This is a genomic window from Streptomyces sp. NPDC016459, assembly GCF_040632845.1.
Lineage (GTDB): Bacteria > Actinomycetota > Actinomycetes > Streptomycetales > Streptomycetaceae > Streptomyces.
In genome coordinates, this window is sequence record NZ_JBEYCR010000005.1 from 345441 (window position 1) to 402228 (window position 56788).

Below are 56788 nucleotides of genomic sequence, written 5' to 3' on the forward strand. Positions count from 1 at the left end.
GGACCAAGGCGAAAGCGTCCCCTTAGAGTTCACATGTTGGAGAAAACGGTGGGAGTGAGTGAGTCGATGGAGACTCCGGGGTCGCAGACGTCTCTGCACAGGGCCAATCTCGAACGGGTCGTCCGGGCGGTGCGGATGGCCGGATCGCTGACCCAGGCGGAGATCGCCCGGGCGACGGGCCTGTCCGCCGCGACGGTCTCCAACATCGTCCGGGAGCTGAAGGACGGCGGCACCGTCGACGTCACACCGACCTCCGCGGGCGGCCGCCGCGCCCGCAGCGTCTCGCTCTCCGGCGACGCCGGCATCGTGATCGGCGTCGACTTCGGCCACACCCACCTCCGGGTCGCGGTCGGCAACCTCGCCCATCAGGTGCTCGCGGAGGAGGCCGAGCCGCTCGACGTGGACGCCTCCGCCGCCGAGGGCTTCGACCGGGCGGAACAGCTGGTCAAGCGGCTGATCCTGGCCACCGGGATCGGCCCGGACAAGGTGATCGGCGTCGGACTCGGCGTGCCGGGCCCGATCGACGTCTCCTCCGGAACCCTCGGGTCGACCTCGATCCTGCCGGGCTGGAGCGGGATCAACCCCGCGGAGGAACTGTCCGGCCGCCTGGGCGTCCCCGTGCACGTCGACAACGACGCCAACCTCGGCGCCCTCGGTGAGCTGGTCTGGGGCAGCGGGCGGGGCGTCAAGGACCTGGCGTACATCAAGGTGGCCAGCGGTGTCGGCGCCGGCCTGGTCATCGACGGGCGGGTCTACCGGGGGCCGGGCGGCACCGCGGGTGAGATCGGGCACATCACGCTCGACGAGTCGGGTCCGGTCTGCCGCTGCGGCAACCGCGGCTGCCTGGAGACCTTCACCGCCGCCCGGTACGTCCTGCCGCTGCTCCAGCCCGGCCACGGCCCCGACCTCACCATGGAACGGGTCGTCCAGCTGGCCCGGGAGGGCGACCCGGGCTGCCGGCGGGTGATCGCCGACGTGGGGCGGCACATCGGCAGCGGCATCGCCAACCTCTGCAACCTTCTCAATCCCAGCAGGGTGGTGCTCGGCGGCGACCTCGCCGAGGCCGGCGAGCTGGTCCTTGCGCCCATCAGGGACTCCGTCTCCCGGTACGCGATCCCCAGCGCCGCCCGGCAGCTCTCGCTGACCCAGGGGGCCCTCGGCGGCCGCGCGGAGGTGCTCGGCGCGCTCGCGCTCGTCCTGAGCGAAATGGGCGATTCAACCCTGTTGGAGAGTGCCCTCCCGACGGCCGCGCCGGCCTCCCGGCTTGCCTTCACTTAGATAACGAACACCACCGTTGTCATCTCGTTAAGAATTTACTTCTTGACGGCAACGTTGCGGCCGAGTTGACTTCGTGCCACCTCGGCCGCAACGTCGCGGCCTCGTCAGGGAGGCAAAACCCACATGAACGCAGTGACGCGTCGTGCCGCCATAGCCACGGCCGCGCTCTCGATGGCCCTCACGCTCGCCGCCTGCGGCCAGGCCGGCGGCGACGACAGCGCGGACAAGGGCAGCTCGACCAAGATCGGCCTGCTCCTTCCGGAGAACAAGACCGCTCGCTACGAGGCCCTCGACAAGCCCCAGTTCGAGAAGGCCGTCAAGGCCGCCTGCGGTGACTGCGAGGTCGTCTACAACAACGCGGTCTCCGACGTCGTCAAGCAGAAGCAGCAGTTCGACCAGCTGATCGCCGACGGCGTCAAGGTCATCGCGCTCGGCTCGGTCGACGCCACCAAGGCCGAGGGCTGGGTCACCGAGGCCAAGGCCAAGGGCGTCAAGGTCATCGCGTACGACCGTGCCGTCAAGGGCGCCGACGCCTACGTCAGCCACGACAACAACAAGGTCGGCGAGCTCCAGGGCCAGGCGCTCCTCGCCGCCCTCGGCGGCAAGGCCGCCACCGCCAACGTCGTGATGATCAACGGCGACGAGAAGGACCCGAACGCCGGGCTGTTCAAGAAGGGCGCCCACGCCGCCCTCGACGGCAAGGTCGGCAAGATCGCCTACGAGGCCTCCGGCGAGTGGGACCCGAAGGTCGCGGGCGAGAAGATGTCCGCCGCGATCTCCTCGCTCGGCAAGGACAAGATCACCGCGGTCTACTCCGCCAACGACGGCATGGCCGGCGGCATCATCACCTCCCTCGAGAACGCCGGCATCAAGAACATCCCGGTCGGTGGCCAGGACGCCGAGGTCGCGGGCATCCAGCGGATCATCGCCGGCACGCAGACCTTCACCATCTACAAGTCGCCGCTCCAGCTGGCCCCCGAGGCCGCCAAGTTCGCGGTCAACCTGCTCCAGGGCAAGGAGCTCGGCGCCCAGGGCGCGACCGACGGCGTGCCGTCCACGCTCTTCCCGCCGGTCGTGGTCGACAAGACCAACATCCAGACCACGGTCGTCAAGGACGGCATCTACAAGGCCGCCGACCTCTGCACCGCGGACCTCGCCGCCAAGTGCACCGAGCTGGGCGTCAAGTAAGCCCTCGCCCCACCCGCCGGGCCCCCCGAGGGCCCGGCACCACGGATCCCGCCGCCGGCCGCGTACGGCCCACCGGCCGCCCCTCGGACGGGGTGGCCGGCACGGGGCCGCCGCCACGGCCCGCGTACAGAGGGTGAACACTCCCTCCGGTCGGCGTGCGGTACTGGGATCCGTCCTCCCGCCCGTCCGGCCCCCGGCCGACCCAGACCCCGCTGTCGGCCCGGGGGCCGGACGAGCTCACCCCCCTCTCGAACTTTGGCGCTGCACCGGCGGCGCGACATGCCGCCGCCCGCGGGCGGCGAAGGAGTTGGTTCACGTGTCCCAGACGCCCGTGCTGGCGTTGCGCGGGATCTTCAAGCGGTTCGGAGCGGTTCAGGTCCTCTCCGGTGTCGATCTCGAAGTCCACGCAGGAGAAGTCGTCGCGCTCGTCGGCGACAACGGAGCGGGAAAGTCCACGCTGGTCAAGACGATCGCCGGCGTGCACCCGATCGACGAGGGCGTCATCGAGTGGGAGGGCGAGCAGGTCGAGATCCAGCGGCCGCAGGACTCCCAGAACCTCGGTGTCGCGACCGTCTACCAGGACCTCGCGCTCTGCGACAACCTCGATGTCGTCGCCAACCTGTTCCTCGGCCGCGAGATCAAGAAGGGCAGCGTCCTCGACGAGGTCGTCATGGAGAAGCGGGCCAAGGACCTGCTCTCCACGCTCTCCATCCGCATCCCCAGCGTCCGCATCCCCGTCGCCGCCCTCTCCGGCGGCCAGCGGCAGGTCGTCGCCATCGCGCGCGCCCTCGTCGGCAACCCCAAGATCGTGATCCTGGACGAGCCGACCGCCGCCCTCGGCGTCGAGCAGACCGCCCAGGTCCTCGACCTGGTCGAGCGCCTGCGCGAGCAGGGCCTCGGCGTCATCCTCATCAGCCACAACATGGCCGATGTGAAGGCCGTCGCCGACACCGTCGCGGTGCTGCGCCTGGGCCGCAACAACGGCACCTTCCCGGTGGCCACCACCACACACGAAGAGATCATCGCCGCGATCACCGGTGCCACGGACAACGCCGTGACCCGCCGCCAGGCCCGCAACGCGGAGGTAGCGAAGTGAGCAACACCCCTCCCGCCGCGAGCGAGGAAGCAGCGGTCCCCGAACCCCGCACCCCGGACGCGCAGGCCCCCGGCGAGCAGACCCCGGTGACCGAGACCCCGGCCGCCGCCGCGGTCCCCGCCGTCGACCCCCGCCTCCTCGTGCGCGAGCAGGGCTTCAAGGGCTACGTCGACGAGTTCAAGCGCAAGATCCGCTCCGGTGAGATCGGCTCGCTGCCCGTCGTGGTCGGCCTCGTCGTCATCGGCATCGTCTTCCAGGCCCTCACCGGCAACTTCATCACCTCGTACAACCTCGACCAGATCACGCTGTACGCGGTCGGCCCCGGCATCATGGCCGTCGGCATCGTGTTCGTGCTGCTGCTCGGCGAGATCGACCTCGCCGTCGGCTCCGTCGCGGGCCTGGCCGGCGCGGTATGGGGCGTCCTCGGCACCGACATGCCGGACGGCCTCGCCATCCTCCTCGGCATCCTCTCCGGCACCCTGCTCGGCGCCTTCCACGGCCTGGTCTTCGCCAAGATCGGCGTGCCCGCCTTCGTCGTCACCCTCGCCGGCTTCCTCGGCTGGGCCGGTCTCCAGACCTGGGTCATGGGCGAGCGGTCCACCATCCCGACCCCGATCGGCAGCTTCGTCGGCGACCTCACCAAGTACTACTTCTCCGACGTCGCCGCCGCCTACGGCCTCGCCGTGGCCGTCGTCGCCGCCTTCTACCTCGCCCAGCTGCGCGACGCCCGCCGTCGCAAGGCCGCCGAGCTGCCGTACCGCCCGCAGAGCGAGATGATCCTGCGCACCGCCGTCCTCGCGGTCCTGGTCCTCGTCGCCGCCTACGGCTTCAACCAGGAGCAGGGCCTCCCGCTGTCGCTGGTGATCTTCCTGGTGATCCTGCTCGTCACCGACTTCGTGCTGCGCCGCACCACCTACGGCCGTCAGGTCTTCGCCGTCGGCGGCGGCATCGAGGCCGCCCGCCGCGCCGGCATCAACGTGGCGTGGATCCGGATCTCGGTGTTCATGATCTCCGGCACGATGGGTGCGATCGGCGGACTGTTCCTCGCCTCCGCGACCGGTGGCGCCGACCGCTCCCTCGGCGGCGGCAACCAGCTGATGATGTGCATCGCCGCCGCGGTCATCGGCGGTACGTCCCTGTTCGGCGGACGCGGCAAGGTCTGGTCGGCGCTCCTCGGCATCCTGGTCATCCAGTCGATCGTCCAGGGCCTCAACCAGATGAACCTGTCCTCGAACGCGATCCAGTACATGATCACCGGCGCGGTCCTGCTCATCGCCGTGATCATCGACTCGGTCTCCCGCAAGACGCAGAAGACGGCGGGACGCGCCTAGGGACCCCGTCCCGCGCGCGTGACGGACCCCGTCCCGCGCGCGTAACGCTCGCCACACCGCCCGGCGCCGCGAAACCGGCGCCGGGCACTGCTGCGTCCGGAGCAGTGCACCGCCCGGCACGGGGCCGTACAGATCAGCGGCGTGTAGGCCGTGAGGGTGACGCCTCATCCACCGGCCCGATGCCCACGATCCAAGACGGAACATTAGACTCGACAAATCGGCAAGCTCGACCAGCTCAAACGCAAGGAGGCACGGGTGGCATTGCTGACCCGTATCAGGGGACCGCGAGATCTGGACCGGCTCTCCCCGGAACAGCTGGACCAGCTGGCCGACGAGATCAGGACGTTCCTCGTGGACGCCGTCTCCAAGACCGGCGGGCACCTCGGGCCCAACCTCGGCGTGGTCGAGCTGACCATCGCCCTGCACCGCGTGTTCGACTCCCCGAAGGACAAGGTCCTCTGGGACACCGGCCACCAGAGCTATGTCCACAAGCTGCTCACCGGCCGCCAGGACTTCTCGAAGCTCAAGATGAAGGGCGGCCTCTCCGGCTACCCCTCGCAGGCCGAGTCCGAGCACGACGTCATCGAGAACTCGCACGCCTCCACGGTCCTCGGCTGGGCCGACGGCCTCGCCAAGGCCAACGAGGTCCTGAAGAAGGACGACCACGTCGTCGCCGTCATCGGCGACGGGGCCCTCACCGGCGGCATGGCCTGGGAGGCGCTCAACAACATCGCCGCCGCCAAGGACCGCCCGCTCGTCATCGTCGTCAACGACAACGAGCGCTCCTACGCGCCGACCATCGGCGGCCTCGCCAACCACCTGGCGACCCTGCGCACCACCGACGGCTACGAGCGCTTCCTCGCCCGCGGCAAGGACATCCTGGAGCGCACCCCCGTCGTCGGGAGGCCGCTCTACGAGACCCTGCACGGCGCGAAGAAGGGCCTCAAGGACTTCATCGCCCCCCAGGGCATGTTCGAGGACCTCGGCCTCAAGTACGTCGGCCCGATCGACGGCCACGACATGGAGGCCCTGGAGTCCGCCCTGACGCGCGCCAAGCGCTTCGGCGGCCCCGTGATCGTCCACTGCCTCACCGAGAAGGGCCGCGGCTACCAGCCGGCCCTCCAGGACGAGGCCGACCGCTTCCACGCCGTCGGCAAGATCCACCCCGACACGGGGCTGCCCATCTCCTCCTCCGGCGCCGACTGGACCGGAGTCTTCGCCGAGGAGATGGTCGCGCTCGGCAAGGAGCGCGAGGACATCGTCGCGATCACCGCGGCCATGCTCCAGCCCGTCGGTCTCGACAAGTTCGCCAAGGCCTTCCCCGAGCGGGTCTTCGACGTCGGCATCGCCGAGCAGCACGCCGCGGTCTCCGCGGCCGGCCTCGCCACCGGCGGACTGCACCCCGTCTTCGCGGTGTACGCGACCTTCCTCAACCGCGCCTTCGACCAGGTCCTGATGGACGTGGCCCTGCACAGGTGCGGTGTCACCTTCGTCCTGGACCGGGCCGGCGTCACCGGCACCGACGGCGCCTCCCACAACGGCATGTGGGACATGTCGATCCTCCAGGTCGTCCCCGGCCTGCGGCTCGCCGCCCCGCGCGACGCCGACCAGGTCCGCGCCCAGCTGCGCGAGGCCGTCGAGGTGACCGACGCCCCGACCGTGGTCCGCTTCTCCAAGGGCGCGGTCGGCCCGGCCGTCCCCGCCCTGCGCAGGGTCGGCGGCATGGACGTGCTCCGGGAGCCCGGCACCGACAGGCCGGACGTCCTCCTGGTCTCCGTCGGCGCGCTCGCCCCGATGTGCCTGGAGATCGCGAACCTCCTCGACAACCAGGGCATCACCACCACCGTCGTCGACCCCCGTTGGGTCAAGCCGGTCGACGAGGCCCTCGCCCCGATGGCCGAGCGTCACCGGGTCGTCGTCACGGTCGAGGACAACAGCCGTGTCGGCGGTGTCGGCTCGGCCGTCGCGCAGGCGCTGCGCGACGCCGGGGTGGACGTACCGCTGCGTGACTTCGGGATCCCGCCGCGCTTCCTCGACCACGCCTCGCGCGCCGAGGTGATGGCCGAGATCGGGCTGACCGCCCCGGACATCGCCCGTCAGGTCACCGGTCTGGTCTCACGGCTCGACGGCCGGTTCGAGAGCAGCGCGCAGGCCGTGGAGCCCGCCCGCGACTGACGGATCCCGTCACCCGACGTCACCCTTGGGCCGGTCGGCTCACTCTTCGGAGTGCCGACCGGCCCATTGCCGTGCATTCTGACCCCAGGGCGGACAGCCGGCAGGGAGGTACGAAGGTGAGTACGGACCAGCAGCCACGGGCGAACTCCGGAATGTTCCGGACCAAGTCGGTCGAACAGTCGATCCGGGACACGGAGGAACCGGAGCACGCGCTACGGAAATCACTCTCCGCGTGGGATCTGACGGTGTTCGGCGTCGGTGTCATCATCGGCACCGGCATCTTCGTCCTGACCGGAAAGGTCGCCAAGGAGAACGCGGGCCCGGCCACCGCCCTCGCGTTCGTCGCGGCGGGCATCGTCTGTGCCCTCGCCGCCCTCTGCTACGCCGAGTTCGCCTCGACGGTGCCGGTGGCCGGATCGGCGTACACCTTCGCGTACGCCTCGATCGGCGAGTTGCCGGCCTGGATCATCGGCTGGGACCTTGTCCTGGAGTTCGCGCTCGGTACGGCGGTGGTCGCCGTCGGCTGGTCGGGGTACGTCCGTTCGCTCATGGACAACATCGGCTGGAACCTACCGGCCTGGCTGGAGGGCCCGGACGCCGCGGGCGGCACCTTCGACATCCTGGCCTTCATCCTCGTCCTGGTCCTGACCGTGGTCCTCGTCCTCGGCATGAAGCTCTCCGCGCGGATCACCGCCGTCGTCGTGGCGATCAAGGTGACCGTGGTCATGATCGTGATCATCGCGGGCCTGTTCTTCATCGTCGGTGACAACTACAAGCCCTTCATCCCGCCGGCGATCACCCCCGAGGGCGGCGGCTCCAACTGGGACTCGCCGCTCGTCCAGCTGCTCTTCGGGTACGAGCCGACCAACTTCGGCGTCATGGGCATCTTCACCGCCGCCTCGGTCGTCTTCTTCGCCTTCATCGGCTTCGACGTGGTGGCCACCGCCGCCGAGGAGACCAAGCTGCCGCAGCGGGACATGCCCCGGGGCATCCTGGGCTCGCTCCTCATCTGCACGGTCCTGTACGTGGCCGTGGCCCTGGTCGTCACCGGCATGCAGCACTACACGGAGCTGTCCGTGAGCGCCCCGCTCGCCGACGCCTTCAAGGCCGCCGGGCATCCCTTCTACGCGGGCGTCATCAGCTTCGGCGCCGCCGTCGGCCTCACCACGGTCTGTCTGATCCTGCTCCTCGGCCAGACCCGCGTGTTCTTCGCGATGAGCCGTGACGGCCTGCTGCCGCGCTTCTTCTCCGTCACGCACCCCAAGTACAAGACCCCGTACCGGCCGACGATCCTGCTCGGTGTGATCATCGCGATCGTCGCCGGCTTCACCAGCATCAACGAGCTGGCGACCCTGGTGAACATCGGCACCCTCTTCGCCTTCGTCCTCGTCGCGTTCGGCGTCATCGTGCTCCGCCGCACCCGCCCGGACCTGCCCCGCGCCTTCCGCACCCCCTGGGTGCCCGCGCTGCCGATCCTCTCCATCGCCGCCTCGCTCTGGCTGATGCTCAACCTGCCCGGCGAGACCTGGTTCCGCTTCGCCGTCTGGATGGCGATCGGCATCGTCGTGTACTACCTGTACGGACGCGGTCACAGCCGGCTCGGTCGGGAGGGCCCGAACGCCCGGTACTGAGGCGAGTGGTGCGGTGGCCGCGGAAGGGGCCGTTCGGCAGGACGACTACAGTCGGTTCGTACCCGAACTCCTCACGACGACCGGAGTGCTGGATCCCCCCATGGCGAATCGATCCCAGGTCCCCGCTGCCCGCTCTCACACCTCGACCACCGCCCCTGTACTCCAGGGACCTTGGCTGACCAGAGGGGAGGAGGGCCGGTTCAGCGCCTACCTGCCCCGGGACGGAGAGGTGGTGCGCTGGACCGAGGGGCCCGACGGAGCCTGGAGCGGGCCGGTGTCGCTCGGCGGCGGCGGGCTGACCCCCCTCCTCGCCGTCGGCCAGGGCGCCGACCGCTACGTCCACCTCGTCGGACTGCGCCCCACCGGCGGCGACGAAGGACACGTCGAGGTGGTCCACACGGTCCAGTTCCAGACGGGCCGCCCCGCCCTGGAATGGCGCGCGATCGGGCACTCCAACGTCAAGGGGCCGTGGACCGGCAACCCCGCCGTCGCCGTGGACGCCCAGGGCCGCGCGTACGTCTTCATGCGCAACGGCGGCGGCGGCCTGAGCGTGCGGGCGCAGAAGGACGCCGGCGGCTGGCACCCCTGGTGGGACCTGCACGGCTCCCGGACCGACCCCTCGCCGGTCGCCGTCACCAACGGCTCGGGCCTCGTCGAGCTGTACAGCGCGCACGCCGAAGGCCTCGCCCGGTACGTCCAGCGCGAGCCCGGCGCCAAGCCGATCCGCGAGGAGGTCGTGCCGGCCTCGGTCACCATGGGCACCCTGGCGGCGACGACCGGCCCGTCCGGGCACGTCACCCTCTACTACCTCGACGAGGACGGCCGGGTCTGCGCCTGGTCGCCGGAGCGCTCGCTGGAGCCCACGCCCCTCGGTGAGGCGGTCGGCACCGGCCGGATCGCCGTCACCCGCTGTCTCATCGACGGCTTCGACTGCACGGTCCTGGCCCAGCAGTCCGCCGACGGCCGACTCGCCCTCGCCGCCTACCCGAGCGAGCAGGAGGCCGAGGGCATCCGCTGGTCGGAGACCGGGGAGGCGCAGGGCGACCTCGCCCCCGTCCTCACCCGGGGGCTCGACGGGCGTCTCGTCGTGATGGCCCACGTCGGTGGGACCTCGCTGCTCACCACCCGTCAGAAGGCGGCGGCGGACGGTCTCCTGCTCGAAGGCTGGCGCTCCCTGGCGTGACCACGGCCCCTGACGGCACGGGAACGGCCCCGGCACCTGGAGAAGGTGCCGGGGCCGTTCCCGTGTACGGGGAGGCGTTACGCGGGGACGCTCGCCACGCCCTGCGCGAGGAACCGCTTGCCGTTGACGCGCTCGGAGACGCCCTCACGGTCCAGGTACGGCGTGATGCCGCCCAGGTGGAAGGGCCAGCCCGCGCCCGTGATGAGGCAGAGGTCGATGTCCTGGGCCTCGGCGACGACACCCTCCTCCAGCATCAGGCCGATCTCCTGCGCGACCGCGTCCAGGACACGGTCGCGGACCTGCTCCTCGGTCAGGACGGAGTCGCCCTGGACGAGGAGGGCGGCGACCTCCGGGTCGAGCTCCGGCTTGAAGCCGTTCTCGGCGTTGTAGACGTAGAAGCCGCGCTTGCCGGCCTCGACCACCCGCTTGAGGTTCGGCGAGACGGTGAAGCGGTCCGGGAAGGAGCGGTTCAGGGTCTCGGAGACGTGCAGACCGATCGCCGGGCCGACGAGCTCCAGGAGCACCAGCGGCGACATCGGCAGACCGAGCGGCTCGATGGCCTTCTCGGCCGTCTCGACGGGAGTGCCCTCGTCGATGACGTTCTGGATCTCGCCCATGAAGCGGGTGAGGATGCGGTTCACGACGAACGCCGGGGCGTCCTTGGTGAGGACCGCGGTCTTCTTCAGCTTCTTCGCCACGCCGAAGGCGGTGGCGAGGGAGGCGTCGTCCGTCTTCTCGCCGCGGACGATCTCCAGGAGCGGGAGGATCGCGACCGGGTTGAAGAAGTGGAAGCCGACCACGCGCTCCGGGTGCTGGAGCTTGGAGGCCATCTCCGAGACGGACAGCGAGGAGGTGTTGGTGGCGAGGATCGCGTGCGCCGGGGCGACCGCCTCGACCTCCGCGAACACCTTCTGCTTGACGGACATCTCCTCGAACACGGCCTCGATGATGAAGTCCGCGTCCGCGAAGCCCTCGGCCTTGTCCAGGACGCCGGAGACCAGGCCCTTGAGACGGTTGGCCTTGTCCTGGTTGATCCGGCCCTTGCCGAGCAGCTTCTCGATCTCGGCGTGGACGTAGCCCACGCCCTTGTCGACGCGCTCCTGGTCGATGTCGGTCAGGACGACCGGCACCTCCAGGCGGCGCAGGAAGAGCAGGGCCAGCTGGGAGGCCATCAGACCGGCGCCGACGACACCGACCTTGGTGACCGGGCGGGCGAGGGACTTGTCCGGGGCGCCGGCGGGGCGCTTGCCGCGCTTCTGCACCAGGTTGAAGGCGTAGATGCCGGCGCGCAGCTCGCCGCCCATGATCAGGTCCGCGAGGGCCTGGTCCTCGGCGTCGAACCCCTTCTGCAGGTCGCCGTCCTTGGCGGCCTCGATGATGTCGAGGGCCCGGTAGGCGGCCGGGGCGGCGCCGTGCACCTTGGAGTCGGCGATGGCGCGGCCCTTGGCGACGGCCTGGTCCCAGCCCTCGCCGCGGTCGATCTCGGGGCGTTCGACGGTGACGGAGCCGTTCAGGACGGAGGCCGTCCAGATCAGCGACTGCTCCAGGAAGTCGGCGCCCTCGAACAGGGCGTCGGCGATGCCGAGCTCGAAGACCTGCTTGCCCTTGAGCTGGCGGTTCTGGTTCAGCGAGTTCTCGATGATGACCGAGACGGCCTTCTCCGCGCCGATCAGGTTCGGCAGGATCGCGCAGCCGCCCCAGCCGGGCACCAGACCGAGGAAGACCTCGGGCAGCGAGAAGGCGGGCAGGGCCTTCGACACGGTCCGGTAGGAGCAGTGCAGACCGACCTCGACGCCACCGCCCATGGCCGCGCCGTTGTAGTACGCGAAGGTCGGCACGGCGAGCGCGGACAGACGCTTGAAGACGTCGTGGCCGCCCTTGCCGATGGCGAGCGCCTCGTCGTGCTTCTTCAGCAGCTCGACGCCCTTGAGGTCGGCGCCGACGGCGAAGATGAACGGCTTGCCGGTGAGACCGACGCCGACGATCTCACCGTTGGCGGCCTCCGCCTCGACCTGGTCGATCGCCGTGTTCAGGTTGGCGAGGGACTGCGGGCCGAAGGTGGTCGGCTTGGTGTGGTCGAAGCCGTTGTCGAGGGTGATCAGCGCGAACCGGCCGGCACCGGCGGGCAGGTCGAAGTGGCGGACGTGGGCGCTCGTGACGACCTCGTCCGGGAAGAGCTCCGCGGCGCCCTTCAGAAGCTCGGCGGTGGTGCTCACTTGCCCTCCCAGTGGGGGTTTTCCCAGATGACCGTGGCGCCCATGCCGAAGCCGACGCACATCGTGTTGAGGCCGTAGCGGACCTGCGGGTTCTCCTCGAACTGGCGGGCCAGCTGCGTCATGAGACGGACGCCGGAGGAGGCGAGCGGGTGACCGTAGGCGATGGCGCCGCCGTACTGGTTGACGCGGGCGTCGTCGTCGGCGATGCCGTAGTGCTCCAGGAAGGCGAGGACCTGGACCGCGAAGGCCTCGTTGACCTCGAAGAGGTCGATGTCCTCGATGGAGAGACCGGCCTTGGCCAGCGCCTTCTCCGTCGCGGGGATCGGGCCGTAGCCCATGACCTCGGGCTCGACGCCGGCGAAGGCGTACGAGACGAGGCGCATCTTGACGGGGAGGTCGTTCTCCCGCGCGAAGTCCTCGGAGGCGATGATCGAGGCGGTGGCGCCGTCGTTGAGACCGGCCGCGTTGCCCGCGGTCACGTTGCCGTGGACGCGGAACGGCGTCTTCAGGCCGGCCAGCGACTCCAGGGTGGTGCCCGGACGCATCGGCTCGTCCGCGGTGACCAGTCCCCAGCCGGTCTCACCGGTGGAGGCGTCGGTGCGGCGCACCGAGATCGGCACCAGGTCCTGCTGGATCTTGCCGTCGGCGTACGCCTTGGCGGCCTTCTCCTGCGAGCGCACGGCGTACTCGTCGGCGCGCCGCTTGGTGATGCTCGGGTAGCGGTCGTGCAGGTTCTCGGCGGTCATGCCCATGAACAGGGCGGACTCGTCGACCAGCTTCTCGCTCACGAACCGAGGGTTCGGGTCGACGCCCTCGCCCATGGGGTGGCGGCCCATGTGCTCGACGCCACCGGCGATGACGGCGTCGTAGGCACCGAAGGCGATGGAGCCGGCGACGCTCGTCACGGCGGTCAGCGCACCGGCGCACATGCGGTCGATGGAGTAGCCCGGCACCGACTGCGGCAGCCCGGCGAGGATGCCCGCCGTACGGCCGAGGGTCAGGCCCTGGTCACCGATCTGCGTGGTCGCGGCGATGGCGACCTCGTCGATCCGCGCCGGGTCGAGGCCCGGGTTGCGGCGCAGCAGCTCCCGGATGGCCTTGACGACGAGGTCGTCGGCGCGGGTCTCGTGGTAGATGCCCTTCGGGCCCGCCTTGCCGAACGGGGTGCGGACGCCGTCGACGAAGACGACGTCCCTGACGGTACGAGGCACGATGGCTCTCCTCCAGGGTGCGGGATGGCACTGCTGCGAGCACACGCCTAAGCGTGCGCTTGCTTCCCCCATGCTACTTGTGGGTAACCAGGCTGCCCAGCCCCTGGGGGCCAAGCGGCGAAGGTCACACCCCGAACTCTGCCGGATACGGCCGGATACGACGAAGCCCCCGGCGCCGTTCGGGGCGTCGGGGGCTGTCCGGGCGGCGCTACGCCGTCGCCGCCAGCGCCTCCACGAGGAGCGGGGTGACCAGCTCGACCTGCCACTGCCGGGCGCCGTAGTTCGTCAGGGCCTCGGACACGCCTTCGGGGCCCGACGGTGACGGCGGCTCCCAGCAGACCCGGCGCACGGTGTCCGGGGTGATCAGGTTCTCCTGCGGGAGGTTCAGCTTCTCCGCGAGCGCCGAGACCGCCGCGCGCGCCGCCGAGAGGCGGGCCGCCGCGGCCGGGTCCTTGTCCGCCCAGGCACGCGGCGGGGGCGGGCCCGCGATCTGCTGACCGGGCTGCGGCAGCTCGCTCTCCGGCAGCGCCCTGGCCCGGTCCACGGCGGCCTGCCACTGCTCCAGCTGACGGCGGCCCGTCCGGTGGCCGAAACCGGGCAGTGCCGAGAGCGCGGCCAGGTTCACCGGCACCGCGAGCGCAGCCTCCACGATCGCCGCGTCGCTCAGCACCTTGCCGGGGGAGACGTCCCGCCGCTGGGCGACCGCGTCACGGGCCGTCCACAGCTCCCGTACGACCGCCATCTGACGCCGGCGGCGCACCTTGTGCATGCCGGAGGTCCGCCGCCACGGGTCCTTGCGGGGCGGGGCGGGCGGGGCCGCGGCGATGGCGTCGAACTCCTGGTGCGCCCAGTCCAGCTTGCCCTGCCGGTCGAGCTCTTTCTCCAGCGCGTCCCGCAGGTCGACGAGGAGTTCCACGTCGAGCGCCGCGTACCGCAGCCAGGGCTCGGGCAGCGGACGGGTGGACCAGTCCACGGCGGAGTGGCCCTTCTCCAGGGCGTAGCCGAGGACGGACTCGACCATCGCGCCGAGGCCGACGCGGGGGAAGCCGGCGAGCCGCCCGGCCAGCTCGGTGTCGAACAGCGAGGTCGGCTGCATGCCTATGTCGCGCAGGCAGGGGAGGTCTTGGGTCGCCGCGTGCAGGATCCACTCGGACCCGGCGAGCGCGTCGCCGAGGCCCGACAGGTCGGGGCAGCCCACGGGGTCGATGAGCGCGGTGCCCGCGCCGTCGCGGCGGAGCTGGACGAGGTAGGCGCGCTGGCCGTACCGGTAGCCGGAGGCGCGCTCGGCGTCCACGGCGACGGGGCCGCGGCCGGCCGCGAAGGCGGCGATCACCTCGGCGAGGGCGTCCTCGGTCTCGACGACGGGCGGAACTCCCTCACGGGGCTCCAGCAACGGGATCGGAAGCCCATTCGCAGGGACATCGTCGTCCGGGGGGCCGCCCCCGGTGGTGCGCAGTGCTGTGTCTGCTGCGGTCTCTTGGGCGTCGGTCACCTGTCAAGGGTATCGGTGAACGGCAAGCGCCCGCCGACGGAACGTTCCGTCGGCGGGCGCGGGCCCGATGTCCACCGTTCTGTCAGTGGATGATCCCCGTTCGCAGGGCCACCGCGACCATGCCGGCGCGGTCGCCGGTGCCCAGCTTGCGGGCGATGCGGGCGAGGTGGCTCTTCACGGTGAGGGCCGAGAGGCCCATGGAGACGCCGATCGCCTTGTTCGACTGGCCCTCCGCGACGAGCCGGAGCACCTCGACCTCCCGGCCGGAGAGCTCGCGGTAGCCGCCCGGGTGGCTCGGGGTACCCGGGGGGCGGCGGTGGCCGAGACGGGCGGCCGCGGCGCCGATGGGGGCGGCGCCGGGCCGGGTGGGGTGCCCGATGTTGTTCCGGGTCCCGGTGACGACATAGCCCTTCACGCCGCCCGCCAGGGCGTTGCGCACGGCGCCGATGTCATCGGCGGCCGAGAGGGCGAGGCCGTTGGGCCAGCCCGCGGCGCGGGTCTCGGACAGCAGGGTCAGGCCGCTGCCGTCGGGCAGATGGACGTCGGCAACGCAGATGTCGCGCGGGTTGCCGACGCGGGGACGTGCCTCCGCGATGGACGAAGCCTCGATCACGTCACGTACTCCGAGGGCCCACAGGTGGCGGGTCACGGTGGAACGGACGCGCGGATCGGCTACGACGACCATGGCCGTCGGCTTGTTCGGGCGGTAGGCGACCAGGCTTGCGGGCTGCTCGAGGAGAACGGACACCAGGCCTCCTGGGGGGAAGGATGCGGGACGGGGGCCGGCTCGGGGAAGAAGCCGGGGGCGAACCCGTGCTGTGAAGGGGTCTCTCACTCCTTCGGCAGCCGAGCCGCCCGCCTTTAGGGAAAGATCACGATTTGGTGAGTAACAATTAGGGCAATTCGGACGCGTGATCGATCATCCTACGAGCGGACCCCGCCCCGTCACTCACAGGAGGGAGTACCGGGACGCCGTCGCTCACACCCTCAGGGCTGCTGCGGCCCCCGCCGCTGTGGCAACGAGACGATCCCCGCGCCCGACACCGTCCCCGCCGCTCCGGGCTCCGGCTCCGCCGGCGCCGGGGGGAGCCCCGCGATCTGGCAGAGCAGATCGCACCAGGCCGCCAGGTGCGCTCCCGTGTCCGGCCCCCCGCCCGAACCCTCGTGCGGCGTCCAGGACGCCCGGATCTCGATCTGGGTCGCCGGCCTGCGCTCCGCGAGCCCGCCGAAGTAGTGCGAGCCCGCCATCGTGACGGTCCCGCTCGCCTCCCCGTACGCCAGGCCCCGGGCGTCCATCGCCCCGGTCAGCCAGGACCAGCACACCTCCGGCAGCAGCGGATCCGCGGCCATCTCCGGCTCCAGCTCCGCCCGGACGAGCGTCACCAGGCGGAACGTTCCCTTCCAGGCCTCGTGCCCGGCCGGATCGTGCAGCAGGACGAGACGCCCGTCCGCCAGATCCTCCTCGCCGTCCACCACGGCCGCCTCCACCGCGTACGCGTGCGGCGCGAGGCGCTGCGGCGGCCTCGTCGGATCGACCTCGACCTCCGGCCGCAGCCGCGCCGAGCGCAAGGCCTCCACCGCCCGCCGGAACGCCGGTGGCACTGCGTTCGCCTCCGTACTGTCCGCCGTTTCGCCCGTCCCTCGATCGCCGTCGGAATGATCGGAAAAATGTCCCTGCGCCGCAGCCATGCCGGGAAGAGTAGGCGGAACGGGGCCTCCGTGCAGGGAGGGACACCCGGCCCGGACGAGCGGCTTCCCGCCACATGCGAAGATTCTGGGCGTGAGTGCCAACGACAGCCCGCAGGGCCAGCAGACGAAGCAGCAGTCGCGGACGCACGACTCCGCGTTCCTCAAGGCATGCCGGCGTGAACCCGTGCCGCACACCCCCGTCTGGTTCATGCGGCAGGCCGGGCGCTCGCTCCCCGAGTACCTGAAGGTCCGCGAGGGCATCCCCATGCTCGAGTCGTGCATGCGGCCCGAGCTGGTCACCGAGATCACCCTCCAGCCGGTCCGCCGCCACAAGGTCGACGCCGCCATCTACTTCAGCGACATCGTCGTCCCCCTCAAGGCCATCGGCATCGACCTCGACATCAAGCCCGGCGTGGGCCCCGTCGTCGCCGACCCGATCCGCACCCGCGCCGACCTCGCCCGGCTGCGCGACCTGACCCCCGAGGACGTCCACTACGTCACCGAGGCCATCGGGATGCTCACCGAGGAGCTCGGCGAGACCCCGCTCATCGGCTTCGCCGGCGCGCCCTTCACCCTCGCGAGCTACCTCGTCGAGGGCGGCCCCTCGCGCAACCACGAGCACACCAAGGCGCTCATGTACGGCGACCCGCAGCTCTGGGCCGACCTCCTCGACCGACTCGCCGAGATCACCTCGGCCTTCCTCAAGGTCCAGATCGAGGCCGGCGCCTCCGCCGTCCAGCTCTTCGACTCCTGGGTCGGCGCCCTCGCCCCGGCCGACTACCGCCGCTCCGTGATGCCGGCCTCCGTGAAGGTCTTCGACGCGGTCGCCGGATACGGCGTCCCCCGCATCCACTTCGGCGTCGGTACGGGCGAACTGCTCGGCCTCATGGGCGAGGCCGGCGCGGACGTCGTCGGCGTCGACTGGCGCGTCCCGCTCGACGAGGCCGCCCGCCGCGTCGGCCCCGGCAAGGCGCTCCAGGGCAACCTGGACCCCGCCGTGCTCTTCGCCTCCCGCGAGGTCGTGGAGGCCAAGACCGACGAGGTCCTCGCCGCCGCGAAGGACCTGGAAGGCCATGTCTTCAACCTGGGCCACGGCGTCATGCCGTCCATGGACCCCGACGCGCTGAGCCGCCTCGTCGAGTACGTCCACACCCGGACCGCCGTCTGACGGTCACCCCCGCACGGCCGGCGCCTCCGCCCCACCGGGCGGAGGCGTCGTCGTCTCAGCCCGCCGCGCGGACCGCCGCCGCGGCCTTGCGGGCCGCGACCAGGACCGGGTCCCACACCGGTGAGAACGGCGGCGCGTACCCCAGGTCCAAGGCCGTCATCGCCTCCACCGTCATCCGCGCCGTCAGCGCGACGGCCGCGATGTCCACCCGCTTCGCCGCGCCCTCCCGGCCCACGATCTGCACGCCGAGCAGCCGCCCCGTACGCCGCTCCGCCAGCATCTTCACCGTCATCGGCGCGGCCCCCGGGTAGTACCCCGCCCGGCTCGTCGACTCCACCGTCACCGACACGTACCGCAGCCCCAGCGCACGGGCGTCCTTCTCCCGCAGGCCCGTCCGGCCGATCTCCAGGTCGCACACCTTCGACACCGCCGTGCCGACGACGCCGGGGAAGGTCGCGTAGTCGCCGCCCACGTTCGCACCGATGACCTGACCGTGCTTGTTCGCGTGCGTCCCGAGCGGCACGTACCGCTCCCGGCCCGAGACCAGGTCGAGGACCTCCACGCAGTCACCGCCCGCCCAGATGTTCTCCTGCCCCCGCACCCGCATCGCCGGATCGGTGAGGAGCCCGCCGTGCGACCCGAGCGGCAGCCCCGCCGCCCGCGCCAGGGACGTCTCCGGCTCCACCCCCATCCCGAGGACCACCACGTCCGCCGGATACTCGGCCTCGTCCGTCGCCACCGCCCGGACCCGGCAGTCCTCACCCGTCAGGATCTTCGTGACCTCCGCCGAAGCGACCGTCGTGATTCCCAGACCGTCCATCGCCCGGTGCACCAGACGGCCCATGTCCGGATCCAGGGTCGCCATCGGCTGCTCGCCCCGGTTCAGGACCGTCACCTCGTAGCCCCGGCCGAGCAGCGCCTCCGCCATCTCCACGCCGATGTACCCCGCGCCGACCACGACCGCCCGCCGCCCGGGCGCCCGCTCCAGCGAGTCGAGCAACGCCTGCCCGTCGCCCAGGGTCTGCACCCCGTGCACCCCCGGCGCGTCGATCCCCGGCAGCCGCGGCCGCTTCGGCCGGGCCCCCGTCGCGATCACCAGCTTGTCGAAACCCGTCCACGCCTCCGTACCCGCTTCGAGATCGCGGGTACGGACCCGCTGACCGGCCACGTCGACCTCCGTGACCTCCGTCCGCATCCGCAGGTCGATGGCGCGCTCCCGGTGCTCCTCGGGAGAGCGCGCGATCAACTCGTCGCGGGTGGCGACGTCACCCCCCACCCAGTAGGGGATGCCACAGGCCGAGTACGAGGAGAAACGACCGCGCTCGAAGGCGACGATCTCCAACTCCCCGGCCCCCTTGAGCCTGCGCGCCTGCGACGCGGCGGACATCCCCGCCGCGTCCCCACCGATGACAACCAAACGTTCGCTCATGAGAGGAAACTACTTCTCGGGGGTCCCCGCGGGCTCGGGAGCCGTCGGTGCCCCCGCCGCGTTACGCGGCACCTCCCGCTCCGTGGGGGAGTCCTGGGGCTTCCGGGCCGTGCGGCGGGGGCGGATCAGGCGGTGCCACAGGGCGAAGGCGATCAGGCCGACCGCGAGCCACGGGGCCAAGGCCGCCAGGACGAGGCCGATCCAGGTCGCCGCGCCGACCAGGGCGCTCCAGCCGCCGCCGAGGGCGTCCCCGAAGCCCGGGCGGCCCTCGTCGGGCGCCGCCGGCGCCGGCTTCTCCTCCTCCGTCAGCTGGAGGGAGATCGTCGCCAGGGACGTGCGGTCCTTCAGCGAGGACTGCTGGGCCAGCAGCGACTCCAGGTCCGCCTGGCGGCGGCTCAGCTCGCCCTCCAGGGTCACCACGTCCGCGAGCCTCTCCGCGCGCTGCATCAGCGCCCGTACCCGCGCCACGCTCGCGCGCTGGGTGGCGATCCGGCTCTCCACGTCCACCACCTGCTCGGTGACGTCCTTGGCGTCCGCCTTGCGGCTGAGGAGCTTCCCGGTGCCCGCGAGCTCGGTGAGCACCGCGTCGTACCGCTCCTGCGGCACCCGCAGCACGATGTGCGAGGTGACGTGGGTGTCGTCGACGCGTTCCGTCGACTCGTTCTCGACCCGGCCGCCCGCCGCGGCCGCCACCCGGCGGGCCGTGGCCACCGCCTTCGTGGCGTCCGCGACCTGCACCGAGAGCGAGGCGGTACGGATGACGTGCTGCCGGGCGGCGGCCTTCGACGGCGCCGCCGCCTGTCCGCTGCCCGAGGCGGCGTCGGCGGCCCCCCGGCCGGAGGCGTCGGCCGCACTGCCCTCGGCCCCGTCGGCGGGCTGCGCCGCGCCCAGCTCCCGCTTGGCGTCCGAGCTCATCCCGGTGTCGTCGGCTCCGCAGCCGGTCACGACCAGTGCGGCCGTCAGCAGGGCGGCGGCCGCCGCCACCCGTGTTCCCGCCGTCGTACGTGCGCTTCGCATCGTGTCCCCCCAGGATGTGGTGAAGTGCTTCCACTTCGACGCCTCTTCGACGTACGAGCCCCCGGAGCGGGTTGCCCTTCCGCGGTAGCGATGCGGTCACGGTCCGGCCTCGGAACGGGAGCGGCGGGCGATTTGAGAGAGTGGTCCCATGAACGCGGACACCACGGGACCCCATGTCGTCGTCGCCGGAGGCGGTATCGCCGGGCTCGCGGCCGCCCACCGGCTGGCCGTCGCCGGCCACCGGGTGACGCTTCTCGAAGCGGGGCCCCGGCTCGGTGGCAAGCTCCTCGCCGGGGAGATCGCGGGAGCGCCCGTGGACCTCGGCGCCGAGTCGCTGCTCGCCCGCCGCCCCGAGGCCGTCGCCCTCGCCAGGGCGGTCGGCCTCGGTGACCGGCTCCAGGCCCCCGCCACCACCACCGCGTCCGTCTGGTCGCGGGGCGCGCTCGTCCCCATGCCCAAGGGCCACGTCATGGGCGTCCCCGGCGACGCCCGCGCGGTCGACGGGCTCCTCTCCGAGGAGGGCGTGCGCCGGATCGGCCGTGACGCCGAGCTGCCCCCGGCCGAGATCGGCGAGGACATCGCCATCGGCGCGTACGTCGCCGACCGCATGGGCCACGAGGTCGTCGACCGGCTCGTGGAACCCCTCCTCGGCGGGGTGTACGCCGGTGACGCCTACCGCATCTCGATGCGGGCCGCCGTCCCCGCCCTCTTCGACGCCGCCCGTGCCCACCCCACCCTCACCGCCGCCGTCCGCGCCGTCCAGCGGGCCGGAGCCGCCGCCCCCGCCGACACGGCCGGCGCCGCCGCCGGCCTCGGCGGCTCCGTCTTCCTCGGTGTCGACGGGGGTGTCGGCACCCTGCCCGGCGCGGTCGCCGCCGCGATCCGCGCCGCGGGCGGCGAGATCCTCACCGACGCCCCCGTGACCGGACTGCGCCGCACCGGCACCACCGGCTGGGAGGTCGTGACCGGCGACCGGGTCCTCGCCGCGGACGCCGTCGTCCTCGCCACCCCCGCCGGGCCGGCCGCCGCGCTCCTCGCCCCCCACGCCCCCGCGGCGGTCGCCGAACTCGACGCCGTCGCGTACGCCTCCATGGCCCTGGTCACCCTCGCCTTCCGCCGCACCGACATGCCCGCCCTGGCCGGCTCCGGTTTCCTCGTGCCGCCCGTCGACGGCCACACCATCAAGGCCTCCACCTTCTCCTCGCAGAAGTGGCGCTGGGTCACCGACGGCGCCCCCGACCTGTTCGTGCTGCGCACCTCCGTCGGCCGGTACGGCGAGGAGGAGCAGGTCCACCGCGAGGACGCCGACCTCGTCGCCGCTTCCCTGAAGGACCTCGCCGCCGCCACCGGGCTCGCCGCCCGCCCCGTCGCCACCACGGTCACCCGTTGGCCCGGCGGCCTGCCCCAGTACCCGGTCGGCCACCTCGCCCGCGTCGCCCGGGTCCGCGAGGCCGTCGCCGCGCTCCCCGGGCTGCGGGTCGCGGGCGCCGCGTACGACGGTGTCGGCATCCCCGCCTGCGTCGCCTCGGCCCACCGCGCCGCCGACGAGATCGCGGACGAGATCATCGCCACGTCGAAAAGGACCGACCCCGGTGCGGGGCACTCCCGGTGACGGGCGAGAATAGGCGTATGAGTGCGCCCGAAAAGATCCCGAACGCCGGTAAGAAGGCGAAGGACCTCAACAAGGTCATCCGCTACACCCTGTGGTCCGTCTTCAAGCTGCGCGACGTCCTGCCCGAGGACCGCGGCGGTTACGCCGACGAGGTCCAGGAGCTGTTCGACCAGCTCGCGGCCAAGGACATCACCGTCCGCGGCACGTACGACCTGTCCGGTCTGCGCGCCGACGCCGACGTCATGATCTGGTGGCACGCCGAGACGAGCGACGAGCTCCAGGAGGCGTACAACCTCTTCCGCCGCACCCGCCTGGGCCGCGCCCTCGACCCGGTCTGGTCGAACATGGCGCTGCACCGCCCCGCCGAGTTCAACAAGTCGCACATCCCGGCCTTCCTGGCCGACGAGAACCCCCGCGACTACGTCTCGGTCTACCCCTTCGTGCGCTCCTACGACTGGTACCTGCTGCCGGACGAGGACCGCCGCCGGATGCTCGCCGACCACGGCAAGATGGCCCGTGGCTTCCCGGACGTCCGCGCCAACACCGTCGCCTCCTTCTCGCTCGGCGACTACGAGTGGCTCCTCGCCTTCGAGGCCGACGAGCTGCACCGCATCGTGGACCTCATGCGTCACCTGCGTGCCTCCGAGGCGCGGATGCACGTCCGCGAGGAGGTCCCGTTCTACACCGGTCGCCGCAAGAGCGTCGCCGATCTGGTGGCGGGCCTGGCCTGACGGCCGTACGAACATGGTGGCGGCCCGGCTCCCGGCCGGGTGCGTCACCCCTCGACCCGGAAGATCAGACGGCAGGCGGGAACCTCGCCTGCGGGTCCAGCGACACCGGGTCCGGCACCGGGTGCGGCGCGCGTCACGCGCGCCGCACCGGCGTCATCTCATGAGCTGCTGGAACTGGAGCACGAGCTTCCGCTGGAACTCGAGCTGGAGCACGAACTCCCGCTGGAACTGGAGCCGGAGCACGAGCTGCCGCCGCCTCCGCCGCCCCCGCAGCCGGAGCCCCCTCCGGAACAGGAACCCGAGGAACACGACCCGGAGCCACCGGAGCCACCGGATCCGCCTCCGCCTCCGCCGCAGGAGCTGTTCCCCGCGCACCACAGGGCCACCGCTCCGGAGGCGTCCGCCGCACCCCAGTCCGCGACGAACTGCGGCGAAGGACGCCTGCCGCGCCTGACCGGTCCGTAGAACCGGGCGGCGGCCAGGATCTGCTCCCGCAGCACCGGGTCCGGCAGGGCCCGCAGCCCGTGCAGGGCCACGAGATGCCCGGCGTCCGTGAGGTGCCCGTACGCCCGCCCGTACGCGAAGAGCGCGTTCCTGCCCGCCGATGTGACCTGCCGACCGGACACCGCCCCGCAGACGAGGGCCGTGAGCCCGCAGGCCAGCAGCGCCGGCAGGACCGTGAAGACGAACGGCACCGACAATCCCGGCGTCACCGCGAAGCCCACCGCTGTCAGGACGACCGACACCGGGACCAGCACGAAGACCGACAGACCGAGCCCGGCACACCACCAGGCCGTGGTACGCCGGGTCGCCGGAGGGACGACGAGCCCGCGCGCCGCGAGTGCGTCGCCGATCTCCTGCACCGCAGGGTGCCGCATCACGGCGAGCCGCAGGTGGTGCAGCGCGCCGTGCGGGGCGGCGGCGTGCGCCTGGAACACGGCACGCTCCACCGGGTCGTGCGCGACGGGCCGGACGACGGCCACGATCCCCGGGCCGCCGACCGCCAGCCTGCCGTCCGCCTGGAGCGCGGCGAGCGCCGTGTCGACGACCCTGGCCGGGCCGCCGTTGAGGAAGGCGACCTCGTACCGGTCGTGGACGGGCCCGCCGGGACCGCGCCGCGTCCGGACGACCCGGGTGACGACCAGGGTGATGCCGACGGCGCCGAGGAGGTAGTAGAGGGCGGTCAGGACGTTCATGGGCACTTCACCTTCCGACCAGTGCGTGACGGGCGGCCCGTACGAGCCGGGTGGCGCGGCCCGGCGGGCGGCTGCCGGAACGGTCCTCCCACCACCGGGTCAGCCTCTGCCGCGCCGCCGGATCCTCCGGCCGGCCGGCCACCAGCAGGTGTGCGGCGAAGTCCAGCGCGTCCCGGCGGTAGCCGCCGGTCATGGGGCGGGACCTGGCATAGCCGAGGAACGCCGGCCGGAAGTCCGCCCCCAGGATCTCCGGCAGCTCCGGCGCGACCTTCGCGACCACCCCGGCCCGCTTCGCCGCGAGCGCCCGGCTCTGCACGCCGAGCCGCCGACTGTCGAACCCCTCGGGCACGGGCGTGCCCGCGACCAGCGCGGAGAGGAGGGAGGCCTGGGCGAGGCCGAGCCGCTGGCGCGCGCCGTCGCCCTCGCGCGAGGCGGGTGCGCCCGGCATCGCACCTCCCGAGACCCGGGCCCCGGCACCGATGAGGAGCGCCGTACCGGCTGTGGGCACCCGTTCCGCAGGGGCGGAACGGGTGGGCACGGCCCGGCCGCGCGGGGCCCCTCCGCCGGAAGCCGCACCCCGTCGCGGGGCCGCACCCGTCAGCGTCTCCCGTATCGCGTCCAGTTCCCCCGCCAGTTCCGCCGCGGGCGGGAAGTCGTCGTCCCGTTCGAGCAGGATCCCCGGCGGCGACACCCGGGACGCGAGGTCCGCGAGGACGCCGAGCACCGCCTCCGGTACGGGATGCGCGTGGGTGTCGTGCCAGACGCCGTCCCGCTCGACACCCCCCGCCACGTGCACGTACGCGATCGCCTCGACCGGCAGTTCCGACAGGGCCCGCCCCGGGTCCTCGCCCCGGTTGACGTGGTTGGTGTGCAGGTTGGCGACGTCGACGAGGAGCCGTACCCCCGTGCGCTCCACCAGCTCCGCCAGGAACCGTCCCTCCGACATCTCCTCGCCCGGCCAGGCGAGGAGCGCCGCGATGTTCTCCAGGGCGAGCGGCACGGGCAGCGCGTCCTGGGCGATCCGCACGTTCTCGACGAGCACGTCGAGGGCGTCCCGGGTCCGGGGCACCGGTAGCAGGTGGCCCGCTTCGAGCCGCGGCGTCGCCGTGAGCGGCCCCCCGGCCCGGACGAACGCGATGTGTTCCGTGACGAGCGGCGCCCCGAGCGCCACCGCCTTCTCCCCGAGCGCCGCGAGCCGCGCCGGGTCGGGCCGGTCCGCGCCCCCGAGCCCCAGCGACACGCCGTGCGGCACGACCGTCACACCGCGCTCGCGCAGCCGCGTCAGGGATGCGGGCAGATGGTCGGCGCAGATGTTCTCCGCGACGACCTCCACCCAGTCGACGCCGGACAGTCCCTCCACCGCCTCAGCGATCTCGGGACGCCAGCCGGTGCCGATGCCGAGTTCCGTCATGTCCCCCTCCTTCGGTCCCCAGTCACCCACGTGATGGCCCTCGCGGGAACGTTCGAACCCCAGGAGGGGGACGTTCAGAGCTTCATTTGAGGTTGCGACGCACCCGGGGGAACGCCGACACCACCGTGCACGAGCCCGGAGCGATCTCCGTGAACCCCGCGTCCCGCACCACCGGCAGTCCGCTCGTCGTCAGACCGGCCCAGTCCCCGGCCGCCGCCGTCCGGACCGCGAGCGGGAACCCCGCCGCCCGCCAGGCCTCGCGCTCGTCCTCCGCCATCGCCCACCACAGCAGCTGCGCCCCGTGTCCGGCCTGCGCCATCGCCTTGCCCGCCGACATCCCGAGGCCGGGGTTGAACCACAGCACCGCCGCCCCCTCCGGTACGGGACCGGGCGCTGCCGGGTCGTCGAGTTCGGTGCCCGAGACCTGCAGCCTGGCCAGCTCCTTGGGCCAGCCGTCGAGCGGGACCGGCGGGAAGACCCGTACCTCCGCCTCCTCGCCCGTGACCGTGATCCCCGGCAGCGCGTCCGCGCGCCGCCACTCCGCGCCGCGCGCCCGGCGCACCACCTTGCGGATCCTGGCGTCCTGCCAGTCGGTCATGGCCGGGGCCCACTCCCCGTCACCGAGGGAACGGGCGTCGGTGAGGATCTCCATGACGGCGCGCGCGGCGGTCTCCAGGGCGTCGGTACGGGCCGGGGGCGCGTCACGCTCCATCCGGACGACCAGGGGGAGGACGAACTGGGGCTTCTCATCGCGGAGATCGGTGTCGTTGCTGCTCACCGGGCAAGTCTGCCATCGCGGTGACGAGCCGTTCTTGTGGGAGTCGTCCCTTCCGGGCCAGGATGCCTCCATGAAGAGCGATCTTTTTGCCGGTGAGCACCTCGCCGAGGCCGCCGGCTTCCCGGGCATGACCCTGCAGAACGCCAAATCCGTCAAGTACACGGTCCACGGCGAGATGCACGCCCGTCAGGGTTCGATGATCGCCTTCCGCGGCGACCTCCAGTTCGAGCGCAAGGGGCAGGGCATCGGAGGTCTGCTCAAGCGTGCCGTCACCGGCGAGGGCCTGGCGCTGATGGCCGTGCGCGGCCAGGGGGAGGCCTGGTTCGCGCACGAGGCGCAGAACTGCTTCATCGTCGAGATCGAGCAGGGCGACGCGTTCTCGGTCAACGGCCGCAACGTGCTCTGCTTCGACGCGACCCTCCGCTACGAGATCAAGACGGTGAAGGGCGCCGGCATGACCGGCGGCGGCCTCTTCAACTCCGTCTTCACCGGTCACGGCAAGGTCGCCCTGATCTGCGAGGGCACCCCCATCGTCATCCCCGTCACCCCGCAGGCCCCCGTCTTCGTCGACACGGACGCCGTCGTCGGCTGGAGCGAGCAGCTGAGCACCTCGCTGCACCGCTCGCAGTCGCTGGGCTCGATGATGCGCGGCGGCTCGGGCGAGGCGGTGCAGCTGAAGCTGGAGGGACAGGGTTTCGTGGTCGTCCGTCCCAGCGAGGCCACCCCGCAGAAGAACTCGGCCGGTTGAGGCTGGACGGGGTCGGGCGCCGGCACGGCCTCCGGGGGCCGTGGGTCCTGCGTGACGTCGGTCTCGACCTGCCCGCGGCGACGCTCGTGCGGGTCGTCGGCACCAACGGCACCGGCAAGTCCACCCTGCTCCGGCTCGTCGCCGGCGTCGACGCGCCGAGCGAGGGCCGGGTCACGGGCCGCCCGGCCCGTACCGCGTACGTCCCCGAACGCTTCCCGGTCGCCCTGCCGTTCACGGCCGTCGACTACCTGGTCCACCTGGGTCGCATCCAGGGCCTCGGCCGGGCGGCGGCGCGGGCCGGGGCGGGGGAGTGGCTGGAACGCCTCGGGGCCGCCGAGCACGCCCGTACGGACATGGCGCGGCTGTCCAAGGGCGGCAGCCAGAAGGTCGCCGTGGCGCAGGCGTTCCTCGCCGACCCGGACCTGCTCGTCCTCGACGAGGCCTGGACGGGCCTCGACACGGGCGCGCGTGCGGAGCTGGACGCGGCCGTCCGCGAGCGCCGGGCGGCGGGCGCGACGGTCGTCTTCGTCGACCACGACCCCCGACGACTCGCGGACGAGGCGGACGCGGTGTACGAGGTGGGGGCGGGGCGGGTACGCGAGCAGACCGCCGCGCCCGGACGTGAGACGGTCGCGCCCGGCCTCGAAGCAGCCGCGCCGGGGTACGGGACGACGGCCCCCGCCGACCCCGACTCGCCCGACCCCGACCCCGACCCCGACCGCGACCCGGACCGGCCCGGCCTCGACTTCGACCGAGACTCGCTCGACCCCGACCCCGACCCGCCCGCGCCCGCTTCCCTCGTCACGATCGCCGTCTCCGGTGGGCGGGACCCGTTGCCCGCGTGGCTGCCCGGCGATCCCGTCGTCGTCGCTCCGGGGCCCGGCGGCATCACCACCGTCCTGACCGTGGACGCCGCCCACTCCGACGCCCTGCTGGGGGCGCTCCTCGCGGCGTCCTGGCACGTCCATCACCTCACCACCGAGGGCGTACGGGTATGACGGCGCTCCTGCGCTACCAGACGGGCCTGCTGCTCCGCTCGCAGCGCTGGCTCGCGCCGCTCCTCCTGTACGCGGCCTTCGTCGGGGTCGGCGTCAACCCGGGCGAGCCGGTGCTCGGGGCCCTCGGCTTCGCGGCGGCGGCTCTCCTTCCGGTGACCGCCTGGTCCGTACGGATCTGTCTGACACAGGAGCCGCCCGCCGCGAGGAGCGTCGTCGCGGCGGCGGCCGGCCGGGACCGCGCCCATCTGGCGGCGCTCGTGACCGGGACCGCCCTGCCCGTGCTCGTCGGCGCGGTCGCCGTGCTCGCGGTGACGGCGCTCTGCGACCGGCGCGGCGTCACGGCGCTCGCCGCCGCGACCGCCGGCCTCCTCGCGGCCGTGGCCTGCGCCCTGACGGGCGCCGCCGTCGGCGCGCTGACCTCCAGGCCCTTCCTCGGCGCCGCCGGCTGGTCGCTCGCGGCCCTGGTCCTGGGCTCGCTGCTGGGCCTGGTCACCACCGGGTCGCCGGCGAAGCACGCGGTGACGGCCCTGATCACCGGCTCCCGCACGGCGACGGCGGAGCCTCCGTGGCTCGGCTGCGTCGGTGCACTGCTCCTGGCCGTCGCGGCGGCGGCCTTCGCCTGCCGGGCCACGGCACGTCTGGAGTGAGTACGCTCGAAGACATGAGCGAGTCCACGTCGTACTGCGCGCCCGAGCCCGGCCCGACCCCCGAGCGGGCGACCGAGGGACCGTTCGCCGCGTGCGTGCAGTGTCAGGAGCCGACCGAGTACCCGGAGTCGACGAAGGGCATCACGCTGTGCCCGGTGTGTGAATGGCGGGAGGCCGAGCGCACGGCCTGCTCCGGCTGAGGCCCGTCAGCGGCTCATGAGCTCGGAGACCTTCACGAAGCGGTAGCCGCGGGCCCGCAGCTCCGGGACGATCCGGCGGATCGCCCGCTCGGTGACGGGGGCGGCGCTGCGCGTGCAGTGCATGACGACCAGGGAGCCGGGCTTCACCCCGTCGAGGACCTGTTCGGCGACGGCGTCCGCGTCCTTCGCGAAGGCGTCGCCGCTGACCACGTCCCACTGGACCGCCGTCACCCCGGCGGGCGCGAGGGCGCGCAGGGCCGCGTCGTCGTAGCAGCCGCCGGGGAAGCGGAAGTACGGGACGACGTTGACGGCTCCGGCGTCACGGAAGGCGTCGAAGGCCCGCTGGACGTCGGCCGTCATGTCCGGGCGCGAGACGGTCGGGAGGCCGTAGCAGGGGGACGCGAAGGCGTAGTGGCTGTAGGAGTGGTTGGCGATCTCGAAGCGCGGATCGCCGCCGATGGACCTGGCCTGATCGGGGTACTCCTCCGCCCAGCGGCCGGTCATGAACACCGTCGCGTCCACCCCGAGCCGGCGCAGGGTCGCGATGAGCTCCGGGTTGTCGAAGCGCTCGCCCCGCGCGGCCCGGGGCCCCTGGTCGGCCGTCATGTCGGCGTCGAAGGTGAGCGCGACGACCTTCTCGGCGCCCTTCGTCCGGCGCTCGTACACGGGGGTGAGACCGCCGGGTCCCGGTGCCATGGTCGGCGGGACGGCGGGGACGCGGGCGGGCTTCGGGCCGCCGACCGCCGCGCCGGCCGACGGCGCGGCGGGTCTCTTCGACAGGGGGGTCTCGGCGGCGCCCCCGCCGCAGCCGACGAGAACGACACCCGACAGACCGAGCATCGCCATTTTTCGTACAAAAGTATTCACGATCGGAAGTTATCCGATCATCGGTGCTCCAGCTCGCGACGCGGCAGCGGCACCCGGGTCATGTCGCCAGGAGCCGCCGCCTGCACTCCTCCACGTCGAAGTCACCCGGCGGGTACGCCGGGTCCAAGGCTTCGAGGTGTTCGAGGAGCAGCCCGCTGATCGCCCAGTTGCGGTACCACTTGCGGTCCGCCGGGACCAGGTACCAGGGAGCCTCGTCCGTCGAGCAGCGCCCGAGCGCGACCTCGTAGGCCTCGCGGTACGCCGGCCACAGCGCGCGTTCCTCGATGTCGCCCACGGTGAACTTCCAGTGCTTCTCCGGGTTGTCCAGACGTTCGAGGAGCCGCTTGCGCTGCTCCTCGTACGAGAGGTGGAGGAAGACCTTGACGACCGTCACGCCGTCCTCCGCGAGGGACTTCTCGAAGCGGTTGATCTGCTGGTAGCGGCGGTCGATCCGGTCGCGGGCGGCCAGCTCCCGCACGCGCGCGATGAGGACGTCCTCATAGTGCGAGCGGTCGAAGATGCCGATCTCGCCCGGCGCGGGGAGCGCCTTCATGATCCGCCAGAGGAACGGGTGGTTCCGTTCCTCCTGCGTCGGGGCCTTGAAGGCGTGGATCCGGCAGCCCGACGGGTTGAACTGGCCGATCACGTGCTTGACCGTGCCGCCCTTCCCACTGGTGTCCATGCCCTGGAGCACCAGGAGGACGCGTCGGCGGTCACCGGCCGTGCTCGCCGCGTACAGACGTTCCTGGAGGTCCGCGAGGCGCGGCGCGAGGGCGGCCGTCGCGGCCAGCCCCGCCGCCTTGTCGCCGGGGCCGACCGGGATCGCCGAGGGGTCGTACGCGGTGAGGTCGACGCGCTTGCCTCCCGGGACGCGCAGAACCTCACGGAGGGACGGATCGGGCGCCGGTGCCGACGCCGAGCGCGGTCCGTGCTTCCCCGCCCCTGCCTTCTCCGGCCCGGTCTTCCGCGCCCCGGCCTTGCCCGCCCCGGTCTTCCCCGTCCCCTTCATGTCCGTCCCGGGCTTCCCCTGTCCGTCCTTCTTCGGCATCCCGTTCCCCTTCCGCCGCGTCGCCGCCCGTCTTCCCCCGATCCTGCGACGGAACCCGGCCGCCCGCGAATGCGGACGGCCGGGCCGGAACGGATCAGGACCTCAACAGGTCAGGTCGGAAACAGGTCAGGTCAGCACCACGGGCCAGTCACCGCGAACGTCGTCCCCGGCGTGTAGCAGTTCACGTACATCGTCTGCCGGTCGGGCGAGAAGGTCACGCCCGCGAACTCGCCCCACTCCGGGGCCTCGGGGGTGCCGATGTTCCGCGCGCCCCGGGCGAGCGCGTACACCTCGCCCTTCCTGCTCACCCCGTAGACGTGCTGCGCCCCGTCGCCGTCCTCGCAGACCATCAGTCCCCCGCTCGGCGCCAGACAGATGTTGTCCGGTGACTCGCCGGGGAGCTGGATGTCGGTGCTCGGGCCGAAGACGACGACGAGGGTGAGCCGGCGCCGGTGCGGCTCGTACTTCCACACCTGCCCGAAGTGCGTCGCGCCCGAGCCGTCCCTGACCCGCGCGAAGGAGGACACGAAGTACACGGCGTTCCCGCCCCAGTAGCAGCCCTCCAGCTTCTGGGCGTGCGTGATGCCCTTCGGGCCGAAGTCCTGGAGCCTGATGGGGGTCTCCACGGCCTGCGGATCCGGTACGGGGACCCACTCGACGCCCTCGAAGCGGGCGCCGGTCTCCTGGATCACGGAGAGGTCCGGTACGCCCGGCACCCGCATGGCTTCCAGGGCGCCGCCCGCGCGCAGCGAGCCGGTGCCGCCGAGCGGCTTGTGGGGGAGGAAGCGGTAGAAGAGGCCGAAGGGCTGCTGGAAGGCGTCCTCCGTCTCGTACACGATCCCGCTGGCCGGATCGATCGCGACCGCCTCGTGCTGGAAGCGGCCCATCGCGGTGAGCGGGACGGCCCCGGTGCGGTGCGGGTCGGCGCCGTCGACCTCGAAGACGAAGCCGTGGTCCTTGGCGTAGCCGTTGGTGCCCGCCTTGTCCTCGGTCTCCTCGCAGGTCAGCCAGGTACGCCAGGGTGTGGGCCCGCCCGCGCAGTTGACGGCGGTTCCGGCGATGGCGACCCGCTCGCCGAGGACGTCGTTCCGGCCGTCGAGTTCGAGGGCCGTGCAGCCGCCCTTGGCGGCCGGGTCGTACGTCAGGCCGGGGACGGTGGGGACGCCGGCGGCCGCGGTGATCCGGTTCTCGTGGTTGCGGACGAGGTGCACGCGCCCGCGGCGGCCGGCGAAGGCGCCCATCCCGTCGGGGTTGCCGGGGACGTGGCCCTCGCCGGAGCGGAGCGGTTCGCCCTGCCGGGAGAGGACCTTGTAGCGGAAGCCGGCCGGGAGGTCGAGGAGGCCGGCCGGGTCGGGCACGAGGGGGCCGTAGCCGTCCCGGCGGCCGGCGGCGGCCGCGCTGCCGGCGAAGAGTTCGGAGAAGGCGCCGGTGAAGGCGATCCCGACGGCGGACGCGCCGGTGCGGGAGAGGATCTGACGTCGTGTCGCGGACATGAGGCAACCACTTTTCCTGTTGGCGGACAGGGTGTGTGCGATGACGTGTGACCCGCATGTGTGTATCACGCACTCTGGTGACACGTGAACATGCGGGTCACAACTGCCTCATGTGGCTTCTGCTGCGATCCGGGCTCGGAATCAGGCCAGTTCGGCGGTGAGGGTGATCGTCGTGCCCGTCAGGGCCTGGCTGACCGGGCAGTTCTTCTTCGCGTCCTCCGCGAGCTGCTGGAACTGGTCCGCGTCCAGGCCCGGGACCTCGCCCCGCGTGGTCAGGTGGACGCCGGTGATGCCCTCGCCCGGCTGGAAGGTGACGTCGGCCTTGGTCTCCAGGCGGGTCGGCGCGTTCCCGGCCTTGGCCAGGATGTTGGAGAAGGCCATCGAGAAGCAGGAGGAGTGCGCGGCGGCGATGAGCTCCTCGGGGCTGGTCCTGCCGTTCGGCTCCTCCGTCCGGGCCGGCCAGGAGACGTCGTACGAGCCGAGACCGGAGGAGTCGAGGGTGACGACACCGGAGCCCTTGAGGAGGTCGCCCTGCCAGACGGTGTGTGCGTGACGCACGGTGGCCATGTGAATCCCTTTCGATCGGGTACGGCCCCCAAGCTACTGCGCCACGAGCCCCTTCGCGTCGCGGGCGAGCGCGGTGAGCCGGGAGATCGCCCGGAAGTACTTCTTGCGGTACCCGCCGTTCAGCATCTCGTCGCTGAAGAGCCGGTCGAAGGGGAGGCCGGAGGCGAGTACGGGTATCTCGCGGTCGTAGAGCCGGTCGGCGAGGACGACGAGTCGCAGCGCCGTCGACTGGTCGGGGACGGGCCGCACGTCGGTGAGGCAGACCGCGGAGAGGTCGTCGGTGAGCGCGCCGTACCGGCTGGGGTGCACCTTGGCCAGGTGGTCGAGCAGGTGCGGGAAGTCGTCGAGGGAGGCGCCGGGTGTCGCGTACGCGGTCTCCGTGACGACCTGGTCGGAGTGGGGGGCAGGGGCCTCGGGGAGACCCCGGTGCCGGTAGTCCTCGCCGTCGATCCGCAGGGGACGGAAGTGGGCGGAGAGGCCCTGGATCTCGCGGAGGAAGTCGACGGCGGCGAAGCGGCCCTCGCCGAGCTTGCCGGGCAGGGTGTTGGAGGTGGCGGCGAGCGCGACGCCCGACTCGACGAGCTTTCCGAGCAGGCTGGAGACGAGGACGGTGTCGCCCGGGTCGTCGAGCTCGAACTCGTCGATGCAGAGGAGACGGTGCCCGCCGAGGGTCTTCACCGTCTGCTGGAAACCGAGCGCGCCGACCAGGTTGGTCAGCTCGACGAAGGTGCCGAAGGCCTTGAGCGCGGGCTCCGCGGGGGTCGCGTGCCACAGCGAGGCGAGCAGGTGGGTCTTGCCGACGCCGTACCCGCCGTCCAGGTAGACCCCGCGCGGCCCGGTGGGGGCGGCCGGCTTCCTGGCGAACCAGCGGCGCTTCCCGGAACCAGAGGCGTGCGCTCCGCCGAGGCCCTCGGCGAAGGCGCTCAGTGCCTTGACGGCGTCCGTCTGGCTGGGCTGGTTCGGGTCCGGGAGGTACGTGTCGAACCGTACGGAGTCGAAGCGCGGCGGCGGCACCATCTCCGCGACGAGACGGTCCGCGGGGACGTGGGGCTCCCGGGAGCAGAGCGAGAGCGGGGCCGCGGAGGCGGAAGCGGCTTCGGTGAGGGCACGGGTCGACACAGTTCCCCACTGTAAGCGCCATGTCAGACTGCGAGGATGCGACGACTGTTCCCTGTGACGGACATGACAGCCCGGGTGACCGCCGCCGACGGGGCCGCCGAGCCTCCCGCCACCGAGCCTCCCGCCACCGAGCCCCCCGCCGCCGAGCCCCCCGCCACCGGGGCCGCCGGCGGTCGTGAGTGGTCCCTCGACGAGCTCGCCGACGCCTACGCCTATCCCGAGCTCCCCCCGGGCGGCTCGTGGCTGCGGGCCAACATGGTCTCGTCGCTCGACGGCGCGGGGCAGCACGACGGGCGCTCCCAGCCGCTCTCCTCCGAGACCGACATGCGGATCTTCGGCACCCTGCGGGCACTCGCCGACGTCGTCGTCGTCGGTGCGGAAACGGTACGCCTGGAGGGTTACCGCCCGGCACGCGCGCGTGAGGCCTTCGCGGCCCGCCGCGCGGCCGCCGGACAGGGCCCGGCGCCCGTGATCGCCGTGGTCAGCGCCTCCCTGGACCTGGACTTCTCCCTTCCGCTCTTCACCGCACCGCTGGTGCCGACCCTGGTCCTCACCGGTGCCGCCGCCCCCGCCGACCGGGTCGCGGCCGCCCGCGCGGCAGGCGCCGAGGTGCTGGTGGCGGGCGACGGCGCGGGGGTGGAGCCGGCCCGTGCCAGGGCGGTGCTCGCGGAGCGGGGGCTCCGGCGGCAGCTGACCGAGGGCGGGCCCAGGCTGCTCGGGCAGTTCGTGGCGGCGGACGTCCTCGACGAGCTGTGTCTGACGGTGTCGCCGACGATGACGGCGGGGGGCGCCCAGAGGATCGCCGGGGGCCCTGCGGTCGCCGTCCCGACACGCTTCGCCATGGCTTCGCTGCTGGAGCAGGACGGCTTCCTCTTCACCCGATACCGTCGGATCTGACAATCGACGGAATTTGCCGTTCCGCTTAGCGTCCGCTGGGCACACTTACTGTCGCAGACCCCGTGCGGGCACGGGGAAGGATGGTTTCCGCAGAAGGGCTCCTGAGGTGTTCACAAGCGTTCTGATGATCGAGAAGCCCCTGACGTCCGTGGACGTGGAGTTCGTCACCACGCTGCACGGCGACGAGGGCGTGTCCTTCATCGTTCTGATGCAGCCGCGTGGTGACCAGGCCGATGTACTGCTGCGTGCCATCGACGACGTCGCCATGGGCGAACTGAAGGAAGCCGCCCGCGAGGGCGACGAACCGGAGGGCAGGGAGGCCAGGGTCCCCGCCGAGCTGGCCCTGGAGCACTCGCTCCGGGCACTGAGAGACGCCGGCTGCGAAGCGGTCGGCCAGGTCGTCGAGGACCACCCGCTCGACAAGATGAAGGCGGTGGTCGACGAGGCGGCGGCGGACGAGGTGATCGTGCTCACCGCCCCGCACTACGTGGAGGAGTTCTTCCACCGGGACTGGGCCTCCCGGGCCCGCCACAAGGTGGGGGTCCCGGTGCTGAAGCTCTTCGCCCACAGCGGGCAGGAGGACGAGTAGCAGCCCGGGCCCGGGTCCGCGCCCCCCGCACGGGGCGCGGACCCGGGCCCACCCCGCGCGAGCCACTAGGCTGAGACCTTCCACGCAACGACACGCGACGACAAGCGTCAACACACGACGACGTGCGACGCAACGCACCCAGGGGAGAGATCCGCATGGCACCCGCCATCCCTGCCGCCATGGAACGGCCGCACTTCATCGGCATCGGCGGTGCCGGAATGTCGGGCATCGCGAAGATCCTCGCCCAGCGCGGCGCCAAGGTCGCCGGCAGCGACGCCAAGGAGTCCGCGACCGCGGAGTCCCTGCGCGCCCTGGGCGTCACGGTGCACATCGGCCACGCCGCCGAGCACCTCGCCGACGACGCCTCGGCCGTCGTCGTCTCCAGCGCCATCCGCGCCGACAACCCCGAGCTGGCCCGCGCCGCCGAGCTCGGCATCCCCGTCGTCCACCGCTCCGACGCGCTCGCCTCCCTCATGGACGGTCTGCGCGCGATCGCGGTCGCCGGCACCCACGGCAAGACGACGACCACCTCCATGCTGGCCGTCGCCCTCACCGCGCTCGGTCTCGACCCCTCGTACGCCATCGGGGGCGACCTCGCGGGCCCCGGCACCAACGCCCTGCACGGGGACGGCGAGGTCTTCGTCGCCGAGGCCGACGAGAGCGACCGCAGCTTCCAGAAGTACGACCCCGAGGTCGCGATCGTCCTCAACGTCGAGCTGGACCACCACGCGAACTACGCCTCCATCGAAGAGATCTACGAGTCCTTCGAGGCCTTCACCGCCAAGATCCGCCCCGGCGGCACCCTGGTCGTCGGCGAGCACGCGGGCGCCCGCGAGCTGGCCCGCCGGGTCGCGGACCGCGAGGGCCTGGACATCGTCACGGTCGGTGAGACCGAGGACTCCGACGCCCGCATCCTGAAGATCGTCCCGAACGGGATGAAGAGCGAGGTGACGGTCGCCCTCGACGGCGTCGAGCACACCTTCACCGTCTCCGTCCCCGGCCGCCACTACGCCCACAACGCCGCCGCGGCCCTCGCCGCCGGCGCCCGCGTCGGCATCGACCCGGCCGAGCTCGCCCAGGCACTCACCGCCTACACCGGCGTCGGTCGCCGCCTCCAGCTCAAGGGCGAGGCCGCGGGTGTCCAGGTCATCGACTCGTACGCGCACCACCCCACCGAGATGACCGCCGACCTGGAGGCCATGCGCGGGGCCGCCGGGGCCTCCCGGCTCCTCGTCGTCTTCCAGCCCCACCTCTTCTCCCGCACCCAGGAGCTGGGCAGGGAGATGGGCGACGCGCTGGCCCTCGCCGACGCGTCCGTGGTCCTCGACATCTACCCGGCCCGTGAGGACCCGATCCCGGGCGTCACCAGCGACCTGATCATCGCCGCCGCGCGGAAGGCGGGCGCCGACGTGACGCCCGTCCACGACAAGGACGCGGTGCCGGAGGTCGTGGCGGGAATGGCCGGCCCCGGCGATCTCGTTCTGACGATGGGCGCGGGAGACGTCACGGACCTCGGTCCGCGGATCCTCGGCCACCTGTCGAAGTAGCGGTCGCAACAGCAGAGGGAGCGAGCTCATGGCGTACGACGTCGAGAAGCCGGACGAGCAGTGGCGTGCGGAGCTGACCCCGGCGGAGTACCAGGTGCTGCGCCAGGCGGGCACCGAGCCCGCCTTCCGGGGTGAGTACACGGACACCACCGCCAAGGGCGTGTACTCCTGCCGGGCCTGCGGCGCGGAGCTGTTCACGTCGAACGAGAAGTTCGCGTCGCACTGCGGCTGGCCGTCCTTCTTCGACCCGAAGGACAGCTCCGCCGTCGAGCTGATCGAGGACCGCTCCCACGGCATGCTCCGCACCGAGGTCCGCTGCTCCCGCTGCGGCTCGCACCTCGGCCACGTCTTCGAGGGTGAGGGGTACCCCACCCCCACGGACCAGCGGTACTGCATCAACTCCATCTCGCTGCGGCTGGAGCCGGAGGCGTAGCCGCAGCGGCGGACGGGTCGGGGCGCGGGGGCTCAGCTCGGAGAGGGTTCCGGGGTGAGCTCCTCGCGGCCGATGCGGGAGCCCGACTTGTAGATGGAGACGGTGCCCCCGCTGATGACGTACCGGTACGGCGTGTTGGTCGCCTCGTACCCGTCGCCCGTCTTCTTCGCCGGCATGGTGATGCCCGCCTCGCGCCCGTCCCTGAACTCGCCGTAGTAGTACAGCTTCCCGGCCTTCGTACGGCACAGGGTGATCCGGTGGTCGTCCGTGCGGAACGCCTCGACGAGCGTGGCGCCCCTGCCGCTCGGCAGCGTGGACGCGATACGTGACGGGCACGCGGCGGCGGCCGGGCCCCGGCTCGTCGTCGGCTTCGGGTCGGCCTCGTCGAGGGAGCCGACGATCGCGGTGATCCCTCCGTTCAGGATGCCGAGCAGGACGAGGCCCCCCACCACGCTGAGACAGCTGATCATGCAGCCGTTCGACTTCTTCTTCACCGGTGGCCGGTACGGCGGCGTGTAGGGCGGCGGGGTGTACGGGGTCCGGGGCGGGGGCGTGGCCCGCGGGGGTGACGGGGTGTAGCCGGTGCTGCTCGGCGGCGGGTAGAGAAGACCCGTCGGGCGGGCCCCGGTCCCGCCGGTGGTGCCGGGGCGCGGCGTGGTCGTCCTGCGGGGCGTCGGTTTCTTCGGGGCCGCCTTCTTGGCGGGACCCGTCCTCGGCGGTGTCGCCGTCGGAGGGGTGGCCTTGCCGGTCGTCGTCCTCGGGCCGGTCTTCGGGCTCGCCTTCGTCGGGGTGCTCTTCGGGGTCGTCTTCTTCGGGGCGGGGCCGCCGCTCGTCCGCCAGCTCTTGCCGCAGCCGACGCAGTCGAGCCGTCGTGCCGGGTTGGTGGCGCGGCACGCCGAGCACTCCCAGTCGCCGGAGGGGCGCGCGGGGGACGGGCGTCTCGCCGCCGGGCGGGGCGGGGCGGGGGCGGCCGGGGCGGGGGGCTCCCCGATCGGCACCTTGCGGGTCGAGTCGCAGATGACGCAGGGCTTCGCGCCCGCCTCGGTGTTGCTGCCGCAGTCCTTGCACTTCCACTTGGCAGAGCCCGCCACCCCGTCGTCCCTCCTATCGGTCGCTGTTGACCGGGCGTGCCATCACGTCCCGGAAGAGTTCCTCGGACCTCGGCCCGACGCGGTTGACGATCCAGGCGGGCCCTCCGGGGACCCGCTCCAGTTCGGCCTCGTCCGGGGCCGTCTCCGTCTCCGTCGCTTTCCGCGTGTCGACGCCGGAGACGGGTCCCTCCCCGGCACCGGCCTCGCCCTCGATCGCGGGTTTCGCCTCCCCGTGCGCTGCGGCCTCGTCCGGTACGGAGTAGTCCGACCGGAGCATGGTCACGAAGCGCCGCGCCCGCTCCACCGCGCCGGGGGGCACGTCCACGCGGATCACCACCGACTCGGTCCCGACGGCGATGCCGGGGAACCGGAACCGGAAGACGAGCCGGTGTGCCTCGCCCGCCGCCTTCGGCTCGCGGAGCGAGACCGAGACGCAGTCCGTCGTCCCGGCCTCGAAGACGCTTCTCCCGATCCAGACGAACTGAAGGCCGTCACGCCCCAGGGACAGGTGGAACCCGTCCCACTCCAGACTCACAGGCTGTTCGCGATGGTCTCGATGATCTCGTCCATCTCGAACTCCTCGAGGCCCTCGCCCGCCTTGGAGGCGAAGTGCAGGGTGAGGTCCCAGTCCTCGGCGATCGGGTCGGACCAGGGCGCCTCCTCCGGTGCGAAGAGGACGAGACGCTTGGCGGACTGCTCCATGACCGAGGTCTGGCTGCGGGCGTAGCCCCACTGCTCGAACAGCTCGTCCATGCTGCGGGGGATGTGCCGCGGGTAGGTGGCCGCGTCCGCGCCGACCGTGCCGAGGGCGTGCGCGGACGCGTCGGTGAACATCACGATCACATGGCGCCTGCGGTCGAGCCCGGTCTCCCAGGGAGAGTTGATGGCCAGGGCGAGGGCCTCGAGGCCGGACTCCGGGTAGTCGCCGCCGCCTCCGGCCTCGATGCCGCTGACGAACTGCTCGAACTCCCGTGCCTGGGCCGGGAGGTGGAGGAAGTCCGTCTCCTCGATCGCGTCCGTGGGGTCGTCGCCGAAGTCGCGGAAGGCGATGACCTTCAGCCGCAGCTGGCTGATGGACTTGCCCTTCTTGGCCATCACGTCGTCGAGGCGCTGGTGGAACTGGAGGGCGCTCGACTTCACCGTGCCGAGGACGGGGTGCATGCTGCCGGTCGCGTCGATGCACAGGGCGATGTCGACGGCGTACTGCAGATTGCCCTGGTACTGCCCGCGGGCGTCGTTCATGGTGGTTCTCCTTGTCAGCGGGGACGGCGGTCGCCGCGGCGGCCGCCGAGGTTGATGTGGACGCGGGACGTGCCCGGCGCGGGGGAGGGAGCGGGTGCCGGTTCCGCCGCCGGAGCGGGGGCCGGTGCCGGCTTTTCGGCCGCTGGGGTCTCGGCGGTCTCCTTGCGCCGCCCGAAGGTGGACTTGATACGGCTGGGGCGGCGCCCCTCCGCCGGGGACGCGGGTGCGGGTGCGGGTGCGGGTGCGGGCCTGGGCGCCGGGACCCCCGGGGCTGTCGTGCCGGGTCGGCGGTGCTGGAGCGTGCACACGGCGGGGTCGGAGAGCGCCGCGAGGAAGGCGGCGATGTCCGGACGGGTACGGGGGTCGGCGGCCGTCATCCGGTGCAGCAGGTCGAGCAGCTCGTCGGAGAGGCGTGCGTCGAGCCGGAGTTCCTCCCCGGCGTTCACGGCGTCCGCCGGCGAGCCGAACCTCGCGTCGTACAAGGGGAGTTGCCCCACCACGTACAGATGGGTCATCAGGCCGAGCGCGAAGATGTCGACGGCGCAGGTGAGGTCCTTCGGGCCCGCCGATCCGTCGTCCTGGAGGTAGCGCCGCCACTCCGGGGCGCCGTAGACCGAGTCGCCCGAGATGTCGTCCGGTTTCGGCGGGTCCCCGGAGTCGTAGGAGTCGTCGAAGTCGATGAGCCGCGCCGAGTGGAAGGCCGCCCCCTCCCGCTTCTGCACCAGCACGTTCAGCGGCTTGAGGTCCCCGTGGACCGTGCCGGTCTCGTGGAGCTGCTTGAGGCTCGCCCCGAGCGTCTTGAGCAGCACCATCTTCGGCCGCGGCTCAAGGGTGTCGGGCTGTTCGAGGCTGGAGGTGTCGATCCGCTCGGTGACCTTGTAGTAGGTGCTGCCCTGGTGGAAGAAGTCGGTGGCGAGCACGAGGTTGCCCCCGCCGAGCGTGTCAGGACGCAGCCGCTTCATGATCTTGCGGTGCCGCTGCTCGAACTCCCGGGCGACCTCGCGGCGGATCCGCACGCTCTGGGAGTCGGCGGCGTCGTCGCGGGGGCGTTTGGGTTCGAGGAACTGTTTGATGAAGTACTGGCCCCCGTCCTTCTCGGCGAAGGCCCAGATGCACTTGCCCCCGTTGGCGTTGGTGGGATCGGTGACGACGCGGTACCCCGCGATCGTGTCGCCCTTCTTCATCGGCGCTCCTCGGATGCGGGCGGCAGATAGGTCTCGTATCCGGCGCGGTACGTCTGCCAGCTCTGGTCCTGCCAGGCGCGGACGCGGGCGTGCGTCTCGCGTTCGTCCTCCGGTCCCCCGGCCGCGTCGACCGCGCCTGCGGCGGGCCGGTCGAGGGCGGCGGGTCTGCCCCGCAGGTGCCGTTCGACCAGGGCGTCGAACCGGCGCTCGTAGGCGCGGCGCAGCTGCGCGAAGTCGCGGTGGCCGATGGCGAGCAGGGCGAGCGAGGCGTCGTCCGCCGTGTAGGCCTGCACCTCGCGGCGCAGCAGGTCGGCCCATTCGTACTCGCTGCCCGCCTCGCGCAGGGTGCGCAGGAGCAGGTACTCGAAGTCGGCGGGGGTGTGCACGTAGCCGAAGTACCCGTCCGTCGCCGCCACCAGGACGCAGGGCAGGTCGAACGACGCGATGTACTGCGTGTCGATGGTGAACTCCCGGTCCGCGCAGATCATGTTGGTCATCGGCGGGTCGGAGCGCAGCAGTTCCAGCGCGTCGCTCTCACGGGTGTGGTCCCGGGTGAGGACGTGCAGTCCGCTCCCGGGCGAGAGCACGTACGCCCGGGAGTCACCCGCCCACAGGGGGCGCAGTGCCAGGGAGTTGCGGTCGTCCCGGATCTGGTAGTGCACGGCCGCGAGGGTCGTGGGCAGCTGACGGCGCATGGTGCCACCGATCTTGCTGCGGCGCTGCGGGGCCTTCGCCAGGAACCAGTCCAGGTACTGGTGCAGGGAGTCGGGGCCGCCGTCCTCGGCCTCCCGCGCCACCTCGTGGAACCAGCAGTCCGTGGCCAGGCGCGCGACCCGGGCGCCGACCCAGGCCGAGGTGTGCGTGGTGCCGTCCGGCCCCTGCCACACGGGGGTGGAACCGGCGCCGCCCGAGCCGTCGAACACGGCGATCACGCCCTGGTGGGTGCCCCAGTGGTGGACGACGAAGGGCTCGGCGTCCTCCCCGTGCCCGGGGACCCGCTCGGTCCACACGGAGAGCGCGTGCACGCGGGTGTCCTCCCCCTTCGTCGCCCACACGGCCTGCGGCGGCTGAGGGCGGGGACCCTCCTCGACAGCCGTTGCCGGCGCCGGCGGAGCACCCGCGGAGGCGGCCATCGGCCCCGGCCCGATCTCCGGACCGATGTGCGGTACGGAGACGGGCGGGGATACGGCGTGCTTCCGCGGGTCCGTGGCCGCGGGGGGTCCGGCGGGCGGGGGCGGTCCCTGCGGGGCGGGTACGTGCGGCCACCCGTCCAGGTGGTGTGAGGGCCCGGCGTGCCGCGCCCCGTGGTCGTGGTCTGCCATCAACGCTCCCTGTCGGGTCCGGGTCGAGGAGTGTCCCGCCTGGTGGTGCCCCGCACCCTGCTCACCCGGGGCGGCGTCCCTTCCACGGCCGACCCGCCGGGCTCCACCCCACGCGACCCGGCGTCCAGGGCCGACGGCCGGTCCCGGTCGCGATCGACACGCGCCCCGGCCTCCGCCGCCGCACCGGACCGGTCCCGATCGCGGCCCACGCCGGGATCGGGACCCGGCCGGTCCCGACCCCGGTCCCCACGCGCCCCGGCGTCGGCCGCCGCTCCAGGCCGGTCCCGGTCCCGGCGCCGACCCACGCTCGGGTCGGGCCCCGTCCGGTCCCGGTCCCGGCCCGCCCTCGGGTCCGGCAGTGGTTCGTCCTCCGGTGGACCGGAGTACCCGGGGCGCGTGGCGCTCCGTGGCGCCCCGCCGTCCCGGCCCCGTCCGTCGGGGTCCGCCGCGCGCCCGGTGCGGCGGCCGGAGCCGTACCCCTCCGCACGCTCCGAGCCGTACCCCTCCGTGCGCCCCGAGCCGTACGCCCCCGACACCCGCCCGCCGGGTCGCGCCGGGCCCGCCTCCCCGGGGCCCGTGCCCCGAGCGTCCGCGTCCGCCGGGACGTCGTCCCGCACGACCTCGCCGCGCAGCGGTCCCCGGCGCTCGCTCCCGGTCTCCCGCGCCGGGCCCAGCGCGGGGGCCGGGTCCGTGGTGCGGGCGAGGGAGCCGCGCAGCCGGCCGCGTCGTGCGGCCCCGTCGAAGAGGCCGTCGCCCTCGCGCAGGACCTCCTCCAGGACGGTCCGCTCCAGTTCGGCCTGCTCGAAGGGCTCCCGGTCCGAGTCGCCGCGCTCCAGGACCAGACGCATGATCTCGCGCCGTGCCTCGTTCTTCTCCGCCTCGTTCTTCTCGATCCAGGTGAGGGCGGCCCGGGGGCCCTCCTTCTCCATGATCTCGGCGATCAGGCCGTCGAGGCCCTCCTCGCGGATCATGTCGAGGTGCCGCCCGCGCCGCATCCCGGAGAGCCGGGTCTCCCGGACGACGTCCCGGTACTCGCGGCCGCTGGTGACGATCTCGTCCTCGTCGACGAGGAGTTCGACGTGCACGTTCCGCAGGCGGACGGCGTCGTCGCCGGTGAAGCCGGTCACCGTCCCGTTCAGCGCCCGCTCCGCCTGGTGGAACTCCGCGATGTCGTAGTCCCGCGCGACCTCGCGGAGCGTCTTGCGCAGGTAGTCGAAGAGCGTCGCGCTCATGTCCCGGATGCCCCGCGACACGACCTGCGCGGGGTCGGCGACCCGGCACACCAGGTCGACCCGGCTGCGGAAGGAGAACGTGGGGTCACGGCTGAGGAGCGGGATGTCGAGCACGAGCCGGTGCTCGGTCATGTCGACGGTGAACATCCCGCTGTACGCGCCGAAGCGCGAGGACGGTATCTCCTCCCCGCTGCGGATGGTCAGGGACGGACCGCTGTCCCGGACCAGGACCAGGGCGCGGCCGGGCCGCGGCGGCCGTACGGGGCTCGTCAGCCGCCACTTGGGCAGCTCCTCGTAGGACGTCACCGGGTCGTAGGTCTGTGCTTCCACCGGTTCCTCCCCCTTCCTCGGGGCGTGTCGCTCAGGTCGTACGGGCCAGGGCCGCGTGGAGAAGCGCGGCGTTGGGGGAGGGCGAGTCGCGGTCCCGTGCCCACGTGTCCAGCCACCACAGCAGCCGCTCCCGGTGGGAGCCGCGTTTGCGGGAGATGTCCCACAGGAGGCGGTTCAGGGCCTCGAGGGTGCGTCGGCCCCCTCGGGCGGCGTAGACGTCGATCCAGTCGCGCAGGGCGAGGAGTGCCTTCTCCTGCATCGGTCGGCGGGCCAGCGCGCGGGCCCACAGTTCCGCGACGGCCTCCTCGTGGTCGGGGAGGCCGCTCAGCAGCAGAGGCACGCCGGACACGCCGTCCACCGGTCCGTCGCCCGTCGGTTCGTACGGCCGTCCCGCCGCGAAGAGGAACGCGGAGAGCGACTTGACGACCATGGGGGAGAGGTCCTGCGGCTCGGACCAGTCCAGATAGGCGTCGAGCAGTTCGCCCGCCCGCCCCTGGTGCACGAGGTGGACGCCGCCCCACGCCACGGACGGCAGGGTGCCCCAGTCGCCGTCCCGGTCGAGAGCGTCGTGCAGGACGGCCACGGCCCGCTCGGGCGCCTTCCGGCCGAGGAGTCCACCCGCCGTGTTCGCGGCGGTCCCGGCGAGGCGGCGCTGCCGGACCGAGCTGCCGCCGCGCGCCCAGCCGTGCAGCAGGTCCCACACCGCCTCGGCCGAGTCGTCCCGGCTTCCGGCCACGCCGAGCGCGGTCGCGGCGGCCTGGCGCAGCTGCCAGGAGTCCGACGCGGCCCAGGTGGTGAGGAAGCGGTGCACGGCGTAGTGGTGGTCGGCCCAGGCGAGGATCCCGGCGGCGACGGCCGCACGGGCGCGGACCTCCAGGTCGCTGTGGTCGAGGAGCCGGCGCAGCCAGGTGAGCAGGGCCTCGCGCCAGCCGTCGAGTCCGGTCCAGGCGTAGATCAGGACGACCTGGCCGAGCATCGCGTTCCGGAAGCGCACCCGGGGCGGTCCGAAGCCGTCGGCGTCGAGGCGGATCCACTGCTGCTCGTCGCCGAGCCGGTCCCTGAACCGTACGTCGGGCAGGGCGGGTTCGGGGAGGGAGAGGGCGGCCCGGAGCTTGACGGCGGCCTCGGCGACGGTGAGGTAACCGCTGTCCTCCAGGACGGCGGCGGCGAGGGCGAAGGCCACCGCCTCCGGGTTCCGGTGCCGGTCGAACCAGGTCCTGACCTGGTCGCTCGGGTCGCGCAGCGCGGCGGCCGCGGCGGCCACGTCCCGGCCCGCGGAGATGTCGGCGGCGAGGCGTGCGGCGTGCCGGGCCGCGGGCATCTCCCGGAGGGCGGCGACGACCCCTTCGGAGTCGAGCATCGCCCGCAGTTCGGCACGGGCCTCGGGCGCGCCGCCGTGGCCGAGCACCCGCCGTTCGAGGACGGCCACCGGGTCGACGGGCGCGAGGGCGTGCAAGGCCACCGACTCGGCGCCGTCGCCGCGCACGGCCACGGCGAGGTCCTGGCCGCCGGTGAGGACCAGATGGCAGCCGTGGGCGCGCAGGGCCGCCACGACGGCGGGAAGCCGGCGGGGGAGTGCTTCGAAGTCCCGCGCGCCGGCCGCCCCGTCCTCGACGGCGACCAGGTATCCGCTGTCCTTGGACGGCGGTTCCCAGTCGGGGGCGAGTACGGAGGCCGGGTCGAGGAGCCGGTGGCAGGCGCCGCCGCCGTCGGCGCCGCCCAGGGCGAGGGCCTCGGCGAGCAGATTGACGGCGGCGGCCTCACGACCGCTGCCGGACGGCCCGGTCAGGACGAGGAGCCGCCGCTCGCCCAGGGCGGTGAGGGCGGAGTCGTACCCGTCGGGCTGCACGAACAGCTCGGTGTGATCGACCAGTTCGGCCGCGCCGAGCGGCAGCACGGACCCGCCGCCCCGGTGGGCGGCGCGGCCGGACCGCTCGCCCCCGGAGTGGAAGCCGCCGCCGAAGCTGACGGTGTCGTTGAAGAGGGCCAGCGTGCCGATCCGCGTGCCGGACGCGTCGGCGTTGAGGCGCTGCGCGATGAGGTCCGCGATGGCGCCCGCCTTCTGCGCGTCGGACCGTTCGGCGTCGTCGGACGCCGAGCCCTCCGTGAGGGAACGAAGGGCGTCGGACTCGCTGACGGGCCCGTCCTGCTCCGTGACCCCGGCACGCGGCTCACCCTCCGGCACGCCTTTCGGGGCGTCGGAGGGGGAGGGCGGTGCGGGGACGGGATCGGAGCGGACACTCGTACCGCCGGACGACGGGTCGGCGGTGGATTCCTCGCTCATGGCAAAGGTCTTCCGGGGTGGGTCGGCGAAGGGCGGCGCGCGGACGGCCGTCCTTCTCTGAGCGGGGTCGGACGGACGTCGTTACGAGACGTTCCAGTCGCCCTGGATCTCGACCTTCTCGTTGAAGATCTGAGCGTTCTTGATCAGTGCGGCGCTGACCTGGGGGCCGCCCCGGCCGGAGGCCGCCACGGCCTCGTCGACCAGCTGCCTCAGGTCGCTCTCGAAGGCACGGTCACGCAGCATGTGCGCCGTGAGCATCCGCTCCAGGTCCTGCTGGCCGGTTTCGTCGTCCGGCGTGTCGGTCACGCGCTCCAGCGCGGCCTCGGCGTCGCCGTCCCCGCGGAAGCGCTCCCGGATGCGGGCGATCAGCCGCGCCCCACCGGTCCAGCCGCTCCGCCCGGCCTCCTGCCCCGTGGCTTCCAGAGCACCCTTGACCACGAGCGCGACGCCCGCCGCCGCGATGGCCGTCAACGGATCCATGAGCTCCCCCGATTGTTCCCGCACGCACCCCGTGCGCACGTGAGGCCATTCAAGTGCTCACCGCGTGGGACGCCAGGGGTTCCGTGAACAATGACCGAAAGCCGTCGGCCCGTCGCGGTGAGCAATGGCCGGATCTCGCTGGACGACCGGGAGGAGGCAGCGGCTCAGTGGACGGAGAAGCCGCCGTCCACGAAGAGGGACTGGCCCGTCACGTACGCGGACGACGTGCTCGCCAGGAAGACGGCCGCGCCCGCGAAGTCCTCGGCGAGACCGTTGCGGCCGACCATCGTGCGGGCCGCGAGGGCGGCGACCCGCTCCGGGTCGGAGGAGAGACGCTGGTTGAGCGGGGTCATCACGAAGCCGGGGACCAGGGTGTTGCAGGTGACGCCGTACGGGGACCAGGCCTCGGCCTGCGAGCGGGCGAGGGACTCCAGGGCGCCCTTGGACACCCCGTACGCCCCGCTCTGCACGAAGGCCCGGTGCGCCTGCTGCGACGTGATGTGGATGATCCGCCCGAAGCCGCGCTCGGCCATGCCGGGCCCGAAACGCTGACCGAGGAGGAACGGGGCCTCCAGGTTCACGGTCATGGTCGTGTCCCAGACCTCGTCGCCCAGCTCGCCGAGCGGCGGACGGAGGTTGATGCCCGCCGAGTTGACGAGGATGTCGGGCTCCCCGAAGACGGCCGCGGCCTGCTCGGCCGCCGCCTTGATCCCCGTACGGGTGCTCAGGTCGGCGCTCACCCACGCGGCCCGGCAGCCGTCGGCGGTCAGTTCGTCGACGGTCGCGACGAGTTCGGCCTCCTTGCGGGCCACGATCACGACACCCGCCCCGGCGCGCGCCAGGGCCCCGGCGATGGCACGCCCGATGCCGGAACTGCCGCCCGTGACCAGGGCGGTGCGCCCTTCGAGGGAGAAGAGGCCGGAGAGGTAGCCGCCGGGGGTGGTGCTCATGGTGTCGCTCCTCGCGTCGTGCGTGTACCCGACCGTCCGTGCGGGATAAAGGGCGGGTACACGCATCCTGTCAGACGCGATGCGGACGCGATTCAGGCCAGGTGGGCGAGGAATCCCGTCCAGGCGTCGGGCGCCACGGTGAACTGGGGACCGTCCGGGACCTTGGAGTCGCGGACGTGGACGGTGGAGGGGCAGGAAGCGACCTCGACGCAGTCGTCGCCGCTGCTGCCGCTGTAGCTCGACTTGTGCCAGGAGAGGGCGACTTCGACGCAGTTGTCGCCGCTTCCGCCGCTGTAGCTGCTCTTGAACCAGGTCAGGTCTGTGGTGCTCATAGCGCTCCTCGGATCTCCCGCAACAGGCTCACGGAGTCCTCTACGGAGAGAGCCTGTGCCCGCATCCTGGCATATCGCTTCTGGAGGATGCTGACCACTTTGGGATCGGGGATGAGGAGGCCGTTCTCCTGGCCCTCGCTGTAGGCGTACCACTTGTTCTCCGGGGTCTCCAGGAGGCACATGGGGCCGTCGAGGCCCGCGTGGTGCCCGCGAGTCTGCGGCATGATCTGGACGTCGATGTTGCGCCGCGCGCAGATGTCGAGGATGTGGGTGACCTGCTCGCGCATGACCTCTGGGCCGGCCATCTGACGGCGCAGCGCATGCTCCTCGATAATGAAGCTGTAGATCGTGTGGGGGCGATCCGTGAGCAGTTTCTTCCGATCGACGCGGGCGACGAGCTGTGCCTCGATCTCCTCGTCCCCCATCGCCGGAATCTGCCTCTCGAACAGCGTCTTCGCGTACGAAGGCGTCTGGAGCAGCCCCGGCACCAGCCGGTTCTCGTACGTGTAGAGCGTGACCGCCTCCGCCTCCAGCTTCGCCCACTGGCGGAACCAGCTCGCGAGGCCCGGCTTGCGCGCCAGGTGCTTCGCCGCCGCCCGGATCACCCCGAACGCGTCCAGCACCCGCTCCGCGCGCTCCACGAAATCGGCGGAGGGTAAACGCCGTCCCTGCTCGATCGAGGCGATCGTCGGCACCGAGTACCCGACCATCGGCGCGAACTGTTCCTGCGTCAGGCCCGCCCGCTTCCGGAAGGCCTTGACCACCTCCCCGAACGCCTTCAGGCTGTCCGACGTCTCCGGCTCGCTCCCGTATGGAGCCGCGTCCGTCACTTCGCCCAAAACCTCGTCCGTCACCCCGGCCACCTCCCGCACCCGTGCGCTCGCACTGAACGCGACCATGCTCACGGGTAGTGACCGGTACCGTCCAGAGCGTGAACCCGTACGCTGGCGCAGCGCGGGTTTCTGAGCTGGTAACCAGTCCTGTGCGACGCCACATTGGCCCCATGACCTCCCCCATGACCCGCGAAGTGCCGGTCACCGTACGTGTGTTCGGGCAGCGTTTCAGCTCCACCCCGCGAGGAGCCCGGCTCGCCCGCCGCCTCGCTCTCCACCAACTGCACCGCTGGGACTTCCCGTACGGCTCCGACACCTCCGAGACCGTCGCGCTGCTCGTCGCCGAACTCGCCGCCAACGCGGTGACGCACGGCCGGGTGCCCGGCCGGGACTGCGAGCTGAGGCTCTCGTACACGCCGGGACTGCTGCTCCAGGTCGACGTCTCCGACACGCGGGGCGAACGCCGCCCGCCCGCCGCGCCGGCGGACCCGGCCCACGCGCCTGACGGCGAGGGCGGGCGCGGGCTGCTCATCGTCGGGGCGCTGGCGTCACGGTGGGCGGTGCTCGACCGCGTACCGGTCGGAAAGACCGTACGGGCCGAGCTGGACCTCGGTCCTGATCGCCGACATCAGGCAGCCGGGCGATGACCGACGTGCCGACAACGCCCGATGAAACCGGCGGGCCCGCCACATGGTGTGGGGGACGGGACGGACACGACCGGAGGGGGCGCGGGACCTGGCCGAGGGAGTTCTCGGAGCGCCGGTCACGAGGCGAGTCCACTCACCTCGTGACCGGTCGGACAGGCCCTGGTTACATCGGGTCGGGGAAGATGTCGGTGATGCTCCAGGCGACGCTGAAGCAGGGGTAGTAGGAATCGGCCTCCGACTCGGTGTCCAGTGTCTGGAGCGCGAGGATCTGGCTCATGGCTGCTCTCCGCATTCTTCTCGGGGTGGTGTCGGTCGGTCACTGCGTACCCGGGCACGGAGCTGCTCGCCGCCGTGCCCAGGCGTTCAGGGGGCGCCCGCCCGGAGCCCCCGGCCGAGTGCCGGGATCCGGGGACGCGCCCGGTGGGACTCCGTCAGGAGCGGCCCGGACAGCAGGCGGTGGAGGGCCAGCAGGACACCGGCCCCGCCGCTGGACAGGTCGGCGGTGAACCGCTGCGAACCCGCTCCGAGGAAGCGGACACCCCTCCGGTACGGAACGGCGTACTTGAGCAGGCCGGTCGCGGCGTGCACGGCGTCCCCGCGGGCGGCGGCCGTGCCGGTGAGCTCGGCGTGCCCGGTCAGGAACCAGGACAGTCCGGCCAGCCCCCGGTACAGTCCGGCCTCCTTCGTGGCGCGGGAGACCCGGATGCCGGCGACCAGCCTCGGCAGCGCCGCGGCGCAGCGCTCGTCCGGCGCGGTGGCCACGTAGTGGGTGAGCACGGCCGCGACACCGGCCGCGCCCGTGGCCAGGTACGGCATGGCACGGGTGAGCCGCGCGTCGTCCGAGAGGGACAGGGTGCCGTCGTCCAGCGGAAAGGTCCGCTCCAGTTCCTGGTGGAGCAGGACGCGGCCCGCCTCCAGGTAACGGCTGTCGTCGGTGGCGCGGGCCAGGCGGTGGAGGAAGAGGGCGAGCCCCGAGCGGCCGTACAGCAGGCCGCGGGCGTCGTGCTCGCCGAGGGTGGCCGGCAGGTCGGGGGTGCTCAGGAGGCCGTCCCCCGCCGCCGCGGCCCGCTCCAGATGGCTGCTCTCCCCGGTCAGCCGGTGCAGGGCGAGCCAGCCCAGACCGACCCCGGCGCGCCCCCCGGCCAGCGTGCCGCAGGAGGCGGTGAGCGGGTGGTCGTCGGCGTCCCGGAGCAGGTCGACGGCCTCGTCCCGCGAGCCGAGAGCGGCCAGTACCCGGGCGATGCCGGCCGAGCCGACGAGCAGTCCGGGCGGCAGCGTGTCGCGCTGGGCCAGCGTGTCGCGGCGCAGCCGTTCCCGGATCTCCTCCGGGACCGCGACCCCGGCGCGGTGCAGGGCGTGCACCACCCCGGCCGTGCCGTAGGCCAGGCACAGGGTGTTGGTGCGGAACGCCTCGGGCGAGGGCGGGAAGGCCCACTCCGGCCGGTCGGCGTCAGCGGTCTCCAGCAGCCCCGCGGCCACCTCCTCGGCCAGCCGGGTGAGGCAGCCGCGCGGATCGGCGTCCAGCTCGGCGGGGGAGGGCAGGCGGTCGGGACCGTCCTGGTCCCGCGCCCGCTCATCCGTCCGGTGGAAGGCGGTGGCCCGCTGCCACAGGTCCCGCGGCGGAGCCACGTCCGCCAGGTCGCGGCGCAGCAGCGCGAGGTTGGCGGGCGCGTGTTCGGCGATCTCGTGGAACGGCGCCAGGAGGGCGAACGCGACCGCCGACGCGCCGTACCGGTCCTGCAGCAGCGGATCGGTGCGGGCCCGGAGCAGCCCGGGAGGCGGCGTGAACCCCGGGGTGCCCATCCCGGAGGGCGTCTCGTCCAGCGCCGACGCCGCCTCGAAGTCCACCAGCCGGATCCCGCCCGATGGTGTGACCATGACATTGCCCAGGCTGAGGTCGCCGAACCGGAAGCCGGCGGCGTGCAGCCGCTCGAGGGAGGCGTCCAGCGCGGCCAGCAGGCGCCGGCACGCCTCGTGGTACGCGGCGACGGACTCCGCCGTACGGTCGGCGCGGGCCAGCGGCGTGGACCGGCTCAGCCAGCCCACCAGCGGCTGTCCGGCGACGTACTCGGTGACGAGGAAGTCGTGCTCCCACTCCGTGAAGTGGTCCAGCGGCTCAGGCCCCACCCCGGGGGCGGACGCGTGGAGCTCGCGCAGCACCCGGTACTCGTGCCGCAGCCGCTGCTGCGCGTCGGTCCCGTCGAAGAGCAGGCCGTTGTGGGCGCGGGCCTCCTTGACGAAGACGGCGCGGCCCGTCCGCCGGTCCCGGGCCTGGTAGGCGCCGCCGGCGTTGCTCAGGCGCACCGCGCGGGTCACCTCGTAGTCGCGGATCAGGATCGGGCCCGTGTGCGGCTCCTCCTCCCGCTCGACGAAGGGGTCAGTGATCCCCCAGGGCAGGTGCCAGGCGGGCAGCCGCGGGTCCACGACCTCGCGGCCGGAGCCGTCGAGGACCAGCCCCTCCCGGGTGCCGTCGGCGCGCAGCCGGCTGCGGGCGCCGAAGGAGCCGTAGCGGTAGTGGACCGTCCGCGAGTCGCGAAAGCGCCGGTCGGTGAGGACGTACGGCCCCTCCTCCCCGTCGAGCGCGTCGCGCAGACGCTCCAGCAGCCGCCGGGCGGTCACCGTGTCCGGCGGGTAGACGGCGCAGAACTTGCCAGACTGGGCACGCCCCGAGTGTTTGTGATGGAGGAACAGGAAGAAGAGTCTGGCGCTCAGGTGCTTGAACGGCACGCCTTCGGAGAAGCAGATCCCCGCGACCGTGTCGAGGACGTCCTGCGCCCGGTCCAGCCGCGCCGACACGTGGATCTTCCAGCCCTGCTCGGCGAGCCCGGTCCGCGGACTGCCCCAGGCCGTCCAGATGCCCTGGGCGGCGCCGCTCCAGCCGGGCGGCACCCGACGGGGGGCGAAGCGCGGCCCGGGGTCGGCCACGCTGGGCAGCGGCAGGTGGTACTCCCGGTCCGCGAGCGCTTCGCCGAAGCCTTCGAGCACGGGATCTCCTCGCGGGGTGGTCGTGGTGGCGGCCGCGACGGCCGTGGCAGACGCTAGGAGCGGTGGGTATGGAAACGGTTCGTCGGCGGCATGCGACCGGTATCGGGCAGGCTCGCCCTCGTCGGAACGTCTGCCCTGAGTTCGAGGCGTCTGCCGTGAGTTCGGGGCGTCTGCCGTGAGTACCGGACGTCTGCCGTGAGTTCGTACTTCCCGTTCAGGAGGGGCTGTCGGCGCTCCCGCCCTCGACGTCGGCCACCATCCCGCGCGGCATCCGCGGTCCGCCCGCAGGTCCCCGCCCTACCGGCCACCCGCCGGCCGGGCAGACCCGAGAGCCTGCCCGGCCGGCGGCACCGGCGTCACCGGATGCCGGTCACCGCACGCCGGTCACCGCACGCCGGTCACCTCGCGCCGGACACACGATCCGGAGCCGTCGCCGGAGCCGGGGCGTACCCCGCAGGGCGGGTCGTGAACGTGCCACGGCCCTGGGTGCGGCCGCGGAGGCGGGACGCGTAGCCGAAGAGTTCGGCCAGCGGGACCGTCGCCGCCACCACCGCCGTACCGGAGCGGGTCGTCTGGTCCGTGACCCGGCCCCGGCGGGCCGCGAGGTCGCCGAGGACCGTCCCCACGGACTCCGCAGGGACGGTGACCGTGACGTCGGCCACCGGCTCCAGGAGCGTCAGGGCGCTCGCGCGGAGCGCCTCGCGGAGCGCGAAACGGCCCGCCGTGCGGAACGCCATCTCCGAGGAGTCCTTCGGATGCGTGGCGCCGTCCGTGAGCGTGACCCGGACGCCCGTCACCGGGTGCCCGCCGAGGGGGCCCTCCACGAGGGCGTCCCGGCAGCCGGCCTCGACCGCGCGGACGTACTCCTGGGGGACGCGTCCGCCCGTCACCGTGGAGCGGAACTCGAACTCCTCGGCCGGGTCGGGCCCCAGCGGTTCGAGGTCGACGACGACGTGCGCGAACTGGCCCGCCCCGCCGTCCTGCTTCACATGGCGGTAGACCAGCCCGGTGACGCCCTTCGCCACCGTCTCCCGGTACGCGACCTGCGGACGGCCGACCGTGACATCGAGGCCCCGGTCGCTCCGCAGCTTCTCCACCGCGACCTCCAGATGCAGTTCACCGAGCCCCGAGAGGACCGTCTGGCCCGTCTCCGGGTCGGAGCGCACGACCAGCGACGGATCCTCCTCCGACAGCCGGGCGAGCGCCGTCGCCAGACGGCCGGTGTCCGTGCCGCGCCGGGCCTCCACGGCGACCGAGACCACCGGGTCGGCGGTCGTCGGCGGTTCGAGGACGACCGGCGCGCCCGGCGCGCACAGCGTCGCGCCCGCGCGGACCGTCTTCGGCCCGACGACGGCGACGATGTCACCGGCGCGCGCCACGTCGACCTCCGTCGCCCGGTCGGCCTGGACCCGCAGGATGCGGGCGATCCGCTCGCTGCGGCCGGTGACGCCGTCCAGCACGGTGTCCCCCTTCGCGATCGTGCCCGCGTAGACGCGGACGTACGTCATGCGGCCGGTGGCGGTCGCGCTCACCTTGAACGCGAGCGCGGTGAACGGCGCCTCCGGGTCCGCCGGGACCTCCCCGCGCACCGGCGGCATGTCCGACGGGGCCGGGAGGTACGCGACGACGGCGTCGAGCAGCGGCTCGACACCCCGGTTGCGGTACGCCGAGCCGCACAGGACGACCACGGCCTCGCCGGTGAGGGTGAGGTCGCGGAGCGCGGCCGTCAGCGTCCCGTCGGAGAGCGCGGAATCCGCGCAGAACTCCTCCAGGGCGCCCGGATGCAGCTCCGCCACCGTCTCCTCAAGGCGTCGCCTGCGGTGCCGGGCCTCGTCCCCGAGCCCCTCGGGGACCGGCTGCTCGGTGTACGTGTCCGCGCCCTCGGCCCACACGTACGCCCGCATCCGGACCAGGTCCACGACGCCGGTGAAGCCGTCCTCGCGCCCGATCGGAAGCTGGACGGGCAGCGGGACGGTGCCCAGGCGCGTACGGATCGACTCGACGGCGCCGTCGAGCTCCGCGCCCGCGCGGTCCAGCTTGTTGACGAACGCGATGCGCGGGACGCCGTGCCGGTCGGCCTGCCGCCAGACCGTCTCGCTCTGCGGCTCGACGCCCGCGACGGCGTCGAAGACGGCGACGGCGCCGTCGAGGACGCGCAGCGAACGCTCCACCTCGTCGGAGAAGTCGACGTGCCCCGGTGTGTCGATCAGGTTGATCCGGTGTCCGGCCCAGTCGCAGCTGACGGCCGCGGCGAAGATCGTGATGCCCCGGTCCCGCTCCTGCGGGTCGAAGTCGGTGACGGTCGTGCCGTCGTGGACCTCGCCGCGCTTGTGGGTGGCGCCGGTCAGGTACAGGAACCGCTCGGTGACGGTGGTCTTGCCCGCGTCGACGTGGGCGAGGATGCCGAGGTTGCGGACGGCGGTGATGTCAGTGGTGAAGCCAGGGGTACGCACGGTCTCGTGCCTTTCGCTGCTGCGTGGGAACAGGGCAGCGCGATTCCCGGACGACGGTCAGGGGTGCGACGTCGTCACGGGCGGCGATGGCGGGCGCGCAGCCGCCACCGCTCGGCGGAGGAGGCGAGGATCACGTCGTACCGGGTACGGGAGGAGGACACGGCGACGGCACGGTGGCTGCGCACGGTCCTCTCCCCTCGGTCGGACGGCTCGGCGGCGCACCGACCGGTGCGCCGAGACGTGAGTGTAGGGAGCCCTGTGCGCGGGGCGACAGCGGTTTTCGCGAGGCCGTAGGGCGGTGCACGGGTCAAGTACCGGCCAGATGTACCGAGTTGGCTTCTTCTCGTCTGCCTCGTGGCACTGTCCGGGCGCTTAATGGTGCTCCCGCGGCGCGCGCGGGTGGGACGTGGCACGGGCGAGGACACGGGGGAGCGCATGTCCTTCACGGGAGACACCGGGACACCACCGCCTGACGGGCCGCCGTCGAGACCGCTGCCCTCGACACCGCCGCCGTCGACACCGCTGTCCGGACCGCCCGCCGGATCACCGCCCTCGACACCCCCACCCGGTCCGCCCTCCGGGCCACCGTCCGGACCGCCCCCCCCGGATCGCCGTCGCCGTCCCCGACGCCGCCGACGGGGCCGAGGCCGGGCAGGGGCGGCACCCTGGTCCTCAGGGTGAGTCGGCGGATCCTCTGGGTGGGCACGGCCGCCATCCCGCTGCACAACATCACCCGGGTCGAGGCCTTCAAGCTCAAGCCCGACCGGAGCGCGGCCTTCCTCCGTCTCCTGAAGTGGCTCCTGGTCGCTGCCCTGGTCGTCGCCGCGATCAACTACGCGAGCGACGGCGAGGCGGAGATCGGTGGCAGCCCCCTGATCCTCGTCTTCCTGATCGGCCTGGCCGCCTACGTCCTGAGAGAGCTGTTCGAGCCGGCGAGGCCGGTGCTCGCCGTCGAGACGGCCGCCGGCTCCACCGCGTACGTGACCCTGCCGAACGTGGAGGAGCTCAAGGACATCGCCGGCCGGATCGCGCACGCGATCGACAACCCGAGCGCCGAGTTCACGGCGGTCGTCCAGCACTTCAACGGCAACAACACGAACAACTACGGCCCCGTCGTCAACATGAACGGCGGCCGCAACAACAGGGGGATCAACCTGTGAGCGACACGACGAACAACTACGGGCCCGTGGTCAACATGGACGGCGGCCGCGAGAACATCGGCATCAACTACGGCACCGTCGGCGGCGCCCCCCACGACGCCGAGCTCCGCGCCGCCGTCGACGAACTCACCCGCCTCCTCGGGCTGCTGCGCCCCCACCTCACCCCGGAGCAGGACCAGACCGTCGAAGAGGCCCTGCCCGTCCTCACCCCCGACCGCACCACCCTCCGCTCGCGCGCCCTCGTCCTGGCGTCCGTCGCGCAGATCGCCGCCACCGCCGGCACGGTGGGCCAACCCGTCGCGGACGCGGTGGGCCGGCTCCTGGAGCTGCTGGGTTAGGAAGGCGCCCGAGCCTCGCTGTTGAGGTTGCGAGGGTGTGGCGTCCCTGATCGTTCGGTGGGCGGGGCGATTTCGCTGTCAGGGCGCAGGTGGCCCCAGTGCCCGTAACGTTGGTCAGCGGCTCCTCGGAGAACCTACGTACAAGAGCGGTGGACCTTGGGTACGAGTGGAAGGCAGCGCGGTGAGCACTTCGCCGACACCTGCGCCGAAGCCGGACGGTGCAGGCTGCACCCCATCGGCCAGCTCCGGAGCACCGCCTCCTGTACACCGCGTGCCGCCACGACGTATGCCCGTGCCCTGCCCGGCCGGCATGACATCGGCACCGCGCTGCGGCGGACACCAGCATCGGTGTGGAACGACAATCTGACGGACTGCGCCGCCGCGCTCACCTATTACGCGGTGCTCGCGCTCTTCCCCACCCTCCTGGTCACGGTCTCGCTGATCGGGATCGCCGGCGCCTCGGCCACAGAGAACCTCATCAGCAATGTGATCGCTGTCGTCCCGGCCGAGTCCCGCCAGGTAATGCACAGCACGCTCAGGAGCATGGCCGACCAGCGCACGGCCGCCTGGGTTCTGGCGGTCTTCGGCACGATCGGCGCTCTGTGGTCTTCCTCCAGCTACCTGGGAGTCTTCCGCCGAGCCCTGCACGCCATGCACGGCGTCGAGGACCTCCGCCCCGCATGGAGGACAGCACCACGACTGGTGATCACCGCTCTGGTATTGCTGGCGCTCCTGGTCACCAGCGCCCTGGTGCTCATCCTGACCGCCGAAGCGGCCCCCGCCCTCGGTCGGCTCGTGGGCATGGACAGCATCATGGCCGGCAACGCATGGAACGTACTGAAGTGGCCACTCCTGCTGGGCCTGGTCGCCGTCCTGGTACTGGTCTTGTTCCGCTCGGGCCCGGCCCGGACGCACGGCGTGCGGCAAAGACTTCTGGGAG

General features: G+C 72.6%; 50 protein-coding genes (1 of these 50 running past the window's edge). 22 read left to right on the forward strand and 28 right to left on the reverse strand.

Annotation, left to right across the window (positions count from 1 at the left end):
* Window positions 1-66: 66 nt before the first annotated feature.
* From ABZ567_RS16155 to ABZ567_RS16185, 7 genes are all read left to right on the forward strand, one after another.
* Window positions 67-1278: an ROK family transcriptional regulator gene (locus tag ABZ567_RS16155; RefSeq protein ID WP_360789531.1), complete on the forward strand. Its 1212-nt coding sequence runs from the start codon at window positions 67-69 to the stop codon at window positions 1276-1278.
* 123 nt (window positions 1279-1401) lie between these two features.
* The gene (locus ABZ567_RS16160) at window positions 1402-2466 is read left to right on the forward strand and encodes a substrate-binding domain-containing protein (protein WP_360789534.1); all 1065 of its coding nucleotides are present in this window, start codon (window positions 1402-1404) and stop codon (window positions 2464-2466) included.
* A gap of 316 nt (window positions 2467-2782) precedes the next feature.
* Complete coding sequence (locus ABZ567_RS16165; protein ID WP_360789537.1) at window positions 2783-3562, forward strand: ATP-binding cassette domain-containing protein; 780 nt, start codon at window positions 2783-2785, stop codon at window positions 3560-3562.
* An 86-nt stretch (window positions 3563-3648) separates the two neighbouring features.
* Entirely contained in the window at window positions 3649-4893 is a 1245-nt protein-coding gene (locus ABZ567_RS16170) for a sugar ABC transporter permease (RefSeq protein ID WP_360789875.1), read from the forward strand.
* Window positions 4894-5148: 255 nt separating this feature from the next.
* Entirely contained in the window at window positions 5149-7068 is a 1920-nt protein-coding gene (gene dxs / locus ABZ567_RS16175) for a 1-deoxy-D-xylulose-5-phosphate synthase (protein WP_360789540.1), read from the forward strand.
* A 152-nt stretch (window positions 7069-7220) separates the two neighbouring features.
* A complete protein-coding gene (locus tag ABZ567_RS16180) occupies window positions 7221-8699 on the forward strand; it encodes an amino acid permease (protein WP_360789878.1) in 1479 nt (492 codons plus the stop codon).
* A 100-nt stretch (window positions 8700-8799) separates the two neighbouring features.
* Window positions 8800-9882 (forward strand): hypothetical protein, encoded by a 1083-nt coding sequence (locus ABZ567_RS16185; RefSeq protein ID WP_360789543.1) that lies wholly within the window; start codon window positions 8800-8802, stop codon window positions 9880-9882.
* A gap of 77 nt (window positions 9883-9959) precedes the next feature.
* Here ABZ567_RS16185 and ABZ567_RS16190 read toward each other — a convergent pair whose 3' ends face one another.
* The 5 genes from ABZ567_RS16190 to ABZ567_RS16210 all read right to left on the reverse strand — a co-directional run bounded on the left by ABZ567_RS16190 (window position 9960) and on the right by ABZ567_RS16210 (window position 16490).
* A complete protein-coding gene (locus ABZ567_RS16190) occupies window positions 9960-12098 on the reverse strand; it encodes a 3-hydroxyacyl-CoA dehydrogenase NAD-binding domain-containing protein (protein ID WP_360789546.1) in 2139 nt (712 codons plus the stop codon).
* A complete protein-coding gene (locus ABZ567_RS16195; RefSeq protein ID WP_360789549.1) occupies window positions 12095-13309 on the reverse strand; it encodes an acetyl-CoA C-acyltransferase in 1215 nt (404 codons plus the stop codon). The genes ABZ567_RS16190 and ABZ567_RS16195 overlap by 4 nt, the downstream gene beginning before the upstream one ends.
* Before the next feature lie 208 nt (window positions 13310-13517).
* On the reverse strand, window positions 13518-14801 hold the full coding sequence (locus tag ABZ567_RS16200; protein WP_360789552.1) for a ribonuclease D: 1284 nt from the start codon (window positions 14799-14801) through the stop codon (window positions 13518-13520).
* An 82-nt stretch (window positions 14802-14883) separates the two neighbouring features.
* Window positions 14884-15549, reverse strand: coding sequence for a response regulator transcription factor (locus ABZ567_RS16205; protein ID WP_360789555.1), 666 nt, complete (start codon window positions 15547-15549; stop codon window positions 14884-14886).
* Between the two features lie 239 nt (window positions 15550-15788).
* Window positions 15789-16490, reverse strand: coding sequence for a DUF3000 domain-containing protein (locus tag ABZ567_RS16210; RefSeq protein WP_360789558.1), 702 nt, complete (start codon window positions 16488-16490; stop codon window positions 15789-15791).
* Window positions 16491-16581: 91 nt separating this feature from the next.
* On the opposite strand from ABZ567_RS16210, the gene hemE reads away from it, so the two are divergent.
* Window positions 16582-17658, forward strand: a complete 1077-nt coding sequence (gene hemE, locus ABZ567_RS16215; protein WP_360789561.1) for a uroporphyrinogen decarboxylase — start codon at window positions 16582-16584, stop codon at window positions 17656-17658.
* 55 nt (window positions 17659-17713) lie between these two features.
* On the opposite strand, the gene ABZ567_RS16220 is transcribed toward hemE, so the two are convergent.
* On the reverse strand, window positions 17714-19087 hold the full coding sequence (locus tag ABZ567_RS16220; protein WP_360789564.1) for an FAD-dependent oxidoreductase: 1374 nt from the start codon (window positions 19085-19087) through the stop codon (window positions 17714-17716).
* A 9-nt stretch (window positions 19088-19096) separates the two neighbouring features.
* On the reverse strand, window positions 19097-20104 hold the full coding sequence (locus ABZ567_RS16225) for a DUF4349 domain-containing protein (RefSeq protein WP_360789567.1): 1008 nt from the start codon (window positions 20102-20104) through the stop codon (window positions 19097-19099).
* A gap of 148 nt (window positions 20105-20252) precedes the next feature.
* Between ABZ567_RS16225 and hemG the strand changes: the two genes are divergently transcribed.
* Window positions 20253-21716, forward strand: coding sequence for a protoporphyrinogen oxidase (gene hemG / locus ABZ567_RS16230; RefSeq protein ID WP_360789571.1), 1464 nt, complete (start codon window positions 20253-20255; stop codon window positions 21714-21716).
* A 17-nt stretch (window positions 21717-21733) separates the two neighbouring features.
* Window positions 21734-22447, forward strand: a complete 714-nt coding sequence (gene hemQ, locus ABZ567_RS16235) for a hydrogen peroxide-dependent heme synthase (RefSeq protein WP_360789574.1) — start codon at window positions 21734-21736, stop codon at window positions 22445-22447.
* A 158-nt stretch (window positions 22448-22605) separates the two neighbouring features.
* Here hemQ and ABZ567_RS16240 read toward each other — a convergent pair whose 3' ends face one another.
* The 3 genes from ABZ567_RS16240 to ABZ567_RS16250 form a co-directional block, all read right to left on the reverse strand.
* Window positions 22606-23643, reverse strand: a complete 1038-nt coding sequence (locus tag ABZ567_RS16240; protein ID WP_360789577.1) for a TIGR04222 domain-containing membrane protein — start codon at window positions 23641-23643, stop codon at window positions 22606-22608.
* A 7-nt stretch (window positions 23644-23650) separates the two neighbouring features.
* On the reverse strand, window positions 23651-25054 hold the full coding sequence (locus tag ABZ567_RS16245; RefSeq protein ID WP_360789580.1) for a DUF692 family multinuclear iron-containing protein: 1404 nt from the start codon (window positions 25052-25054) through the stop codon (window positions 23651-23653).
* Window positions 25055-25136: 82 nt separating this feature from the next.
* Window positions 25137-25832 carry a peptidyl-tRNA hydrolase gene (locus tag ABZ567_RS16250; RefSeq protein WP_360789583.1) on the reverse strand — a complete coding sequence of 232 codons (696 nt, stop codon included), beginning with the start codon at window positions 25830-25832 and terminating at the stop codon, window positions 25137-25139.
* A gap of 70 nt (window positions 25833-25902) precedes the next feature.
* Between ABZ567_RS16250 and ABZ567_RS16255 the strand changes: the two genes are divergently transcribed.
* From ABZ567_RS16255 to ABZ567_RS16270, 4 genes are read left to right on the forward strand one after another with little or no spacing between them, the layout of a single operon-like run.
* Complete coding sequence (locus tag ABZ567_RS16255; RefSeq protein WP_360789586.1) at window positions 25903-26580, forward strand: AIM24 family protein; 678 nt, start codon at window positions 25903-25905, stop codon at window positions 26578-26580.
* The gene (locus ABZ567_RS16260; protein WP_360789589.1) at window positions 26577-27578 is read left to right on the forward strand and encodes an ATP-binding cassette domain-containing protein; all 1002 of its coding nucleotides are present in this window, start codon (window positions 26577-26579) and stop codon (window positions 27576-27578) included. Before ABZ567_RS16255 ends, ABZ567_RS16260 begins: the two co-directional genes overlap by 4 nt.
* On the forward strand, window positions 27575-28225 hold the full coding sequence (locus ABZ567_RS16265; RefSeq protein ID WP_360789592.1) for an ABC transporter: 651 nt from the start codon (window positions 27575-27577) through the stop codon (window positions 28223-28225). Before ABZ567_RS16260 ends, ABZ567_RS16265 begins: the two co-directional genes overlap by 4 nt.
* Before the next feature lie 14 nt (window positions 28226-28239).
* A complete protein-coding gene (locus ABZ567_RS16270) occupies window positions 28240-28425 on the forward strand; it encodes a hypothetical protein (RefSeq protein ID WP_360789595.1) in 186 nt (61 codons plus the stop codon).
* A 6-nt stretch (window positions 28426-28431) separates the two neighbouring features.
* Here the strand turns inward: ABZ567_RS16270 and ABZ567_RS16275 are convergent, their stop codons facing one another.
* The 5 genes from ABZ567_RS16275 to zapE all read right to left on the reverse strand — a co-directional run bounded on the left by ABZ567_RS16275 (window position 28432) and on the right by zapE (window position 33519).
* The gene (locus ABZ567_RS16275; RefSeq protein WP_360789880.1) at window positions 28432-29271 is read right to left on the reverse strand and encodes a polysaccharide deacetylase family protein; all 840 of its coding nucleotides are present in this window, start codon (window positions 29269-29271) and stop codon (window positions 28432-28434) included.
* 79 nt (window positions 29272-29350) lie between these two features.
* Window positions 29351-30340, reverse strand: a complete 990-nt coding sequence (locus ABZ567_RS16280; RefSeq protein ID WP_360789598.1) for a PPK2 family polyphosphate kinase — start codon at window positions 30338-30340, stop codon at window positions 29351-29353.
* 131 nt (window positions 30341-30471) lie between these two features.
* Entirely contained in the window at window positions 30472-31833 is a 1362-nt protein-coding gene (locus ABZ567_RS16285; RefSeq protein WP_360789601.1) for an alkaline phosphatase PhoX, read from the reverse strand.
* Window positions 31834-31974: 141 nt separating this feature from the next.
* A complete protein-coding gene (locus ABZ567_RS16290) occupies window positions 31975-32400 on the reverse strand; it encodes an OsmC family protein (protein WP_360789604.1) in 426 nt (141 codons plus the stop codon).
* Between the two features lie 33 nt (window positions 32401-32433).
* Complete coding sequence (gene zapE / locus ABZ567_RS16295) at window positions 32434-33519, reverse strand: cell division protein ZapE (protein ID WP_360789607.1); 1086 nt, start codon at window positions 33517-33519, stop codon at window positions 32434-32436.
* A 36-nt stretch (window positions 33520-33555) separates the two neighbouring features.
* Here zapE and ABZ567_RS16300 point away from each other — a divergent pair, with 36 nt between their 5' ends.
* From ABZ567_RS16300 to msrB, 4 genes are all read left to right on the forward strand, one after another.
* Window positions 33556-34416 carry a pyrimidine reductase family protein gene (locus ABZ567_RS16300; protein ID WP_360789610.1) on the forward strand — a complete coding sequence of 287 codons (861 nt, stop codon included), beginning with the start codon at window positions 33556-33558 and terminating at the stop codon, window positions 34414-34416.
* A gap of 106 nt (window positions 34417-34522) precedes the next feature.
* A complete protein-coding gene (locus tag ABZ567_RS16305; protein WP_360789613.1) occupies window positions 34523-35005 on the forward strand; it encodes an indole-3-glycerol phosphate synthase in 483 nt (160 codons plus the stop codon).
* A gap of 155 nt (window positions 35006-35160) precedes the next feature.
* A complete protein-coding gene (murC, locus tag ABZ567_RS16310) occupies window positions 35161-36552 on the forward strand; it encodes a UDP-N-acetylmuramate--L-alanine ligase (protein WP_360789616.1) in 1392 nt (463 codons plus the stop codon).
* 28 nt (window positions 36553-36580) lie between these two features.
* Entirely contained in the window at window positions 36581-36985 is a 405-nt protein-coding gene (msrB, locus tag ABZ567_RS16315) for a peptide-methionine (R)-S-oxide reductase MsrB (RefSeq protein WP_360789619.1), read from the forward strand.
* A 32-nt stretch (window positions 36986-37017) separates the two neighbouring features.
* Here the strand turns inward: msrB and ABZ567_RS16320 are convergent, their stop codons facing one another.
* The 11 genes from ABZ567_RS16320 to ABZ567_RS16370 all read right to left on the reverse strand — a co-directional run bounded on the left by ABZ567_RS16320 (window position 37018) and on the right by ABZ567_RS16370 (window position 48337).
* The gene (locus tag ABZ567_RS16320) at window positions 37018-38076 is read right to left on the reverse strand and encodes a zinc finger Ran-binding domain-containing protein (RefSeq protein ID WP_360789621.1); all 1059 of its coding nucleotides are present in this window, start codon (window positions 38074-38076) and stop codon (window positions 37018-37020) included.
* A 13-nt stretch (window positions 38077-38089) separates the two neighbouring features.
* On the reverse strand, window positions 38090-38611 hold the full coding sequence (locus ABZ567_RS16325) for a hypothetical protein (RefSeq protein WP_360789624.1): 522 nt from the start codon (window positions 38609-38611) through the stop codon (window positions 38090-38092).
* Entirely contained in the window at window positions 38608-39318 is a 711-nt protein-coding gene (locus ABZ567_RS16330) for a vWA domain-containing protein (RefSeq protein WP_360789627.1), read from the reverse strand. Before ABZ567_RS16330 ends, ABZ567_RS16325 begins: the two co-directional genes overlap by 4 nt.
* Before the next feature lie 14 nt (window positions 39319-39332).
* Window positions 39333-40502 (reverse strand): lipopolysaccharide kinase InaA family protein, encoded by a 1170-nt coding sequence (locus ABZ567_RS16335; RefSeq protein WP_360789629.1) that lies wholly within the window; start codon window positions 40500-40502, stop codon window positions 39333-39335.
* A complete protein-coding gene (locus ABZ567_RS16340; protein ID WP_360789632.1) occupies window positions 40499-41824 on the reverse strand; it encodes a serine/threonine protein phosphatase in 1326 nt (441 codons plus the stop codon). The genes ABZ567_RS16335 and ABZ567_RS16340 overlap by 4 nt, the downstream gene beginning before the upstream one ends.
* Window positions 41824-43386: a hypothetical protein gene (locus tag ABZ567_RS16345; protein ID WP_360789635.1), complete on the reverse strand. Its 1563-nt coding sequence runs from the start codon at window positions 43384-43386 to the stop codon at window positions 41824-41826. Before ABZ567_RS16345 ends, ABZ567_RS16340 begins: the two co-directional genes overlap by 1 nt.
* 31 nt (window positions 43387-43417) lie before the next feature.
* Window positions 43418-45670, reverse strand: coding sequence for a hypothetical protein (locus tag ABZ567_RS16350; protein ID WP_360789638.1), 2253 nt, complete (start codon window positions 45668-45670; stop codon window positions 43418-43420).
* Between the two features lie 81 nt (window positions 45671-45751).
* Complete coding sequence (locus tag ABZ567_RS16355) at window positions 45752-46150, reverse strand: hypothetical protein (RefSeq protein ID WP_360789640.1); 399 nt, start codon at window positions 46148-46150, stop codon at window positions 45752-45754.
* A 164-nt stretch (window positions 46151-46314) separates the two neighbouring features.
* Window positions 46315-47100, reverse strand: coding sequence for an SDR family oxidoreductase (locus ABZ567_RS16360; RefSeq protein WP_360789643.1), 786 nt, complete (start codon window positions 47098-47100; stop codon window positions 46315-46317).
* Between the two features lie 92 nt (window positions 47101-47192).
* Entirely contained in the window at window positions 47193-47432 is a 240-nt protein-coding gene (locus tag ABZ567_RS16365; RefSeq protein WP_360789646.1) for a DUF397 domain-containing protein, read from the reverse strand.
* Window positions 47429-48337, reverse strand: coding sequence for a helix-turn-helix transcriptional regulator (locus ABZ567_RS16370; protein WP_360789649.1), 909 nt, complete (start codon window positions 48335-48337; stop codon window positions 47429-47431). Before ABZ567_RS16370 ends, ABZ567_RS16365 begins: the two co-directional genes overlap by 4 nt.
* A gap of 98 nt (window positions 48338-48435) precedes the next feature.
* On the opposite strand from ABZ567_RS16370, the gene ABZ567_RS16375 reads away from it, so the two are divergent.
* Window positions 48436-48912 (forward strand): ATP-binding protein, encoded by a 477-nt coding sequence (locus ABZ567_RS16375; protein WP_360789651.1) that lies wholly within the window; start codon window positions 48436-48438, stop codon window positions 48910-48912.
* Between the two features lie 363 nt (window positions 48913-49275).
* On the opposite strand, the gene lanKC is transcribed toward ABZ567_RS16375, so the two are convergent.
* On the reverse strand, window positions 49276-51897 hold the full coding sequence (gene lanKC, locus ABZ567_RS16380; RefSeq protein ID WP_360789654.1) for a class III lanthionine synthetase LanKC: 2622 nt from the start codon (window positions 51895-51897) through the stop codon (window positions 49276-49278).
* A gap of 398 nt (window positions 51898-52295) precedes the next feature.
* Window positions 52296-54350, reverse strand: a complete 2055-nt coding sequence (gene fusA / locus ABZ567_RS16385) for an elongation factor G (RefSeq protein ID WP_360789656.1) — start codon at window positions 54348-54350, stop codon at window positions 52296-52298.
* A gap of 677 nt (window positions 54351-55027) precedes the next feature.
* Here fusA and ABZ567_RS16390 point away from each other — a divergent pair.
* From ABZ567_RS16390 to ABZ567_RS16400, 3 genes are all read left to right on the forward strand, one after another.
* Window positions 55028-55510 carry a DUF6232 family protein gene (locus ABZ567_RS16390; protein WP_360789659.1) on the forward strand — a complete coding sequence of 161 codons (483 nt, stop codon included), beginning with the start codon at window positions 55028-55030 and terminating at the stop codon, window positions 55508-55510.
* Window positions 55507-55848 carry a hypothetical protein gene (locus tag ABZ567_RS16395; protein WP_360789662.1) on the forward strand — a complete coding sequence of 114 codons (342 nt, stop codon included), beginning with the start codon at window positions 55507-55509 and terminating at the stop codon, window positions 55846-55848. The genes ABZ567_RS16390 and ABZ567_RS16395 overlap by 4 nt, the downstream gene beginning before the upstream one ends.
* Window positions 55849-56004: 156 nt before the next feature.
* Window positions 56005-56788: the 5' portion of a YihY/virulence factor BrkB family protein gene (locus ABZ567_RS16400; RefSeq protein WP_360789665.1), read on the forward strand. The gene runs 194 nt beyond the window's last position; the window shows 784 of its 978 coding nt (coding positions 1-784); it begins with the start codon at window positions 56005-56007; the stop codon falls past the right edge of the window.

What these genes read in the sequence shown, in the direction of transcription:
- ABZ567_RS16155 (WP_360789531.1), top strand. Translation starts at nt 67, where the DNA reads ATGGAGACTCCGGGGTCGCAGACGTCTCTGCACAGGGCCAATCTCGAA.
- ABZ567_RS16160 (WP_360789534.1), top strand. Translation starts at nt 1,402, where the DNA reads ATGAACGCAGTGACGCGTCGTGCCGCCATAGCCACGGCCGCGCTCTCG.
- ABZ567_RS16180 (WP_360789878.1), top strand. Translation starts at nt 7,221, where the DNA reads ATGTTCCGGACCAAGTCGGTCGAACAGTCGATCCGGGACACGGAGGAA.
- ABZ567_RS16185 (WP_360789543.1), top strand. Translation starts at nt 8,800, where the DNA reads ATGGCGAATCGATCCCAGGTCCCCGCTGCCCGCTCTCACACCTCGACC.
- ABZ567_RS16210 (WP_360789558.1), bottom strand. Translation starts at nt 16,490, where the DNA reads ATGGCTGCGGCGCAGGGACATTTTTCCGATCATTCCGACGGCGATCGA.
- ABZ567_RS16220 (WP_360789564.1), bottom strand. Translation starts at nt 19,087, where the DNA reads ATGAGCGAACGTTTGGTTGTCATCGGTGGGGACGCGGCGGGGATGTCC.
- ABZ567_RS16225 (WP_360789567.1), bottom strand. Translation starts at nt 20,104, where the DNA reads ATGCGAAGCGCACGTACGACGGCGGGAACACGGGTGGCGGCGGCCGCC.
- hemG (WP_360789571.1), top strand. Translation starts at nt 20,253, where the DNA reads ATGAACGCGGACACCACGGGACCCCATGTCGTCGTCGCCGGAGGCGGT.
- hemQ (WP_360789574.1), top strand. Translation starts at nt 21,734, where the DNA reads ATGAGTGCGCCCGAAAAGATCCCGAACGCCGGTAAGAAGGCGAAGGAC.
- ABZ567_RS16240 (WP_360789577.1), bottom strand. Translation starts at nt 23,643, where the DNA reads ATGAACGTCCTGACCGCCCTCTACTACCTCCTCGGCGCCGTCGGCATC.
- ABZ567_RS16245 (WP_360789580.1), bottom strand. Translation starts at nt 25,054, where the DNA reads ATGACGGAACTCGGCATCGGCACCGGCTGGCGTCCCGAGATCGCTGAG.
- ABZ567_RS16255 (WP_360789586.1), top strand. Translation starts at nt 25,903, where the DNA reads ATGAAGAGCGATCTTTTTGCCGGTGAGCACCTCGCCGAGGCCGCCGGC.
- ABZ567_RS16265 (WP_360789592.1), top strand. Translation starts at nt 27,575, where the DNA reads ATGACGGCGCTCCTGCGCTACCAGACGGGCCTGCTGCTCCGCTCGCAG.
- ABZ567_RS16270 (WP_360789595.1), top strand. Translation starts at nt 28,240, where the DNA reads ATGAGCGAGTCCACGTCGTACTGCGCGCCCGAGCCCGGCCCGACCCCC.
- ABZ567_RS16275 (WP_360789880.1), bottom strand. Translation starts at nt 29,271, where the DNA reads ATGGCGATGCTCGGTCTGTCGGGTGTCGTTCTCGTCGGCTGCGGCGGG.
- ABZ567_RS16280 (WP_360789598.1), bottom strand. Translation starts at nt 30,340, where the DNA reads ATGCCGAAGAAGGACGGACAGGGGAAGCCCGGGACGGACATGAAGGGG.
- ABZ567_RS16285 (WP_360789601.1), bottom strand. Translation starts at nt 31,833, where the DNA reads ATGTCCGCGACACGACGTCAGATCCTCTCCCGCACCGGCGCGTCCGCC.
- ABZ567_RS16290 (WP_360789604.1), bottom strand. Translation starts at nt 32,400, where the DNA reads ATGGCCACCGTGCGTCACGCACACACCGTCTGGCAGGGCGACCTCCTC.
- ABZ567_RS16300 (WP_360789610.1), top strand. Translation starts at nt 33,556, where the DNA reads ATGCGACGACTGTTCCCTGTGACGGACATGACAGCCCGGGTGACCGCC.
- murC (WP_360789616.1), top strand. Translation starts at nt 35,161, where the DNA reads ATGGCACCCGCCATCCCTGCCGCCATGGAACGGCCGCACTTCATCGGC.
- msrB (WP_360789619.1), top strand. Translation starts at nt 36,581, where the DNA reads ATGGCGTACGACGTCGAGAAGCCGGACGAGCAGTGGCGTGCGGAGCTG.
- ABZ567_RS16330 (WP_360789627.1), bottom strand. Translation starts at nt 39,318, where the DNA reads ATGAACGACGCCCGCGGGCAGTACCAGGGCAATCTGCAGTACGCCGTC.
- ABZ567_RS16335 (WP_360789629.1), bottom strand. Translation starts at nt 40,502, where the DNA reads ATGAAGAAGGGCGACACGATCGCGGGGTACCGCGTCGTCACCGATCCC.
- ABZ567_RS16340 (WP_360789632.1), bottom strand. Translation starts at nt 41,824, where the DNA reads ATGGCAGACCACGACCACGGGGCGCGGCACGCCGGGCCCTCACACCAC.
- ABZ567_RS16350 (WP_360789638.1), bottom strand. Translation starts at nt 45,670, where the DNA reads ATGAGCGAGGAATCCACCGCCGACCCGTCGTCCGGCGGTACGAGTGTC.
- ABZ567_RS16355 (WP_360789640.1), bottom strand. Translation starts at nt 46,150, where the DNA reads ATGGATCCGTTGACGGCCATCGCGGCGGCGGGCGTCGCGCTCGTGGTC.
- ABZ567_RS16360 (WP_360789643.1), bottom strand. Translation starts at nt 47,100, where the DNA reads ATGAGCACCACCCCCGGCGGCTACCTCTCCGGCCTCTTCTCCCTCGAA.
- ABZ567_RS16365 (WP_360789646.1), bottom strand. Translation starts at nt 47,432, where the DNA reads ATGAGCACCACAGACCTGACCTGGTTCAAGAGCAGCTACAGCGGCGGA.
- ABZ567_RS16375 (WP_360789651.1), top strand. Translation starts at nt 48,436, where the DNA reads ATGACCTCCCCCATGACCCGCGAAGTGCCGGTCACCGTACGTGTGTTC.